Here is a 51,380-nt window from a genome sequence, read left to right as displayed (position 1 = left end):
GCTGCACTTACATCAAATGTCCACACTTATCGACTGTTAATTGTTAAAGAACCGTATTCAGTGCTACTTTCGCGCCATCGACAAAGCGTTGTGTTTGTCAGCTGCGAAGAAGGAAGAGTATGAAGCGTTTGCAGCATTTCGTCAACCTTCTTTTTTCACCCTGCTTTACTCGGCATTTGCATGCGTCGTTCAGCGAGGGGGCGAATTATAGCCCTGCCACGCACGCCTCGCAAGGGCTATTTTACGCAAATGCCCGCCCTCACCGTCCAGCAAGCCTTGTCTTCACTTCAAGCGCCTTTTAGTGCAGCCTGTCGCAATCGGCTGGCGTGTTTCGTGGTCTTTAGGCACAGTGGCAACATCAGACTCTGACGCTACTCAACAAGGGGTTAAACTTGCCCGCTGCGTCGATTAACTCTTGTACTTGAAAGTGCCCCCATGCTTCCGATTTCCAGCCTGCCCCAATTGTTGAAAACCATCCTCGCTTGGTTGCAACGGGCATTCGACGCGACGACGACGTGGGTCACCCAGCTGTCCTGGTGGAAATTTTTCCTGTTCGCCGCGTTGGCCCTGATCGCCGGCTCCATTTTGCAAGATGAACTGTTCTCGTCCAGCCCGGACGAAGAAGTGGTCATCAAGTCGCATAAACGCAGCAGCAAGGGTTCGGGTGAAACCAATATCCTGATCGACGATACGGGCATCCATTTCAATCCCCGCAACAGCAAGAACCGGCGCACCAGCGCGGCCGACGTGGCCAGCGATGCAGCCGAGGCAGATGCACAGGCCAATGCCGTGCCGCCCGAACCGCCGGAACCACCAGCCGCCCCCGCCAAACCCAGCTATCCGGTGACCACCAATGCGTCAGGGGAAGAAGTCCACATTGAATTGCCGCCGCAAATCGGTGAAGAGCTGTCGAACGCCATAGAAGAAGCGGTCGATGATGCGGCAGAACAAAAAGTGTCGCGCTACCATCAGCAAGCCTCGACCTGGTTCAAGAGCTTTGTCTCGCTATTGGTATTGGCCCTGTTTGCCATGAAGGCGCTGGTCGGCGGCAAGAAACGCGCCGAAGCGGAGACTGTCACGGCAAACGAGGCTGCCGAGCGCGAATCCATGCAGCGCCAGCTCAGCGAAGCGAAGATGCAGATGATGCAGGCGCAAGTCGAGCCACACTTCCTGTTCAACACACTTGCCTCCGTCGAGCACCTGATCCAGGTCGATCCTCCGCGCGCGGCCAAGATGCAGCGCAGCCTGATCCAGTACCTGCGCGCCGTGCTGCCGCAAATGCGCGACAACGCCCTGATTACCAATCTGGGCCGCGAAGCGGACATGGTGCAAGCGTACTTGAACTTGCTGAAGATGCGCATGGAAGAACGCCTGACCGTCGATTTCCAGATTCCCGATGGCCTGCGCAGCGCCGCCTTCCCGCCCATGATGCTGCAATCGATGGTGGAAAATGCCATCAAGCACGGCCTGGAAGTCAAACCGGAAGGCGGCACCCTGCGAATCGTGGCGGAAGTGGCGCACAGCAAGCTGCGTGTGACGGTAACCGACGATGGCCTCGGCTTTGGCGTGGTGCCCAGCGATGGCACGGGACTGGGCTTGCCCACCATCCGCGAGCGCCTGAAGCTGCTGCATGGCGATCAGGGCAGCCTGACCATTACGCCAAATCAACCGTCCGGCGTGTGCGCCGTGATCGAAGTGCCATATCAACTGTCCAAATAAGACAGAGTAGTTGATAAAAACGCTAAATCATTGAATAATCAATCTTCGCCTGTTCACACTTGAGACCTATGCCTACCGCTATTATTGCCGACGACGAAAGACTGATGCGCGACCAGCTGCGCTTGCGCCTGGGCCAGGCCTGGCCTGAACTGGAAATCATCGGCGAAGCCAAGAATGGCGACGAAGCGATCGAACTGGTGGAACAACTCAAACCTGACTTTGCCTTCCTCGATATCCGCATGCCGGGCAAGACAGGCATGGAAGCGGCGCAAGTGATAGGCGGCAAGACGCATATCGTCTTCGTCACGGCCTATGACACGCATGCCGTCGAAGCCTTCGAGCGGGGCGCCGTCGACTATGTGCTCAAACCACCCGAGCATGAGCGCTTGCTGGTCACGGTAGAGCGCTTGAAAACGCACTTGAACAAGCCGGCCCTGGACGTCAACAGCAGCGTCACGGCCATGCTGTCGCAGCTGGCAGAAAAAATCACGGCCAAGCCCACCTACCTGCAATGGATACAGGCCAGCATCGGCCAGGATTTGCGCATGATCCCCGTGGAAGAAATTCTGTTCTTCCGTTCTGACGAGAAATACACCTGCGTGCAGACCGCCAAGTATGAGGCGCTGATCCGCAAGCCTGTGCGCGACTTGGCCGAAGAGCTGGACCCTTCGTTGTTCTGGCAAATCCACCGCGCCACCCTGGTCAACGTGAATGCCATCGAAGGCGTGACGCGCGATATCCGCGGCCGCCATCTGGTGCTCATCAAAGGCAAGTCCGACAAGCTCGAAGTGAGCCGCAGCTTCCTGCACCTGTTCAAGCAAATGTAAGTGTCTCGCCGCCGCCCGGCCCAGGCCGGCGCGGCGCATGACTCTCTTCTTTTCACTTCCTGCGCCACATCAAGCCGCGCCGCGCCAACAGGCATAGGCTGCATGACATCCCGTTCGCCATTTCTGCCCTGCCTTCGTTACGTTCGCAAGGAGAACCCCATGCCTGACCGAGGCAGTTCCACGCTGCTGCGCATCCTGCCACTGGGCATGGCGGCGACGCTGTTGCTGTGCTTGTTTCCGCCACTGAAAGCCCGCCGGCAACGGCAGGCGCGTGGCCAAGCCATCATCGACAGCGCCAGCGAAGCCATCATCAGCATCGACAGCGGGCAAATCATCCTGCATGCGAACGCGGCGGCAGCCAGATTGTTCGATGGCACGCCGGCCAGCATGCGCGGCATGTGCCTGGGCCAATACATCCTGCGCGACTTGCGTACCCTGGACGGCCCGGGCAAGCACGATGGCGATCCACCGTTTGGCGACATCAACCAGAAGGTGCGCCTGACGGGTCGGCGCGCCACCGATTACACCCTGACCGGGCGGCGCAGCGATGGCGCCATGTTTCCTCTCGAAGGCTCGCTCTCGAGAATACAGGAGGACGGCCATAGCGTATTTACCATCATCGTGCGCGACATCAGTGCGCGCCAGCAGATGCATGAGCAGTTGGCGCGCTCCTTTTCACAACTGCGTGAATTATCGAGCGCGCTGCAAACCATCCGCGAAGAAGAGCGCAAGCATATCGCGCGCGAACTGCATGATGACCTGGGGCAGTTGCTAGCCACCTTGCGGGGCGACCTGACGCTTGCGCGCCAGCACATGGATACTACCTTGCCCCTGCAAGCGTTGCTGCATAGCATGGACGGCTTGCTCGTAACGGCCATCACCTCGCTGCGGCGCATCGCCAGCAACCTGCGTCCGCGCGCGCTCGATGAAGGGGGATTGTATTTTTCACTACAAAAACTGCGCCACGACTTCCTGCTGCGCCGCCCCGTGCATTTTGACTTGCTGGCCGACGAGACCGACCTCGTGCTCGACGACGCGCGCAGCACGGCCATCTACCGCATCGTGCAAGAGGCGCTGACGAATATCGCGCGCCATGCCGAAGCGAACAACATCACCATCGCCCTGCATCGCATCGATTCCTCGCTTGCGATCACCATCCAGGATGATGGCCGCGGCATTGCCGAACACGAGCTGGAAAAAGCCGCTGCACTGGGACTGCTGGGCATGCGCGAACGGGTGTGGGGCTTGAAGGGCAGCATCCATATTGGCGCCGACAATGAACTGGGCGGCACCCGCATCGACATCTCGCTGCCCATGCATGCAGAGGCGGCAGCAGCGCCGATGTCATAGAAAAAGGCGCCCGCAGGCGCCCTTGTCATCCGTCACATCAACCGATGCTTAGAATTTGTGTGCGATACCGACCTGGTACGAGGTCAGCGACTTGACGCGCTCGCGGCCTGCGTAAGCGTACACGTCGGTGCGTTTCGACAGGTGGTAGTCATAGCCAAAGCCAAATTCCTTGATCGTGTCCTTATCTTTGACCTTGTTGTTGCTTTGCTCTTGCTTGCCATACGACACTTTGGCATCGCCGCCGCCAACCGAGTAGTTCAGACCGATCAGGTAGGACTTGTATTCGCCGCTCGTGGCAACCTTGGTGTCGCCTTTCGAATAGGCGGCCGTGATCTTGGCTGGGCCGAATTTATAGCCGCCACCGATGGACCACAGGTCAGCCTTGGCTGCCGTTGCCGTTGCTTGCACGGCCTTTTCGTAGCCGGCGTGCAAGCTGATCGGGCCATTGTCGTACGTTGCCAGACCGATCACGCCAGCATCGGCGCTGTTGACTTCGCTCAACACGTATTGCAGGCTGCCCACGAAACCTTCAAAGCTTGGGCTGTTGTAGGTCACGGCATTGTTGACGCGCGACGTGCCGACGCCCGAGCGCAGCAGGGCTTCATTGTTCTTGCCGACTACGCCGTAGGTGTTGAATGGGTCGACGCGGGCGATGGTGCTATCGACCAGATTCTTGGTGCGGCCCAGGATGGCGGTACCGAAAGCGCCTTTCAAGCCCACATAAGCTTGACGGTCGAACAACACGCCTTTTTGCGCGCCGGTGTCGGCCAGGAATTCACTTTCCAGGTTGAAAATCGCGGACAGGCCGCCACCCAGATCTTCCGTGCCCTTGAAACCGAGGCGCGACGCATTGTTTTCGCGTTCCACGGTCGGCTGGCCCGTGGTCTTGGCAATACCAAGGTCAACCAGACCATACACGGTGACGTTCGATTGCGCTTGCGCCGTAGCTGCCGCGAAGGTGCCGATGATCAATGCTGCCAGAGTAATTTTTTTCACTTGATATTCTCTACATTAGGTTGGACAAGTTGAGCTGCTGCTGAGCTGCTTAGCTGCTGAACCGAATCATGCCCGCCAAATACTTCAACAATATGACATCGACAAGATGTTGCTTTTTGGCACAACACCGTGTCACATAAAAACAACAGGCAAAAAAAAACCGCCCGAGGGCGGTTGATGTTGCCGAGCCGGCCTTATTTCAGGCGGCAGCTCAGCAGCCAGTAGTATTCCAGGCGCTTCATGCGGATTTCGCGGGCCGAGTGGGCAAACTTCTTGCGCAGGTGGCTATCCGACGGGAAATTCTTCAGCACCTCATAGCGCTCGCCCCCCTCCGTCGTGCGGAACTGGTGCGTATTGCCTTCCAGGTCGGTGCGCGCGATCACCGTGCTACTGCCGTCGACATAGGAATTGTCGATCAGCACCAGCAGGATGTCCTTGCCCAGCTTGCTGCGCAATTGCTTCAGGTATTTGTCCTGGTCTTCGCGCTTGACGTGCGACCACCAGAAGCCGGCGAACACGGCCGTGAACTTGCCCAGCAAGTCATCGGGCAAATTGAAGGCATCGAGCTTGGCGAAGGTAACGTTGTCAGGCAAGCCGCGCGCTTGGGCCAGTGCCAGCATTTCATCGTTGAGATCGGTGGCCAGCACGGACTCGGCCGACTCGGCGACCACTTCCGTCCAGTAGCCGGTGCCGCAGGCCAGCTCCAGCACGGTGTGGCCTTCCAGCACGTCGGCGACCTTGTCGCGCAACACTTCCAGGTCGTCCTGGCGTTCGGGCTTGTCATAGACGCGCTCGTACTGCTGCGCGATGGTGGCGTAATATTTGGCAAGCTGATCGGTAATCATTGTTTCTTCTCTTCTTAAATAATCTTGGCCAGGCAACTCGCCCGGCCGACTTCCTGCATTGTTAGAGTTCGTAGTGCTCTTTATCACCACTCATCGCCTGCTCGATGAGCTTGCGGTTCAGGGTTGGCGTCAGCAACTCGATAAAGGTATAAATATAACTGCGCAAATACGCGCCTTGCTTGACGGCCACGCGCGACACATTCATGCCGAACAGGTGGCCGACAGGGATGGCGCGCAAGCCTTTGTCGCGCTCGGCATCGAAGGCCATACCCGCTATGATACCAATCCCCATGCCCAACTCGACATAAGTCTTGATGACGTCCGCATCGATGGCTTCGAGCAAGATGTCCGGCTTCAGGCCGCGCAGCACGAAAGCATGGTCGATCTTGTTGCGTCCGGCGAACGCGCTGTCATAGGTAATCAGGGGGAAAGCGGCGATTTCTTCCAGGGTCACGGACTTCGACTTGAGCAGCGGATGGTCGACCGGCACCACCACCACGTGCTCCCATTGATAACATGGCAAGGTGATCAAGCCATCGATGGCGGCGATCGATTCCGTGGCGATGGCCAGATCGGCCTGGTCGCGCTGCACCATCTCTGCGATCTGGCGCGGATTTCCTTGCAGCAATGATAATCTCACCTTCGGGAACTTCAGCATGAAGGCTTGCACGACCTTGGGCAAGGTGTAGCGCGCCTGCGTATGCGTGGTGGCAATGGTAAAGCTGCCGCTGTCCTGCGCCGCGAACTCCTTGCCGATGCGCTTCATGCTGTCGATTTCCTGCATGATCAGCTCGACCGATTCCAGCACCAAACGACCCGGCTCCGTCAAGCCGCGGATGCGCTTGCCGTGGCGTGTAAAAATATCCACGCCCAGCTCTTCCTCCAACTCGATGATGGCCTTCGATACGCCCGGTTGCGACGTAAACAAGGCCTTGGCGGCGTCCGTCAGGTTATAGTTCTGCCGGACCGCTTCGCGCACGAAGCGCAGTTGATGAAGATTCATTGCTGGTTTGCCCTAGATTGCCATAATTTGCCGAGTTTCCGCCCTACCCATGATTTTGCATTCATGCATATACGCATATCGCATATAAGCAAATGCGTACTTAGTAGTTTGGAATAAACACTAAGTTTATTACTATTGCGAGTACTTTGGGGGTGCAAGCATGACTTTGTCTTATATAGTCTCAGGATTTGCCGTAGGATTACTCGTAGGAATGACCGGCGTGGGCGGCGGCTCGCTGATGACGCCGCTGTTGACCCTGCTGTTTGGCGTACCGCCTTCCGTGGCGGTGGGCACAGACCTGGCGTTCGCCTCGATCACCAAGAGCGCCGGCACCCTGACGCACCGCCTGCGTGGCACCGTCCGCTGGGATATCGTCAAGCGCCTGTGCATGGGCGCCCTGCCCGCCGCCGTCATCGCTACCCTGGCGCTGAAATCGTTCGGCACCCTGTCACCGGAAATCGGCCAGATCATCCGTTACTCGATCGCCGCCTCCGTGCTGCTGACCGTCGTGGCACTCATCTTCAAGGGCCGCATGCTGGCCTGGATCAACGCGCACCCCGAGAAACAATTGCAAGGCAAGCAGCTTACTGCCGCGACCATCATCGCCGGCGCCGTGCTGGGCGTGCTGGTGACGGTATCGTCGATCGGCGCCGGCGCCATCGGCGCGACCCTGCTGGTGATGCTGTATCCACGCATGAGCTCGGCAGAAGTGGCGGGCACCGATATCGCCTACGCCGTGCCCCTGACTGCCATCGCCGCCCTGGGCCACTGGTGGCTCGGTTCCATCCACTGGGAATTGCTGGCCTCGCTGCTGGTCGGCTCCCTGCCGGGCATCACGCTCGGTTCCTGGGTCGCCCGCTCCGTGCCGGAAAAATTTCTACGCGTGCTGCTGGCCCTGACCTTGACCGGCGTGGCAGTGAAGCTAATCTATTAGTGACAGAACAAGTGACAAGAGCAGTATCAAGAACATAATCCCAGGCAATCTTCCAGCACCCCGGCTTTTTTAGGAATTGATATGTACCATTACGATCAGTACGACCACCTCATCATCAAAGAACGTATCGCCCAGTACCGAGACCAGGTTGCGCGCCGTATCGCCAATGAACTGACAGAGGAAGAGTTCATTCCGCTGCGCCTGCAGAACGGCCTGTACATGCAACGCCACGCCTACATGCTGCGCATCGCCGTGCCGTACGGCTTGCTGTCGGCCAAGCAGATGCGCATGTTCGCGCACATCGCGCGCAAGTATGACCGCGGCTATGGCCACTTCACCACGCGCCAGAATATCCAGTTCAACTGGATCGAACTGGAACAGACTCCCGATATCCTGACCGACCTGGCTTCCGTGGAAATGCACGCGATCCAGACTTCCGGCAACTGTATCCGTAATACAACATCAGACCCCTACGCCGGCGTCGCCGCCGATGAAATCATCGATCCGCGCCCGTACGCGGAAGTGTTGCGCCAGTGGAGCACCTTCCACCCGGAATTCATCGCCCTGCCGCGTAAATTCAAGGTCGCCATCAATGGCGCCGAGGAAGACCGCGCCGCCATCGCCGTGCACGATATCGGCTTGACGGCCGTGCGCAACGCGGCTGGCGAAGTGGGCTTCAAGGTGATGGCTGGCGGCGGCATGGGCCGCACGCCGATTCTGGGCAGCGTCGTGCGCGACTTTTTACCATGGCAGCACTTGCTGACGTACATCCAGGCCATCATGCGCGTGTACAACTTGCACGGCCGCCGCGACAACAAATACAAGGCGCGCATCAAGATTCTGTTGAAAGCCATCGGCGTGGAAGAATTCACGCGCCAGGTGGAAGCAGAGTGGGTCGATTTGAAGGATGGGCCTGAAACCTTGACGGCAGAGGAAATGCAGCGCGTAGCAGACTTTTTCAATCCACCTGCCTACCTTGCCCTGCCGGAACTCGACTACCAGGCGGAACACGCGGACAACAAGGCCTATGTAAATTGGCTGGCGCGCAATGTCAAGCCGCACCAGCGCCCCGGCTACGTGGCCGTGGTGCTGTCGCTGAAGAAAACGGGCGTGCCGCCGGGCGACGCGACGGCCGAGCAAATCGATTTCGTGGCCGACCTGGCCGACCGCTACAGCTTTGGCGAACTGCGCGTGACGCATGAGCAAAACCTGGTGCTGGCCGACGTCGAGCAATCGAAACTGTTCAAGCTGTGGCAGGAAGCCAAGGCGCACGGCCTGGCCACGCCGAACATCGGTTTGCTGACCGACATGATCTGCTGCCCTGGCGGCGATTTCTGCTCGCTGGCGAACGCCAAGTCGCTGCCGATCGCGGCCGCCATTGCCGAACGCTTCGACAGCATCGATTTCCAGCACGACATCGGCGAGATCGAACTGAATATTTCCGGCTGCATCAATGCCTGCGGCCACCATCACGTGGGCAGCATCGGCATCCTCGGCGTCGACAAGGATGGCAGCGAATGGTATCAAGTGTCGATAGGCGGCGCGCAGGGCAACAATGCCGCCATCGGCAAGATCATCGGACCATCGTTCTCGTCCCTGCAGATGCCTGAAGTCATCGGCCGCCTGCTGCACGTCTACGTGCGCGACCGCCATGAAGGCGAGCGCTTCGTCGACACGGCCCAGCGCCTGGGCCTGGCGCCGTTCAAGGAACATGTCTATGCAACGCCGATCACGGTCGGCAACCTGGTGGGAGAGGACGAATATGTTTGAAGTACGCGAAGAGATCATCAAGAACGCTGCCGTGGTGCCGAACACCTGGGGCTTGCTGCGCCTCGATGAAACCGAGACGCCGGAAACGGTCGTCGTGCCTGCCGGCAAGGTCATCGTGCCACTGCCCGTATGGCTGGCCCAGCGCGAGACCCTGGCCGCGCGCCTGCCCGACATCGGCGTCTGGCTGGCCAGCGACGAACGCCCGGAAGACCTGGCGGCCGACGTGGCGCAACTGCCACTCATCGGCGTGGACTTCCCGAAATTCACGGATGGCCGCGGCTATTCCATCGCCTTCAACCTGCGCGCCCGCCTGGGTTTCCGGGGTGAATTGCGCGCCATCGGCGACGTGCTGCGCGACCAGCTGTTTTCCATGCACCGCGTCGGCTTCGATGCGTATGCGACGCGCCCCGACCGCAGCATCCATGACGCCCTGAAAGGTTTGTCTGTCTTTTCGGAAACCTACCAAGCGTCTTGGGATCAAAAATCGCCGCTGTTCCGCCGCCACCAGCGCGAAGGCCAGAATCCTGACCTCGACAACGCAGCGGGCATCTGAGGAACCATCATGAGCGATTTGACTTCTTTAATTGACGCCACCGAGCAAACGCTGACACGCATCGCCGCGGAGTTTTCGCCGGCCGTGTTCGCGTCCAGCCTGGCAGCCGAAGACATGGTGCTGACCGATATGATTCTCAAGGCGAAGCTGCCCATCGGCATCTTTTCCCTGGAAACAGGCCGGCTGCACCAGGAAACGCTGGCCGTGCTCGACAAGGTCAAGGCCCGCTACGACCACGACATCACCTTGTATCGCCCGCAGCCGGAAGCGGTGGCCGCCTACGTGGAACAAAACGGTCTCAATGCCTTTTATGACAGCGTCGAGATGCGCCGCGAATGCTGCCGTATCCGCAAGGTCGAGCCACTGGGCCGCGCCCTGGCCGGCAACAAGGCCTGGGTGACGGGACAACGCCGCGCGCAGTCCAGCACGCGCGCCGAACTGCATGTGCAGGAAGACGATGCGGCCCACGCCATGACGAAATTCAATCCGCTGGCCGACTGGTCGGAAGAAGACGTGTGGGCGTATATCCGCGCCAACGACGTGCCCTACAATGCACTGCACGACCAGGGCTACCCGTCGATCGGCTGCGAACCGTGTACGCGCGCCGTCCAGCCGGGCGAAGATGTGCGGGCCGGGCGTTGGTGGTGGGAAAATCCGGACTCCAAGGAATGCGGCCTGCACATGGTGGACGGCAAATTGATACGCATCAAATCCGTGGCAGCCTGAACAGACACAACAGACTCAGCAGAACAAGAAAGCACCCCATATGAGCAATATTTTGAACCAGCGTCACCTCGACAGCCTTGAATCGGAAGCCATCCACATCATGCGCGAAGTGGCGGCCGAATCGGCCAACCCTGCGCTGCTGTTTTCCGGCGGCAAGGATTCCGTCGTCCTGCTGCGCCTGGCCGAGAAAGCCTTCCGCCCAGGCAAGTTTCCATTCCCCCTCGTGCATATCGACACGGGCCACAATTTCCCTGAAGTTATCACTTTCCGCGACAAGAAAGTGGCCGAACTGGGCGAGCGCCTGATCGTCGGTTCCGTGGAAGACTCGATCCAGCGCGGCACCGTGCGCCTGCGCAACCCGGCCACGGACTCGCGCAATGCGGCGCAAGCCGTGACCTTGCTGGAAACCATCGCGGAACATAAATTTGACGCCTGCATTGGCGGCGCCCGCCGCGATGAAGAGAAGGCCCGCGCCAAGGAGCGCATCTTTTCCTTCCGCGACGAATTCGGTGCCTGGGACCCGAAAGCCCAGCGTCCGGAACTGTGGGACCTGTATAACACGCGCGTGCATCCCGGTGAAAACATGCGCGTCTTTCCGATTTCGAACTGGACCGAACTGGACGTGTGGCAATACATCGCCCGTGAAAAATTGGAATTGCCGCCGATCTACTTCGCGCACGAGCGCCAGGTGATCCCGCGCAACGGTTTGCTCGTGCCACTGACGGATCTGACGCCGCCGCGCGAAGGCGAAACGGTGGAAACACAAGTCGTGCGCTTCCGCACGGTGGGCGATATCTCGTGCACCTGCCCCGTGTCCTCCGATGCGGCGACGGTGGACGCCATCATCGCCGAAACGGCAATCACGCAAATCACGGAGCGGGGCGCCACCCGCATGGACGACCAGACTTCCGAAGCCTCGATGGAAAAACGCAAGAAAGCAGGGTATTTCTAATGAACGCAGCACTCTCCAACACCACTTTGACCGATAGCCTGGAGCGCGGCATGTTGCGTTTCATCACGGCCGGTTCCGTCGATGACGGCAAGAGCACCCTGATCGGCCGTTTGCTGTTCGACAGCAAGGGCATCTTCGCCGACCAGCTCGACGCCATGTCGCGCTCCAAGCACAAGCGCACGGTGGGCGACACGGTCGACCTGTCGCTGCTGACGGACGGCCTGGAAGCGGAGCGCGAGCAAGGCATCACCATCGACGTGGCCTACCGTTACTTTGCCACGCCAAAACGCAAATTCATCATCGCCGACACGCCGGGCCACGAGCAGTACACGCGCAACATGGTCACGGGCGCCTCGACGGCCGATGCCGTCATCATCCTGATCGACGTGTCAAAAGTCAAACTGGGAGACGACGGCAGCGTGGAACTGTTGATCCAGACCAAGCGCCATTCGACCATCGCCCACCTGCTGCAGATCGAGCACGTGGTCGTCGCCGTCAACAAGATGGACTTGGTTGACTACGATGAAACGGTATACAAGCGCATCGTCGCCGCCTACCGCGAGTTCGCCCAGTCGCTGGGCTTGAAGGACATCACACCGATCCCGCTGTCCGCCTTGACGGGTGACAACGTCGTCGAACGCGGTGACAAGCTGGGCTGGTACACGGGCCCGACCCTGATCGAGCTGCTTGAATCCTTGTCCGTCTACGACGAATCGCACGACACGCCATTGCGTTTCCCGGTGCAACTGGTGGCGCGCCACAACGGCCACGAAGCGAACGATTTCCGCGGCTACATGGGCCGCATCGAGGCCGGCAAGGTCAGCATCGGCGACACCCTGGTGGTGCAGCCGTCGGGCCAGACGGCCACCGTCAAGGATATCGTCACCCTGGACGGCTCCCTGCAGACGGCCGTGGTGGGCCAGTCCGTGACCTTGCTGCTCAATGAATACCTCGATATCTCGCGCGGCGACTTGCTGGCGAGCAGCGAGCGCCCAGCCACTTTGCTGAAACAGGTAGTGGCCGACGTGTGCTGGTTGTCGGAAGATGCGCTGGACCTGCGCCGCAAGTACTGGATCAAGCACGGCACGAAACAGACGGCGGCAAAAGTGACGGCGATTGAATCGATTCTCGACATCAATACGCAGCAGCGCCATGCGGCCGAAGGCTTGAAACTCAACGATATCGCCCGCATCAGCCTGAACGTGCAGCAGGCGCTGGCGGCCGACGCGTATGCCGATATCCGCGCTACCGGTGCGTTTATCCTGATCGATGAAGTGACCCACCAGACCGTCGCGGCGGGCATGATCCGTCTCGACTGAGGAAGGCAAACATGAACAACTCCCCATCTCTGCCCGGCAAGGTCTACCTGATCGGCGCCGGCCCCGGCGCGCAAGACCTGATGACCTTGCGCGGCGCGCGCCTGCTGGCGCAAGCGGACGTCGTGCTGCACGATGCGCTGGTCACCGAAGAGATGCTGGAGCTGTGCCCCCAGGCGCAAAAGATTCTGGTCGGCAAGCGCTGCGGCCAGTTGTCGACGGCGCAGGCGTTCATCAACAAGCAACTGGTCGACAACGCGCGCAAGCACGCGCTCGTCGTGCGCCTGAAAGGGGGCGACCCCATGCTGTTTGGCCGCGCCGACGAGGAACTGCGCGCGCTGGAAGAATCGGGCATCGCCGTCGAAGTGGTGCCTGGCATTACCACGGCACTGGCGGCGGCCGCCGCCACACAGCAGCCGCTGACCAAGCGGGGCGTGTCGCGCAGCGTGGCATTTTTTACGTCCAGCACGGCGCCGGGCGAACCGGATCAGACGCGCATCCCCGACTGCGATACCCTGGTGCAATACATGGGTGGCCGCGAAGCCATCGCCACGGCGCAGCGCCTGCTGGCCCAGGGTCGCCGTACCGACACCCCTGTGGTGGTGATTGAAAACTGCAGCCGCCCTGACCAGCGCATCGTGCGCCTGACGCTGAGCGCCCTGGCACATGGCCTGGGCGACACCCACGGCCCCGTGCTGGTGATGCTGGGCGACGCCATGGCTGAGCGCGCGCACCAGGCCATCGAAAAAGCGGCGCCCATTCTGGCGCGCCATGCTTGAATAAACACAGCGTATTTTACCGACTTTAAAGTCAGTAACCGACGTCTTCAGAGGAAACATGATAGGATGCTCACGCATCTTTTCTCGAGAATCTATTGCAATATAGCAATAAATTTACGCTGCGCCCCTCCGCCATAGCGCTTGCCTGGCGGCCTCCCGCCTAACGGGAACCACCGGCAATGTCCCCGAAAAAAGCTGCGCCCGCAGGCTGCAATACCGCGCCGCGCAACTTTAGCCTGACGATCACACATGAATTTCACCTCCATGCGCGAAGCCCTGACTTCGCTCAGCCGCAGCAATGTTGGCGTCGCCATCGCTGTACTGGCTAGCATGCTCACCGCCATCGCCCTGTGGACGGTGTTCCCGAATATCGACGATGAAAACCATTTACTGGAATGGCTACAGGCGCTGTTCCTGGCCCTGGCTTGCAGCGTACACGGCGTGCGCGCCTGGCAGGAACCTGAGCGCCAGTCCCTGCGTTTCCTGATGCACGCCGGCTTGTCGGCGCTGATGTTCGGCTTCCTGCTGCGTGAGCTCGACATCGACCAGTTCGGCACGGCGCCCGCTTGGGCACAGGCTGAAAAAGCCCTGCGCGTCGTGGAATTGCTGATCCTGATACGCCTGCTGATCTTCTTCGCGCCACGCGCGCGCAAGGTATTCGCCGCCGTGCCACAGATTTTCAGCATGCGTATCACCATCCTGACCGCCATCGGCGGCTTGCTGATGGTGGCTGGCTGGCCGTTCGACAAGAAAATCTTCCATGGCATGCCGGACGCTTACGCGCTGCTGGGCGAGGAAGTGCTGGAACTGGGTGCCTATTTGCTGCTGTTCCTTGCTTCGCTGGCCGACAGCTCGTTCGCCGCCCGCATCAGCCTGGCGCCGAAAAAGAAAGCGGCTTAAGCGTCTTCAAATTTCAAAGGACGATGGTAGCGGCAGCAGCCGCTGCAAAGTCGCGGCCACGCGCAGCAGGCGCGGGTCGTCATCGTCGGCCTCGTCGCAGGTGTCGTTGATACAGAAAAACGGCAAGCGGCCGAAACGCGCCGTCAACTGCTCCAGCTGCTGCGGCGCATCCACATCGCCGCTGGCGATATGCAGCGGGTCAAGCATGCGCGCCCGCGCCAGCCCCTGATGCACCATCCAGCGCGGCACCAGGTCTGGCAGCAATGCCGGCACCTGCCAGGAGCGGAACACGGTCGCGCGCACGCCGGCAAACATGGCCGGCGCCAGCCCTTCCAGTGTATGCAGCGCGCTTTTCAACAGGGGCCGTGGCGCATGCGCATACAGGCGCGGTTCATGCAGGTAATCGGCATACTGCGCCGACAACCATTGCCGCGACAGGGTGGCGCAATTGACAGGCGCCGCCACGTCGGCGCGCAAGCCCGGTAAATCGGGCTGCAGCGCGCTCTCCGTGAAAACACTCAAGCGCTGGTCCCCTTCCCCGCCAAACCAGAACGCGGGCTCGAACGGCGCGCCAAAAAAGACGTCGTCGTTCAAATACAGGAAGCGTTCGGACAGGCCCGGAATATGGTGCAGATACGATTCGATATGGCCGGAATCGAACACGGGCAGCGAGGCGCCGGGCATCAGGCTGGCATGGTCGATCACCGTCAGGCGCGATGAAGCGCGCAGCCAGGCGGGCACCTGGCGGTCCGTCAGCAGATAAACATGGCCGTGGCCGGGGAAGAAACGCTCGAGCGCGCGCAGGTTGTAGCGCAGTTCGCCGTTGTCACGGTAGCGCCCCGCCACGTTGCCGTGCAGGGCCAGTTGGCCGGGATGCGCCTGCGCCCAGTCGGCATACGCCTGCTGCCGGCGCTTGCGCCAGGCGGGATCGGCGCCGTCGACCCACAGGTAGACGATGTCGATGCCGCTCAAGGAAGAGGGCTGGAGCCTGGCGCCGCCACGCAGTAATCGGCGATGGCAGCGAGCACGCTGGGGTTCTCGCCCACTGCCTCGACCACCTTCAGGCGCAGCTGCGGATGCTGCTGGCGCAGTTCTTCCAGCAACAGCGGCAAGTCGCGCAGCACATGCCCGCCCTGCCCCAGAAACACGGGCACCACGGTGATGTCCAGAATGGCGCCTGCGGGCAGCTCGGCCAGCAGGGTCGCCACCAGCTCGGGCAGGCGTGGCGTCATCAGTTCCAGGAAGGCCAGGTGCACGCTGGTGCCGGGCATGCGCGCCTGGCTCAGGTCGCGCAGACGCTCGAAGGGTGCGGCCCACGATGCGGCGCGCGCGCCATGGGCAAACAAAATCAGTGCCTGTTTCACGTTCGTCTCCATCAATGCCGCTCCACCCACCACAGGGCGCCCAGCGCCAGCAGCAGATACAGGGCGCTCGGCGCCACCGCCGTCAGGAAGGCCGGCCAGGTGCTGAGCAGCCCAAGATGCGAAAACAGGGTATTGACCAGCATGAAGCTCACGCCGATCATGATGCCGATGAATATCTTCAGACTGATGCCGCCGCTGCGCGTATGCATGTAGGCGAACGGCAGCGCCAGCGCCATCAGCACGAAGATGGCCAGCGGATCGATCAGCTTTTTCCAGAAGGCGATGCGGAAACGCTCGGTTTCCTGCTTGTTCTCGGCCAGGTGGCGCGTGTACACGGCCAGTTCGCTGGCCGACATGCGCTCGGGATCGGATGCCGACACCGTCAGGATTTTCGGCGTCACTTCCGACATCATGTCCTTGCTGGCGCTTTGCACCGTGCGCACCAGGCTCGTTTCCTGCCCAAAGTAGTTCGCCAGCTTAGGCTCAAAGCCGGGCGCAGTCGCCGCACTGTTCGAAAACGACGTTTCCGTCACATCGGTCAGGCGCCAGATATTATTGCCCTGATAGGTCGCGCCCTTGGCCACGGTCAGGGTGCGCAAACGCATATCGGTGTCAAATTCATACAGCTTGACGTTTTTCAGCTGGCCGTCCGGACGCGCCTCGCCGACATTGAAAAAGCGCGAACCGGTGACGGTGCCCGTCAGGCCATCGCTCTTGACCATGTCCTTGGTCCACAGGCCGGAGCGAAACTCGCTCGACACGGCCGCGCCGCGCGAAGTGAGCTTGAGGCGTTCGGCCAGCGGTTCCGTGCGCGGCGTGATCAACTCGCCGAAGATGAAGGTGATGACCACGAAGACGATACCGATGCGTAGCAGGAAACCGGCTGCCATCGCCGTCGACATGCTCGATGCGCGCATGATGGTAAATTCGGAACTGGCGGCAAATTGCGCCATCGTATAGATCGTGCCAATCAGCGCCGCAATCGGCATCACTTCGTACACGTGTCCCGGCACCAGCACCAGCACATACAGGAAGGCATACTGGATGGTGTAGCCGTTGCGGCCCACCTTGGGCAGCTCGCCCGTCAGGTCGATAAAGGCTTGCAGTGCCAGGAAGGCCAGCAGCACGAACAGCACGGCCTGGAAGATCGAGACCGCAAAATAGCGCTGTAAAATCTTCATTTCGATGCCGCTTTACTTGGTTTGCCGGCGCGACGCGCGCGCTTGAAAGCCGCCAGCAGGACCAGCGGATGATAGCGGTGATTCACATTCAGGCGCCACGCAAACAGCGCTACCACGGCCAGTGCCGCCAGCAGGTGCAGCGGCCACCAGGCCAGCCCGAAGGTCAGGCGGCCCTGTTTCACGCTCGCTTCGACGACCTTGATCAGGTTGCTATACGTAAAGAAAATCAGCAGGGCGATGATCAGGTTGGTCGAACTGCCGGCACGAGGATTGACAAAGCCCAGCGGAATGGCCAGCAGGATCAGCATCAGGCCGATCAGGGGTGCGCTGACCCGCCACAGCAATTCGGCCATGGTGTAGGGATTGGGCTCGGCGATCAGCGCCATGGTGCTCATGGCGCGCACGCCCAGTTCCGCCCCCAGCTCCTGCTGTTTGCTCTCGATACGCATGATGTACTGTTCGAATTCCATGGTCTGGAAGTCCGCCTGGGTCGGCACGCCCTGGTAGCGGCGGCCGCTCTTGAGCACCAGGAAACGCTCCCCCTTGGCGTCGGTATTGATTACGCCTTCTTTGGCGACGACGACGACGGCGCTGCCTTTTGCATCGACGGTATTGACGAAGACGTTTTGCACCACGTTCTTCTCGCCGCTGACGCCCTCGACGAAAAAGATACGGTTGCTGCCGGCCGATTCGCGGAACTGGCCAGGCGTGACTTTCTGCAGGTCTTCGCGCTTTTCAAAGCGCGCCACATATTCGTCGCTTTTCTTTTGCGCCCACGGCGTGGCGTACAGGCTCAGGACGCCGGTGGCCAGCACCAGCGGCAGGCCGAAGCTGAGCACGGGCCTGATCCAGCGCGACAGGCTCAGGCCGGAGGCGAACCACACCACCATCTCCGACTCCTTGTAGCTGCGGGTGACGACCATCAGCACCGCGATGAAACCCGTGAGGATAAGGATGGTGGGCAGCTGCATCAGCGCGGAAAAAACCATCAGCGACATGACGTCGGACGACGCAATCTTGCCGCCCGCCGCCTTGCCGAGAATACCGATCAGCATCCAGGTGAGCAGGATGCTGAACAAAACAGTGAAGGTGGCCCCGGCGGCACTAGCCAATTCACGTCGAAGGGCACGTTGAAAGATCATTCGGAGTTTATAATTCGGGTCAGTTAGTTGAGTAACACGTTACTAGTAAATGAAAACGGAGAACCAAATGGACTTTAGCATAAAAGCATTCGATACCAAGAGCACCCTCGGCACGGCCAAAAGCGGATGCATCGCGGTTGCGGTATTCGAAAACAAAAAACTGTCGCCAGCGGCAAAATCGCTGGACAGCAAGGGTGCGATTTCGGCTGCGCTGAAGTCCGGCGACATCAGCGGCAAGCCTGGCAGCACTTTGCTGCTGCGCGCAGTCGATGGCGTCGCCGCCGAACGTGTTCTGCTGGTAGGCATGGGCAGCGATGACATGGTCAGCGAAAAAAGCTTCGCTACCGGCGTACAAGCCGCGCTGAAGGCCTTCGGCTCGCTGGGCGCTGCGGACGCCATTATCGCATTACCGCTGCTTGAAGTGAAAGAGCGCGACGTAAATTGGGCAATCCGTTGCGTGGTGCAAGCCGCACATGACAGCGAATACCGCTGCGACTCGCAAAAAAGCAAAAAAGATCCGGCGCCAGCGGGCGTGCGCAAGATCGTCCTGGCGGCGCCAGCAACGGCGGCAACGCGCGGCGCGCTGGCACAAGCCATCGCCATCGCCAACGGCTCCGACCTGACACGCAATCTGGGCGACCTGCCGGCGAACGTCGCCAATCCGACCTACCTGGCCAACACGGCCAAGCAGCTGGCCAAGGATTACAAGTTCGAAGTCGAAGTGCTGGACCGTAAACAGCTCGAAGCGCTGAAAATGGGCAGCTTCCTGTCCGTCACCAACGGCAGCGAACAGCCGCCGAAATTCATCGTCCTGAAACACATGGGCGGCAAGGCCAAGGATGCGCCAGTGGTCCTGGTCGGCAAGGGCATCACCTTCGACACGGGCGGCATTTCAATCAAGGCCGGCCCGGGTATGGATGAAATGAAGTACGACATGTGCGGCGCCGCCTCGGTGCTGGGCACCTTCCGCGCCATCGGCGAAATGAACCTGAAGCTGAACGTCATCGGCGTCATCGCCGCGTGCGAAAACATGCCGTCGGGACGCGCCACCAAGCCGGGCGACATCGTCACCTCCATGAACGGCCTGACCATCGAAGTGCTGAACACGGACGCCGAAGGCCGTCTGGTGCTGTGCGACGCGCTGACCTACGCCGAACGTTTCAAGCCGGCAGCCGTGGTCGATATCGCCACCCTGACGGGCGCTTGCGTCGTCGCCCTGGGCCACCACAACAGCGGCCTGTTTACGCGCAGCGATGCAGCGCATGACCAGTTGGCCAATGAGCTGCTGGCAGCGGGCAAACAGTCCAGCGACACGGCATGGCGCATGCCGATCGAAGAGGCATACAACGAGCAGTTGAAGTCGAACTTCGCCGACCTGGCCAACATCGGTACGCCAGGCGGCGGTTCGGTGACGGCAGCGGCCTTCCTGGAAAACTTCACCAAGAAGTACACCTGGGCACATCTGGATATCGCCGGCACGGCATGGAAATCGGGCGGCTCGAAAGGCGCGACCGGTCGCCCGGTGCCCCTGCTGACGACGTTCCTCATCAACCGGGTCTAAATTGACGCCTTGCCGGTAGCGCCCTGCGCTATCGGCGTCGCGAAATAAAAAAAGCCGCCATGGTCACTGACCTGGCGGCTTTTTCATGCGTGGCGGATGAATCAGTAGACGACGGGATTGGGCAAAGGCGATGGCACCACCTTCGGCTGCACCACCGTTTCCGGCATCGCGGCCGCAGGCGGTTTCACGGCGACGGGCGCAGGCGGCGGCGCCAGGCGCGCGGGGTCTTGCATGACGATGGTCAGGATCGACGGGTAGTCGAAGCCGGCGCCCGTGTTGCGATCGACGAAATAGCCGACGCCCAGGGTCAGGATGACATTGCCCCAGACGCTGCCATTGAGCTTGGGATCGATATGGTCGTCCATCGCGATGGCGGGCGAGCCATGCTTGCGGCAGTCGACCTTTAACGGTTCCTGGCTCTTGCGGATGGTGATGCGTCCGGGCGTGGTGACAAACCACTTTCCCACGTCGTTGCTGAGGATGCAGCCGGCGCCGCTCAGTTCGCGGTTGTCCTGGATGGTTTGCACCAGCACCATCTGCTCGGTGTTGCCCGTCAGCGTGGCGCAGCCGCCCAGGCCAAACAGCAGCAGCGTCCCGGCGGCAAGGGCGGCAAGGGGAGCAGACAGCGGCACACGCATGGGTAGCTCGCTTAACGGACGGGAATCGGCTGGTCGCCGGGCACGGCGACGGCGGTGACGTTGTTTTTCGGGCTGCCTTCGATCAGGCGGTCGGAATAGACGAGGTAGACCAGCGCATTGCGCTTGCTGTCGACCATGCGCACGACGCGCACATGCTTGAAGAAGATCGAGGCACGCTCGCTAAACACTTCTTCCTGGCGCGGCAGCTTGCCCTTGAATTGCAGCGGCCCCACCTGACGGCAAGCCACGGCCGCATCTGCCTTGTCTTCGGCCAGGCCGATGGCACCCTTGATGCCGCCCGTCTTTGCGCGCGACAGATAGCAACTGACGCCTGCGACGCGCGGGTCGTCATACGCTTCGACGACGATCTTGTGGTCAGGGCCGATCAGCTTGAACACCGTGTCGACCGAACCGATGGTTTCGGCATGCGCCGCGGCGCAGGCAAAGCCCAGCACCAATGCGGCAGGCAGCAATTTACGCATGAAACAATCCCGGGCACGCACGCAGGCGGCCATCAGTTGATGGGAGCGAAACGCTGGACCATGACGCCCTCGACTTCGATCAATTGGAAGAACACGTCTTTCGGACGGGTCCAGATGGAACCGTCGGCAGCGCGATACACGATCATCGGCGTCAGATCCGCTTCCAGCGTGGCTTCGCACACCAGTTCATAAATGCCGCCCTTGTAGTGCCGATAACGCATTGCCGTCCCCTCAAGCCGTTGAATCTTCGCTCTTGTCGTCGGCCAGTGCCTTCTGCTTCATCTTCAGGCCCTGGATCACTTTCAGTATGCCTTCCATGCCGGCTGCGCCATCGGCGCCGCTGAAGGCGTCGAGCACCTCATTGAGCACCTTGTTGCGCACGGTCGCTTCATCGGAGGACATTTCCAGCGCACGCTGGGCTTTCGCCGCCTTTTCGGCCGCACTCACGCGCGGCTTGGCAGCCGTCTTGCCATGCGTCAGAGCAGCCTGCCAGATAACCCAGCGGCGCTGGGTCTCGAAAATCAGGTACTCATCCGGTTTGTCTTCTCTTCGCCGCACAATGTGGCCGTCACGCTGCGCCCACGCTTCAAATGCAGTTCGCATTTTCTTCCTTTGCAAATGCTACGCGCAAGTCTCACTATTAAAACTGCAACATTTCAAAATAGTACCATCTATTGATGTCGCAAAACAGTCTCATAGATATAGTACTGCAATTTATATAACAAGTCTGGCGGCGCCAGGGACGGAATTGACGCTCCGTCCACGGCACAGTGGTCATGTAATCGGAATAGCAATTACAACTAATTACAACTGCTTCCTGTTCGGTTCTTAACTTGGCTGTAACAAAGCCGTGTGACACAGTTGTTACATTGCGCCATTTTAGTAGTTTTTATCGCGTTTTAGCGAGAAACTTTACACCTTTGTCGCGTTAAACTGCGAGACGCAGCCTGCCACGCGAGCCACTTATGCAAAATCAAACATATCGCTTAATCAATCATACACAAAAATATAATATTCATGCGCCACGATTGGTTAAATACAAATACTTTATTGACACTCTTTTTTCCTGTGAACAAATAAAGCCGATACGCGACATGCGTGGCAGGACACCGCCGACACGCATGCGGTAAGATTCGCGCCTATCGATACCTATTCAAGCAAGGATTTTTCCCATGAAACTCGCCACCTGGAACGTCAACTCGCTCAAAGTGCGCCTGCCGCAAGTGCTGCAGTGGCTGACAGACAACCCGGTCGACATACTCTGTCTGCAAGAGACCAAGCTCACGGATGACAAGTTCCCCGTCGCCGAAATCGAGGCGGCCGGCTACCAGGTGGTCTTCAGCGGCCAGAAGACCTACAACGGCGTGGCCATCCTGTCGAAGTTGCCGATCACCGACGTGGTAAAGAACAACCCGCGCTATGAAGATGCACAGCAACGCATCCTGGCCGCCACCATAGACGGCGTGCGCGTCGTCTGCGCCTATGTGCCGAACGGCCAAAGCGTCGACTCGGACAAGTACGAATACAAACTGGGCTGGCTGTCCGCCCTGCACGACTGGCTGGCCGAAGAAGCGCAGCAGCATCCGCAACTGGCCGTCGTCGGCGACTACAATATCGCCCCCGACGACCGCGACGTGCACGATCCTGTCGCCTGGGCCGGCCAGGTACTGGTCTCGGACAAGGAACGCGCCGCCCTGCAGCGCCTGTTCGACATCGGCTTGACGGACGCCTTCCGCCTGTTCGAACAGGCAGACAAATCGTTCAGCTGGTGGGATTACCGCCAACTGGGCTTCCGCCTGAACAAGGGCCTGCGCATCGACCATATATTGCTGTCACCACCCCTGAGCGCCCGCTGCACGGCGTGCGTGATCGACCGCGTGCCACGCAAGTGGGAACAGCCGTCCGACCATGCGCCCGTCATCGCTACCATAGACTAAGCAGGCAAGCGTTCCAGCAGCGATTGCGCGTTCGTTGCGGGAATCGGCGCTGAAAACAGATAGCCCTGCGCATAGCGGCAGCCGTTCGCCTGCAGCAGGGCGAACTGCTCTTCCGTCTCCACGCCCTCGGCCACGGTCGACAATTGCAGGCTGTCGGCCAGCGCGATGATGGCCGCCACAATGGCGCGGTCTTCCGCGCTGTGCTCCAGGTCCTTGATGAAGGCGCGATCGATCTTGACCTTCTTCACGGGAAAGCGCTTCAGATAGGCCAGGCTGGAATAGCCGGTGCCGAAATCGTCGATCGACAGACGCAGGCCCATGCCATTGATCTGCCGCAAAATCTCCAGGGTATGCTCGCCGTGCTGCATCAGCGCCGTCTCGGTGATTTCGAATTCCAGCAGCGCCGGATCGATGCCCGTTTCCCGCACCACGGCGCCGATGGCCGCCACCAGGCCCTTGTGCATGAACTGGCGCGGCGACAGGTTCACCGCCAGCGGCACCGGCTGCAAGCCCTGGCGCAGCCAGGCCACGCTTTGTTCGCAAGCACGCCGCATCACCCATTCGCCGACTGGCACGATCAAGCCGTTTTCCTCCATGATGGGGATGAAGTGGTCCGGCAGCACCAGCCCGTGACCGGGGCGGCGCCAGCGCAGCAGCACTTCCATGCTATGCAGGCTGCGCGTGGCGATATCGATAATGGGCTGGAAATACAGCTCGAACTGGTTCTGCGCCAGCGCCGTGCGCAAGCTGCTTTCCAGGTCAAAATGCATGGCCGCCGCCTGGTTCATCGTTTGCGTGAAGAACTGGTAGTTATTGCGGCCATTGCCTTTGGCGTGGTACATGGCCGCGTCGGCATGGCGCATCAGGGCGTCGACATCGCCGCCATCGTCCGGATACACGCAGATGCCGATCGACGGCGTCACATGCAGCACATGGCCGTCGAGCGGAAAGGCCGGTGTCAGCGCCTCGATGATCTTTTCGGCCACGCGCGCCGCCTCGTCGGTGTCGCGGATGCCCGGCACCAGCACGACGAATTCATCACCGCCCAGGCGCGCCACCGTGTCGCTGGCGCGCACCGCGCGGCACAGACGGGCGGCTACTTCCTTGAGCAGCAAATCGCCCGTCATGTGGCCCAGCGAATCGTTGATGGTCTTGAAGCGGTCCAGGTCGATGAACATCACGGCCAGCTTGCGCTCGGAGCGCTGCGAGGCCAGCATGGCCCGCTCCAGGCGATCCGACAGCAGTGCGCGGTTCGGCAAGCCAGTCAGGTTGTCGTGGTAGGCCATGTGGTGCACCCGCGCCTCGGCCTGGCGCCGCTCGGCGATCTCGCCCTGCAGCAGCAGGTTGGCGCCGGCCAGTTCGGCCGTGCGTTCCTGCACGCGCAGCTCCAATTCGTCGCGCGCGCGGCGCACCGCCTCGCCTGCCTCGCGGCGGGCCGTCACGTCGTCGACCAGCCACACGGAACGGCCATGCGCATGCGCCAGGTCAAACGGCCGGCCGGACAGGCGCGCCCAGAAGCGGCTGCCATCCTTGCGCACCAACTGGTATTCCGACATGTGCACCCTGCCCGCGTCGAAATCGCGCGCCGCCTCGTCGCGCGCCGCCTTCCACTCGGCCACGTCCGGATACAAGGCCTGCACCGACAGGCCGTTGATACCCCCGGGGCCATAGCCGAAAAGCTCTTCCATCTTGCTGTTGGCACGCAAATTGTAACCGCCCTCCACCACCGAGATGCCCAGCACCGCGCTGTCGAGGATGGCCTGATTTTCCAGCAAGGCGTTGCGCAAGGACTCTTCGGCGCGCTTGGCTTCCGTGCGATCCTCGATGATCCAGATGGTGCCGGCGGCGGGATCGTCCGGATTGACCACATAGGCGATCAGCTGCGCCCACAGGGTGCTGCCGTCGCGGCGCAGCATTTCCACTTCCGTCTGGAAGGGCTTGGCCACCGACAGGAAGGGAAAGGCCGCCGCCCCCAGCAAGTCGTAGGATTGCTGGGACACATACAGCGCGCGCCCGGGCAGGCCAAGCGCCTCGTCGCCGCTGTAGCCGAACATGGCGGCGAAGCCCAGGTTATAGCGCGTGATCTGCCGGTTCTTGGTATACAGGATGCTGACCGAGGCATTCGTCATGATGGCCGCCACCTCCATCTGCGCCTGGCGGCTGGCCGTGACATCTTCGAGTATCCAGATGGTACCCTGCTCGCTGTGCGCCTGGTCGACGGCCTTGGCGCGTATGCGGCACCAAAAAAGGCTGCCATCGCGACGGCGGAACAGGGCTTCATCCTGCTCGTACGGCAAACCCTGTCCCAGCAGCGGCGTGGCCCGCACGCCAAACTCCTCGTAGGCGGCGGGCGAGGGAAACAGCTCGGCGGCGGGCAAGCCCGTCAATTGCTCCTGTGCGTAGCCGAACATTTCGGCGAAGCGGGGATTGCAGCGCAAGACCAGGCGCGAACGTGAAAACAGGATGCCAACGGAGGCATTGTCGAGGATGGCCTGCTGCTCCAGCATCAACTGGCGCGTGGCCTCCTCGGCCGCCTTCTGCTCGCTGCGATCGTCAAACAGCCAGATCGTGTCGCGCAGCGCGCGCTCGGTCTGGCTCTCCGGGTTCAGTACATAGCCGTACGCCAAGGCCCAAAAAGTGGAGCCGTCGCGGCGGCGCATCTCCATCTCGCCCTGGAACGGCAGTCCGCGCAGCAGCAGGGGGGCCGCTTGCCGCACCACGTTTTCATAGGCCGCGCGCGACGGGTACAGGTCGGCGACGGCCAGGCCCACGCCGCTATCGCCATCAAAGCCGAAGCATTCGGCAAAGCGCCGGTTGTAGCGCAGCACGCCCTTGTCGCGCTGAAAACCGATGGCCAGCGGCGCGTTGTCCATCACGGCCTGCATTTCCAGCATGGCCCGGCGCAACTGGTCTTCATCGCGCCGGTGGTCGCTGATATCTTCGATGATCCATACCGTGCCGTCATGCGTATGCAGGGGATCGACGGCGCGCCCGTGCAGCCGCGCCCAGAACAGCGTGCCGTCCTGGCGCCGCAATTCCAGTTCCGTGCGGTACGGCTTGCCTTTGGAAAGCAGCGGCGCCGCTTCCAGCCCCAGGAGGCGGCAATGCTCGGCCGAGCGGTACAGCACCGCGCCCGGCATGCCCGTCAACTGGTGGCGCGCATAGCCCAGCATCTCGGCGGCGCGGATATTGCAATCCTCGATGAAGCCGCCCCTGGAAAATATGATGCCGACGGCAGCGCTTTCCAGGATGGCCTGCTGTTCCAGCAAGGTCTTGCGCAAAGCTTGCTGGTCGCGCTGCTGCACGCTGATGTCGGCGAAGACCAGGGTCGCGCCCGGCAAGCCATCGTCCGCCGGCAGCGGCTTGGCCCATACCTGCACGGCGATGGCGCCCGCCCTGCCTTCCAGGCTGCTGTCCCAGTGACGCTCGCGCCCGGCAGCGCCCAGCGCGCCACGCAGCATGCTCGCGCTCGACACGCGGTAGGCGGCGCTGAAACTGTCTGCCAGCGGCAGGCCCGACACATCTCTGCCCAGCAAGGTTCCCAAGGCGCCATTCACCGCCACCACCATGCCGCAGGCATCGCAGGCGCATGCCGGCAAGGCGATCAACTGCAAGGCATCGGCGATGAAAGCGGGACTGGTCAGTACACGGTTCATGGACACCATGGATGGTTGAAGGCTAAGTGAACATACGCCTGAGCAAAAAACGCTGTCAAGCCGCATGCTGCTGATAGATCATAAACCAGTTTGCGGCGGCTTCCTGATATTCCTTGCTGGTCAGACCTGAAACACCACAGACCACTTGCAACGCGCCCGTTGCAACGCCGTTGCATGGCCAGAAAATGAAACAAATCGATTAGAATAAAGCATGCGCCGCCCTCCCCAACCTCCGCTTGACCACCGCGACAAACCCGTCATCTGGACCGTCTCCGTTTCGCGCCTGTTCGACCTGTTCCGCGACATCACGCTCGAATACGACGACCTGGCAACGATCGAACCGATCAACCTGGGCTTCGATGACGCCGTGCGCCACATCCGCGAACGCATGGCCACCGAACGCTGCGACGCCGTCATCGCGGCCGGCTCGAACGGCGCCTACCTGAAAGGCCGGCTGTCGGTGCCCGTCATCATCGCCAAGGCCAGCGGCTACGACGTGATGCAGGCGCTGGCGCGCGCGCGGCGCATCTCTCCGCACATCGGCGTGGTCACCTACCAGGACCCGATGCCGGAACTGGCCGAATTTGCCGCCACGTTCGGCTTCCCTATCTTTCAGCGCACCTACGCCACCGAGGAAGACGCGCGCGCGCAGATCAACGAACTGAAGGCAGCTGGCGTGAAGGCCGTCGTCGGCGCGGGGCTGGTGACCGACCTGGCCGAAGAGGCGGGATTGGCCGCCGTCTTCGTGTATTCGGCCACGGCCATCCGGCGCGCCTTCGACGATGCGCTGGAACTGGCGCGCCTGACCCAGATCGAATCGAACCGGGGACGGCGTGCGGTGGTGGCCGACACCCTGCGTGCGCGCCACGGCCTGCACGACCTGCGCGGCGAGTCCGAAGCGATGGAAGCGCTGCGCCAGTCGGTGGTGCTGTATGCCCGCTCGCCGGCAACGGTGCTGATTCAGGGCGAGACGGGCAGCGGCAAGGAACTGGTGGCGCAGGCGATCCACCGCGAAAGCCCGCGCAGCCTGGGGGCCAACCGGCCCTTCATCGCCATCAATTGCGGCGCCATCGCCGAGTCACTGCTGGAATCGGAACTGTTCGGCCACGAAGACGGGGCCTTCACGGGCGCGCGCCGGGGCGGCCATGCGGGTCTGTTCGAAGCGGCCAACCACGGCACCCTGTTCCTCGACGAAATCGGTGAAATGCCGCTGGCCCTGCAAACGCGCTTGCTGCGCGTGCTGGAGGAGCGCGAAGTGGTGCGCGTGGGCGGCACGCGGCCCGTCGCCATCAATGTGCGCGTCATCAGCGCCACGCACTGCAACCTGGAACAGCGTATCGGCGAAGGGCGCTTCCGCGCCGACCTGTTCTACCGCCTGGCCGTGCTGCGCCTGCATTTGCCCGCCCTGCGCGAACGCGCCAGCGATATTGCCGGCCTGACCGAATGGTCGCTGAAAAACGCGCTGGCCGCTTTGGGTGCCCGTCCGCACCCCAACCTGCACGCGGAAGTCCAGGCCTGCGCACCGCTGCTGCGCCGCTACGACTGGCCCGGCAACGTGCGCGAACTGCGCAATCTGGCCGAGCGCCTGGCGCTGTTCCTGGCCGCCGAACCGCTACAGGCGCTGACACCCGCCTTCGTGCTGGGCGTGGCGCCGGAACTTGCCAACGCTGCCGGCACGGCGATGCTACTGCCGACGGCGCCCGCCACCATCGCGCCGCGCCTGGAAGACGAAAGCGCCAGCGCAGTGCTGGCGCGTTTCGGCGGGCGCCGCGACGCCGCCGCCCATTACCTCGGCATCAGCCGCACCACCCTGTGGCGGCGCCTGCGCGCCGGCTGATTTTTCAAGCAGACCAAAAACACCATGGACGACTGGCCTCACTTGCACGATTTATGGCAGCGCTGCACGGCACACGGCAGCGCGAGCGGCAAGCTGGGACTGGCGCGCGACCAGCGGGACATCAAGGCGCTATACGCGCGTGGCATTTCGATGGAAGACGCGCTGCACTTCCTGTATCAGCAACGGCCGACCCTGCAGGCCTACAGCGACTGGATCGCCGCGCGCACGCGCCCACGCCCGGCGCATGCCGCCAGTCCCCACCAGGACGTGCTGTCCGCCGCCGAGCTGCGCCATTTTGACGAGCACGGCTATCTGGTGCTGCGCGGCGCCGTGCCGCGCGCACAATGCGCCGCCGCCCGGGCGGCCATCTGGGAGTATCTGGGCGCCTCCCCCGACGAACCGGCATCGTGGTACCAGGCGCACCCGGGCAAACGGGGCCTGATGCTGCAGTTTTCCGACCATCCGGCCCTTGAGGACAACCGCCACAGCGCGCACGTACGCCACGCCTACCGGCAGCTATACGACACTAGCACCAGCGCCGGCATCTACGCCAGCATCGACAAGGTGAGCTTCAATCCGCCGGAAACGCCGCAGCACCGTTTCCTTGGCAGCGCCCTGCACTGGGACGTCAGCCTGCAACAGCCGATTCCTTTCCAGTTGCAAGGCATGCTGTACCTGAGCGACTGTCCCGCGCAGCACGGTGCCTTTCACTGCGTGCCCGGCTTCCAGCGGCGCATGGCAAGCTGGCTGCAGCAAGTACCGCCAGGCCGCCTGCCGCGCGAATGGGCCGTCGAAGACTTGCGGCCCGTGCCCGTCGAAGGCATGGCTGGCGATTTCATCATCTGGCACCAGGCCCTGCCGCATTGCGCCACGCCCAACCGCGGCCCGGCGCCGCGCATGGTGCAATACCTGACCTACCTTCCGGAGCACCGCCAGGACCAGGATGCATGGCTCTGAACCACTCATCCCGTCCTGCCGCCGCTCATCCCGCAGCACTGGCTGCGGGGCTGCGGCGCCGCTAGCATAGTCGTCAAGGAGGAATACCCCATGAAACGAACACTGCAAACATGCATCTTGCTCAGCACCATGCTGCTGGCGGGCGCCAGCCAGGCCGCCGCACCCAAGGCCTTCACGGTCGACGTCACGGGCCAGGGCCGTCCATTGATCCTGATTCCCGGCCTGGCGTCCTCGGGCGAAGTCTGGCAAGGCACGGTGGCGCGCCTGTGCGGCCCGCAAGCCGCACGCCAATGCCACGTACTGACACTGGCCGGCTTTGCCGGCGTGGCGCCCATCGATGGCGACTTGCTGGCACAGGCCGAGCAACAGCTGGCCGACTACATCGACACCCGGAAACTGGGCCAGCCGGCCATCATCGGGCATAGCCTGGGCGGTTTCCTGGCCCTGAAAATGGCCATCGACCATCCGGCCCAAACGGGCAAGCTGCTGATCGTCGACTCGCTGCCGGCACTGGGTGCGACGCAACTGCCTTCCATCACGCGGCCGCAATTGCAAGCCATGGCTACGCAGATGCAAGCGGCCATGCGCGCGCAAGATGACGCCACTTACGCCGCCAACCAGCGCCGCGCGGTGAGCAGCATGGCCAACGCGCCGGCCGACGTGGAGCGCATCATCGGCTGGGGCCAGCGCTCGGACCGCGAAACGGTGATCAAGGCCATGGGCACCCTGATGGCCAGCGACCTGCGCCAGGACGTGGCGAAAGTGCAGTCGCCCACCCTGGTGCTGGGCACCTGGATCGCCTACAAGGATTACGCGCCGCGCACCGCCATCGAAGCGACCTTCCGGCAGCAGTATGCACAGCTGCCGGGCGTACAAGTCGCGCTGGCTGACACGGCGCGCCACTTCATCATGTACGACCAGCCGGACTGGATGGTTGCGCGCATCGAACAGTTCCTGGACTAGGCAGTGAACACGCCCTTGCACCGGCCGCCGCTGCTGGCCAGGATCAACTGGTACTGGACCTTCCAGCTGGCCGGCTGGGGCGCACTCGCCTTGTTCAACAGCGTGTATGGCGGTTCCTCGGAGTTGCGCATCGTCGTGACGATTGCCAGCTGGGGTTCGCTGGGCGGGCTGTTGCTGTCGCATTTGTGGCATGGCATCCTGCGCCGGCGCGGCTGGGCGGCGAGCGGCTTGCGATGGAAACGCATCTTGCCCTCGCTGGCCGTGCTGGCCGCCATCCAGACGGCCAGCGTGACGACCGCCTTCCACGTCATGTATCCGCCTGACGTCCTGCGCGGCCTGGCATGGCTGCCCGGCGCGTTGTTGTTCTGGTTCGGGGTATTCCTGACCTGGACGGTGTTTTACTTTACCGCGCTGTCGCTGCGGCGCGCCGCCCACCTGGAAGCGGAAACGCTGCGCCTGCAACTGCACGGGCGGGAAGCGGAACTGCGCGCGCTGCAGGCGCAAGTCAATCCGCATTTTTTCTTCAACAGCCTCAATAGCGTGCGCGCGCTGATTTTCGAAGACCGCGAAGCGGCAGCGCACATGATCGACCAACTGGCAGGCCTGATGCGCCATGCGCTGCAGTCTGGCCAGCACGCGACAGTGCCGCTGGCGGTCGAACTGGACGCCGTGCGCGCCTACCTGGCGATAGAGCAGATACGCTTCGAGGAACGCCTGCGCGTCAGCTTCGACATGGCACCCGGTACCGATCACGTGCGCGTGCCACCCATGGCCTTGCAGACGCTGGTGGAAAACGCCATCAAGTATGGCGTCGAAGCGAGCGCCAACGGCAGCGACATCCGCATCACGGCGCGGCACGCCAGCCGGGGCGAAGGCGTGGCCATGCTGCAGATCGAGGTGGCCAACACGGGCGCCTTGCGCGAACCTGGCACCTCCACCAGTGTCGGCCTGCGCAATGCGCGCCAGCGCTTGCAGCTGGCCTGCGGCGAGCACGCCAGCCTGGAACTGCGCCAGCAGGCGGGCTGGGTGTACGCCACCATATCCCTGCCGGAGCAGGCATGAACCGTCAGCCGCTCACAGTACTGCTGGTCGATGACGAGCGCCTGGCGCGTGCCGAGCTGCGGCGGTTGCTGGCGCCGCATGTGCAGCGCGGTACGGTCGACATCGTGGGCGAGGCGGCCAGCGCGGCCGACGCCATCGCGCAGATCGGCAAGCTGCGGCCCGACCTGCTGCTGCTCGACGTGCAAATGCCGGGCGGCTCCGGTTTCGACCTGTTGGCCGCCCTGGACGATGCACCCGACGTCATTTTCTGCACGGCCTTCGACCAGTACGCGCTGCAGGCGTTCGAGGTCAGCGCGCTCGACTACCTGCAAAAACCCGTGCAGGCGGCACGCCTGGCCACGGCGCTGGCGCGTGCCGGCGCGCGGGCGCAAGCCGTGCCGCCACCCGTACCGCGCAAGGTCTTCATCAAGGAGGGGGAACGCTGCTGGTTTGTCGCGTTTGACGATATCCGCCTGCTGGAATCGGAAGGCAACTACACGCGCGTGCATTTTGGCGCGCAGCGTCCGCTGATGCTGCGCACCCTGAACCAGCTGGAAGAAAAGCTCGATCCCGCCCAGTTCTTGCGCGCCAACCGGCGCCAGATCGTCAACCTGGCGCAGGTGGCGCAGCTCGCGACGAACGCCTCCGATGGCCTCGACCTGCACTTGCTGGACGGCAGCGTGGTCGAGGTATCGCGCCGCCGCGCGCAGCAGTTCAAGGCCGCCTGCGGCCTGTAAACGGACTATTTCAGCGCGGGGATCGGCTGCGGCTGGAAGGCGGGCCGCGGCTGCTCCTTGAGCTTTTTCGCCAGCATGTCGAGCGCCACTTCCAGCTGGCGGTCGGCGCCGACGAAGGTGGCGTGCGGCGGGTTCTCCACCTCCACGTCCGGCACCACGCCCACGCCTTCAATCAGCCACTGACCATCGATGCCGAACTGGCCGTTTTCCGCCACGCGCGCCATGCCGTTATCCAGCAGGCGCGTATTGTCGCTGAGCCATACGCCGGCGCCGGCCGTGCGCTTGCCCACCAGCGGCGCCAGGCCCAGGGCCTTGATGCCGGCGGCAAAGGTTTCGCCATCCGAATACGTGAGTTCATCGACCAGCACCACCAGGTGGCCGCGGAAGGTGTTCTGCATGTTCGACGACGGCTGCACGCCTGGCGGCGCCCAGTAGGCCCAAGCCTTGCGCAACAGTTTTTCGATGATCCAGCTGTCGATATTGCCGCCGTTATTGCGCCGCACGTCGATGATCAAGCCTTCGCGGTTGATGTTGGCGTAAAAGTCGCGCGCGAACGAGGCGATGTCGTTGGCGCCCATGGCGCGCAGGTGCAGGTAGCCGATGCGTCCCTGCGAGGCGGCGGCCACCTGCTCGGCGCGGCTCAGTTCCCAGTCGCCATAGCGCAGCGCCGTCTGTTTCGCCATGCTGACGGGCGTGACGATGACGGCGCGCGGTGCGTCCTTGCCCTGATTCCGCTTGACCTGCAGCAGCACCTGCTTGTCGGCCTGGTTCAGCAGCAGGTCGCTGATATCGCGCGCGGCCAGCACGTCCTTGCCGTTGACGGCCGTGATCACGTCGCCCGCCTTGACGTCCACCTCGGGGCGCGACAGGGGCGCGCGCGCCGAGGGCAGTTCCGCTTCGCTGCGGTAGACATGCTCGACCAGGTAGCCCGCGCTCGTACGCGCCAGCACGGCGCCCAGGCCCGCCGGCGTGCCTTCCTGTTCCGTGCGGCGCAATTCACCGGGACGTATCTGCGAATGCAGGGCCCCCACTTCGGCCACCATCATGCCCAGCACGTCATTGAGTTCGGCCCGGTCCGTGACCCGCTCGACCAGCGGCGCATATTTGTCGCGCGCCGCCTTCCAGTTCACGCCGCGCATCTTCGCGTCGTACAGGAAGTCGCGGTGCAAGCGCCAGGCGTCGTTGAACATCTGCTTCCATTCCAGGCGCGGATTCGACACAAACGTCCAGTCATCGACTTTGACCTTGGCCTTCGTCAGGTCAGCCGGCAGCTTGGCGCCCGCCTCGATCACCAGCATCTCGCCCGGCCCGGTGGCCGCTGCGCTGCTTGCCGTCCTGTAGTACAGATGTTTCTTGTCAAGCGCCAGGTCGAATTCGCGCACATTGGCCACCAGCAGTTCGGGCTTGGAGCCGGCATTGCCGATGGCGAGGGTCTTCAGGCTGAACTTGTTTTCGCCGCTGTCGCGCTCAAGGAAATACAAGCGCTTGTCATCCATGGCCAGCGCGCTGTAGTTGCCCGCCGCCAGCGGCACCTCATACAGGCGCTCGGCCAGTCCCTTGAAGACGACGTCCGGCAGGGTGGCAGGCGCTTTCTTGACGGCCGACTTGCCACCGGCCTTCTCCAGGGCCTTTTCCGCCGCCTGTTCGGCCGCCTTTTCATCGTCCGTTTCGGCCGGCTTGACGCCAGGGCGGCTCAATTCATCGTCGGGCTGGAACGGGAAACGATTGCCCGGCTGCAACGCCAGCGCATACACGCCGGTGCGCTTGTCGAACACGGGGCCCATGTTGCGGTCGCCCCAGGGCGAACCGTTGGCCAGCTGGAAATTGCGCGCCGACATGAAATACAGCCAGCGCCCGTCGGGCGAAAACACGGGCGAAGCTGACGTATAACGGTCGCTGGTGACGAACTGCAACTGCTTCGATGCCAGGTTGTACAGGCCGATCTGCTCGCGCTGCTCGTTGCTGGCCACGCGCACGATGGCCAGGTTGCGGCTGTCGGGCGACCATTGCACTTCCTCGTGCTTGTCCACGCCCGCCTTGCCCGCGTCATCGATCAACTGGTTGCCCTTCGTTGCCAGGTCCAGCAGCCAGAAGCGGCCTTTTTTATCCGTGTGCGCCAGCCAGCGTCCGTCCGGTGACGGATACAGCTTCCAGCGATGATTGTCGCCCTGCGTCGTCAGCTGCTCGCCCTTGCCCGAGCCATCGGCGGCGTACTTCCAGATCTCGTTTTCGCCGCTCGTGTCAACGATGGCAAAGACGGACTTTTCGTCGCTGGAAAAGACGGCATCGCGCGCCCGCGCCCCTTCGGGAATGGCGATATCGACGCGGCGCTGGCTGCCTGTGCCGGCGATGCTGACGCGCCCCCTTGCCGTGAGGATAATGCGTTCATCCTTGCCCGACACCTGGACGTTGCTCAAGGTATCGAGCGGCGAGCGGATCTGGCGCGCGCGCTGCTGGTCGAAGTCGGAAACGAGGCTGATGGCCAGCGGCTGCGAGGCGCCCTTTGCCGGAGCGTTCAAGTCGAGCACATGCAAATCGGCGCCCAATTGATAGACGACCTTGCCATCGCCGAGGGAGGCATTGCGCACGTCCCACTGCGTGTGGAACGTCAGCGCGCGGCGGTCGGAGCCGTCGGGCAGCATGCTCCACAGATTGTCGCTGCCGCCCTCGTCGCTGATGTAGACCACGCGGCCCTGCCACCACATGGGGCGCTTATTGTTGCCAGCCAACACGGCAGGCTGCGTGTGCATGCGTACGGCCTCGCCCTTGCCGGCCAGGTCATAGCGCCACAGGGTGGCATGCGCGCCGCCCCGGTAGTTGCGCACATTGTCGTTGGTCATGGCCAGGCCGAAACGCGTGAAGAACAGCGTCTTGCCCGCGTCGTCCAGCACGGCGTCGTTGGCGTCGGCCACGGGAAATACGCGACGCGTCTGTTTCACGGGATCGATGGCGGCGACGATGCGGCGCGAGGCGGGACCGTCCGTGTTTTGCGTGCTGACCAGCACTTCACCCTGCGCCGTCCAGCCCAGCACCAGCACGCCGCCATTGTCATACGAAATACGGCGCGGCAAGCCGCCGGCCAGCGGCATCACATACGCTTCCTGCGCCCCTTCGTAAGCGGCGGAAAACGCCAGCCACTGGCCATCGCGCGAAATCGCCGCGTTCGTTTCATAGCCGGGATGCGTGGTCAAACGCTGCGCCGCGCCACCGCGCACGCTGCTTTTCCACAAATCACCTTCGGCAGTGAAGACGACGGTATCGCCGCGCACGGCAGGAAAGCGGAAATAGCTGCCGGCAGTTGCGGAGGCAGCGGCGCTGTCCAGCAGGCCAGCGGACAACAGAAGGAAGGCAAGACTACGGGAAATTTTCATGTGGGCATCCAGATAACGGTCAGGGCGATGAGATGGCATGGACATCATGTCGATACCGGACAGCAATTCTGGCATAAGCGCGGCCAAAGAAAACCTTCTTTATTGCCCACAAAAACGTAAAAAAACCCGCGCCACTTGCGTGGGGCGGGTTTCTTGACAAGAGCAGAAACGCTCTGAACGCCGAACAAAACCGTAGCGAGCGGCAGCGAGTTGCGGCCGAGAAGCGGAACTGTGCAAGAGCACAGTGAGCATCGGAGGCCGCAAATCGCGACGCGCAGTAGGTTTGCTTCGGTGTTCTTATTCCACTTCCACCGTTTCCGGTGCTGCCGTCGGCGCCGCGTCAGGCGGCTCGGGGAATTCCAGCAAGACCTGGTCCTTGTCGTCGAGGTCGACGGTGACCCGTCCGCCGGTGACCAGGCGACCGAACAGCAGTTCGTCTGCCAGGGCCTTGCGGATCATGTCCTGGATCAAACGCGCCATCGGCCGCGCGCCCATCAGCGGATCGAATCCTTTCTTGCCAAGGAAAGCGCGCAGCTTCTCGGTAAACACGGCTTCGACCTTTTTCTCGTGCAACTGTTCTTCCAGCTGCATGAGGAACTTGTCGACCACGCGCAGGATGATGTCCTGGTCCAGCGCGCGGAAGCTGATGGTCGCATCGATACGGTTGCGGAACTCCGGCGTAAACATGCGCTTGATGTCGGCCATCTCGTCGCCAGCCTGCTTCGAATTGGTAAAGCCGATCGACGTCTTTTGCAAGCTTTCCGCCCCCGCATTGGTCGTCATGATGATGATCACGTTGCGGAAATCGGCTTTGCGGCCATTGTTGTCCGTCAAGGTACCGTGATCCATCACTTGCAGCAGGATATTGAAAATGTCCGGATGGGCTTTTTCAATTTCATCGAGCAGCAAGACCGCATGCGGCTTCTTGGTGATCGCTTCCGTCAGCAAGCCGCCCTGGTCGAAACCGACGTAACCCGGTGGCGCGCCGATCAAGCGGCTGACGGCGTGGCGTTCCATGTATTCCGACATGTCGAAACGGATCAGCTCGATACCGAGGATGAAGGCCAGCTGTTTCGCCACTTCGGTCTTGCCGACACCGGTCGGACCGGAGAACAGGAAGGAGCCGATCGGCTTGTCCGTCTTGCCCAGGCCGGCACGCGCCATCTTGATGGCCGAAGCCAGCGCATCGATAGCCGGGTCTTGCCCGAACACGACATTGCGCAAGTCGCGGTCTATCGTTTGCAGCTTGCTGCGGTCGTCCTGGTTGACCGTTTGCGGCGGAATACGCGCGATCTTGGCGATGATGTCCTCGATCTCGGCCTTGCCGATGGTTTTCTTTTGCTTCGACTTCGGCAAGATGCGCTGCGCCGCGCCCGCTTCATCGATGACATCGATCGCCTTGTCGGGCAGGTGACGGTCGTTGATGAAGCGCGCCGCCAGTTCAGCCGCCGTCGACAGGGCCGACGCCGAGTATTTCACGCCGTGGTGCTCTTCGAAGCGCGATTTCAAGCCGCGCAAGATCTGCACGGTTTGCTCGACGGTCGGCTCATTGACGTCCACTTTCTGGAAGCGGCGCGACAAGGCATGGTCTTTTTCGAACACGCCGCGAAATTCCGTGTACGTGGTCGCGCCGATGCACTTCAATTGACCGTTGGCCAGTGCCGGCTTCAGCAGATTCGAGGCATCCAGCGTACCGCCCGACGCCGAGCCGGCACCGATGATGGTGTGGATCTCGTCGATGAACAGGATGCCGTTCGGATTGTCCTTCAATTGCTTGAGCACGGCTTTCAGACGCTGTTCGAAGTCACCGCGGTATTTGGTACCGGCCAGCAAGGCGCCCATATCCAGCGAATACACGACGGCATTTTGCAGGATTTCCGGCACATCGCTTTGCGTGATGCGGTAAGCCAGGCCTTCGGCGATGGCCGTCTTGCCCACGCCCGCCTCGCCGACCAGCAGCGGATTGTTCTTGCGGCGACGGCACAGGATCTGGATCACGCGGTCGACTTCTTCCTCGCGGCCGATCAAGGGGTCGATCTTGCCTTCTGCAGCGGCCTTGTTCAGGTTTTGCGTGAACTGGTCGAGCGGGCTTTCCTTCGGCTGGCCATCGACCGGCGCTTCTTCCACGCCTTCGGAGGCTTTCGCGCTTTCCGTCGACTGGTCCTTGCGCACCCCGTGGGAAATGAAATTGACCACGTCCAGGCGCGTCACGCCCTGCTGGTGCAGGTAGTAGACCGCATGCGAATCCTTTTCGCCGAAGATGGCCACCAGCACATTGGCGCCTGTGACTTCCTTCTTGCCATTTGAGGCGGACTGGACGTGCATGATGGCGCGCTGAATCACGCGCTGGAAACCAAGCGTCGGCTGGGTGTCGACTTCGCCCGTGCCAGGCACGGTCGGCGTGTTATCGCCGATGAAATTGGTGAGGGTCTTGCGCAGGTCTTCTATATTGACCGCGCAGGCACGCAACACCTCGGCAGCGGAGGGGTTGTCCAGCAGTGCCAGCAGTAAATGCTCAACCGTGATGAATTCGTGCCGTGCCTGCCGAGCTTCGACAAACGCCATGTGCAAACTTACTTCTAATTCCTGCGCAATCATACTTCCTCCATCACGCACTGCAGGGGATGCCCCGCCTTGCGCGCATGCGTTAAAACGAACTCCACTTTGGTACACGCTATATCTTTAGAGAACACGCCGCACACTCCTTTGCCGTAGCGATGAACACTGAGCATGATTTGCGTCGCCGTTTCACGGTCCTTGTTGAAATACTCCTCAATGATGGCCACCACAAATTCCATTGGCGTGTAATCGTCATTGAGCAAGGCCACCTGGTAGAGCGGTGGCGGCTTCAGCACTTGCCGCTCCAGCAGGGTTTCTGTGTCGTGCTTGGTTGCCATACGCTTATTCTAATGCTTTCACAGTGGTTGTCATGCGCAATATCTACGCCTTTCCAATTGTTCTCAATCTTACGCGTTTTCTTAATAGTGCGCAGATGGCGACCTTGCTGCCAAAATCAAGAGTTGCTTTTTTGGTTGCCGTGAAGAATTTGGCAATATCGATGGAAAAGCGCTTGACTTCATTATTTATTCCGCCAACAATGCTGTATCGACTGTTGCAGTAATGTACAGCTTGATAAGAAGTGAGACGTCGAGGAGGGGGCAAGAAGCTTCTTGCTTTTATGGCTCGTGTGATTTGTTTTAATTTTGAAAGTTCTTTTTATGGCAACAGGTACAGTTAAGTGGTTCAATGATTCCAAAGGTTTTGGCTTCATCACCCCAGATGACGGCGGCGAAGATTTGTTTGCTCACTTCTCCGCAATCAACATGAACGGTTTCAAGACCCTCAAAGAAGGTCAAAAAGTTCAATTCGAAGTCACGCAAGGCCCTAAAGGCAAGCAAGCTTCCAACATCCAAGCAGCCTAAGCATCGCCGGCCCTCAGATGTGAAAAACCCCGTTTTTGAGCGGGGTTTTTTTTCGTCCCCAGGATGCGCAAGGCATCCTGCCCCGGCAATTACATGTGCTCAATCATCACGTCGCCGAAACCGGAGCACGACACTTGCGTCGCTCCTTCCATCAGGCGGGCGAAATCGTAGGTGACGCGCTTCGACGCAATCGATTTCTGCATCGATGAAATGATCAGGTCGGCCGCTTCCAGCCAGCCCATGTGGCGCAGCATCATTTCCGCCGACAGGATCAGGGAACCGGGGTTCACATAATCCTTGCCCGCATACTTTGGCGCCGTGCCGTGCGTCGCTTCAAACATGGCGACGGAGTCGGACAGGTTGGCGCCCGGCGCGATGCCGATGCCGCCCACTTGCGCCGCCAGCGCATCGGAAATATAGTCGCCGTTCAAATTCAAGGTGGCAATGACGCTGTATTCGGCCGGACGCAGCAGGATTTGTTGCAGGAACGCGTCAGCGATGGAATCCTTGACGATGATGTCGCGGCCCGTTTTCGGATTCTTGAACTTGCACCACGGGCCGCCATCGATCAGTTCGGCGCCGAATTCCTTTTGCGCCAGCGCATACGCCCAGTCGCGGAAACCGCCTTCCGTGTACTTCATGATGTTGCCTTTGTGCACGATCGTCACGGATGGCTTGTCATTGTCGATCGCGTACTGGATGGCCTTGCGCACCAGGCGCTCCGTGCCTTCGATCGATACGGGCTTGATGCCCAGGCCCGACGTGGCAGGGAAGCGGATCTTGGTCACGCCCATTTCATTGATCAGGAAATCCATCAACTTCTTCGCTTCGGGCGAGCCTTGCTGATATTCGATGCCCGCGTAGATATCTTCCGAGTTTTCGCGGAAAATCACCATGTCGGTCTTTTCCGGCTCTTTCACGGGCGATGGCACGCCCGTAAAATAGCGCACGGGACGCAGGCAGACATACAAATCGAGCTGCTGGCGCAGGGCCACGTTCAGCGAGCGGATGCCGCCGCCGACGGGCGTGGTCAGCGGGCCCTTGATGGACACCACATAATCTTTCAGCACGGCCAAGGTTTCTTCCGGCAGCCACACATCGGGGCCGTACACATTCGTCGATTTTTCGCCCGCATAGATTTCCATCCAGCTGATCTTGCGCGCGCCGCCGTAGGCCTTGGCCACGGCGGCGTCGATCACCTTGATCATGACCGGGCTGATATCGATGCCCGTGCCATCGCCTTCAATGAAGGGAACGATGGGATTATCTGGTACATTCAGCGAAAAATCGGCGTTGACGGTGATTTTTTGGCCGTCAGCAGGTACAGTGATATGTTGATACATCGTGATCTCCGAAGTGGGACACACCGCTGGCGGGCAACGCAGGCCGGCGACGCGCTCTGCGGTTGCAGAGTTTACAAAAACAAGTCCGAACATGGCGGCAACAACGCACTGTAGCAGGGAAAGAACACCCGAACCATCTGCGGCATCAAAGAAGCTTCGCCATACCGCCTCAAGTCTTCTATAAGACATAAGACTAACGTTTCACATTATGCACCAGTATCTTACAGGGCGCCACGCTTTTGCGGCGCCGACCAGCAGCCACCATCGTTTGCATCAAATCCACTACCAGCATGCCACTCATCCTCTTCAATAAACCATTCCAGGTCCTGTGCCAGTTTTCGCCGCAGGATGGCCGCGCCACCCTGGCCGACCATCTCACCATCCCCGGCATTTACCCGGCCGGCCGGCTCGACGCCGACAGCGAAGGCTTGCTGCTGCTGACGGACGACGGCCGCCTGCAGCACGAGATCAGCCACCCGGACCGCAAGGAAGCGAAAACCTACCTGGTGCAGGTCGACGGCGTGCCCGATGCTGCCAGCCTGGCGCGCCTGCAGGCGCCGCTGGACCTTGGCGACTTCATCACCAAGCCCTGCAAGGCCGTGCGCATAGCCGAGCCGGACTGGCTATGGCCCCGCAATCCGCCCATCCGCGCACGTGCCGACAAACCCACCGCGTGGCTGGCGATCACCTTGAAAGAGGGAAAAAACCGGCAAGTGCGGCGCATGACGGCCGCCGTCGGCCTGCCCACCCTGCGCCTGGTGCGCAGCGCCATCGGCCCGTTTTCGCTGGCCACTCACCCGCTGATGCCTGGAGAATGGTGCGAAGTGCCGGCCGAGCAGATTGGAAAAACGTAAGTTGGTCAGGAAAAGTGGTCTCGGCGCCGAATTTTGCCAATAAGCATTATTTATTTTTAGATAATGCATTAAAATCATCCCACCTTAACATGACTAAAAAGGAAAGATGATGACAAAAGCAATCCTGGCCCTGGCTGCCTCCCTGCTTGCTGGCGCAGCACTGGCGCAATCGGGCGCCAACGTGCACGCTTCCGCCGCTACCGATGCCGTCAAGCCACCACCCGCCTCGGCTGCCAGCCATGCCTCGGCCGCCACCGACGCCGGCAAGCCGGTGCCGCCAGCGTCCGCTTCCGTCAACGCTTCGGCCGCGACCGATGCGCCGCGCCTGATTCCCCAGGCGCGCAAGACGAAGCAGCCGGCCGCTGAAGCGGGCAAGCCCGTAAAATAAGTGCGCTTGCAGGGGTTACGGCAGCAAGCATGTTGCTGTAGCCCCATGCTTTCGGCGCGGCCAGCCAGCTTGAGCAGGCGGCCGGCAACAGACCGCTGCCTGAGCTGACCGAAAACGACGCGCGCACGCGAAAAAACCCGCCAGAATGAATCTGCGGGTTTTTGCTTTTCAACCAGTGCCAGCGTACCGGCACAGGCAAGGCCACCGTGGTGGCTTGCCTGCTGGAGAATATTAAGCGGACAGTGCTTTCAAAGCAGCTGCCAGACGGCTCTTATGGCGAGCTGCCTTGTTTTTGTGGATGATCTTCTTGTCAGCGATACGGTCGATGGTCGACACGGATGCTTGGAAGATTGCAGCAGCAGCTGCCTTGTCGCCGCCCTGGATCGCTTTGCGAGCAGCTTTGATAGCCGTGCGCAAGGTCGAACGTTGGGACGAATTGTGTGCGTTTTGCTTAACTGCTTGACGAGCGCGTTTGCGCGCTTGTGCGGTATTTGCCATGGAATTTCCTAAAACAGGGTCAAAGTGCGTTTGCAAACATTAGTGTTTGCCAACCGGTGCGTTCTGTGCGTCTGCCGAACCATGTGTGCCAAACCAGTGCCTGTCAAACATTAGTGTCTGCGTAACAGAATTCTGTACAGCCTTCGATTATAGCGATATTTTCAAGCGGGGGCAAATCAAAAAACCGTGTGTGGCAGCAAAAACACCTGAAAATGGGCCTGACAAGGGCGAATCCACCGCGTTTGCTTGCATATTTTAAGCGTCTAACGGGACCGCGCCCGGCTATAATCTGCCCCCATGAACTTGCTTAAAACCCTCGCCGCCATTTCCAGCATGACCATGCTGTCCCGTGTAACCGGATTATTGCGCGAAAGCCTGTTCGCGCGCGCCTTTGGCGCCGGCGCCTACACGGACGCCTTCATTGTTGCCTTCCGCATTCCCAACCTGTTGCGGCGCTTGTTTGCCGAGGGCGCGTTCTCGCAAGCCTTCGTGCCGATCTTGTCTGAATACAAGAACCAGCATGGCCAGGAAGCGAGCAAGCAATTGGCCGACCATGTGGCCACGACGCTCGTCTGGGCCACCTTGCTCGTCTCAGCCATCGGCATCGTCGGCGCGCCCTGGTTCGTCTACGTGATCGCCACCGGCCTGTCCAAGGACCCGGGCGCCTTTGACGCGGCCGTATGGATGACCCGGCTGATGTTCCCTTATATTAGCTGCATGTCCTTCGTCGCCCTGGCCGGCGGCATTTTGAATACCTGGCGCGAATTCAAGATTCCCGCGTTTACGCCTGTCCTGCTGAACCTGTCGTTCATCGCCGCCTCGCTATTTCTTGCGCCCCACTTGAAACAGCCGATCTACGCCATGGCCATTGCCGTGTTCGCCGGCGGCCTGCTACAGGTGGCCATCCAGATTCCTGCGCTGATCAAGATTGGCATGCTGCCGCGCCTGTCGATCAATCCCGCCATCGGATTGTCCGACGGTGGCGTGCGCCGCGTGCTGAAAAAGATGGGCCCTGCCGTGTTCGCCGTCTCGGCAGCGCAGATCAGCCTGATGATCAATACCAGCATCGCGTCGCGCCTGATGGAGGGCAGCATTTCCTGGCTATCGTATGCGGACCGGCTGATGGAATTCCCTACCGCCATGCTGGGCGTGGCCCTGGGCACCATCTTGCTGCCCAGCCTGTCGAAGGCGAATGTGGACGGCGACAAGACGGAATACTCGGCCCTGCTGGACTGGGGCTTGCGCCTGACTTTCCTGCTGGCCCTGCCCGCCGCCGTCGGCATGGCAACCCTGGCCACGCCGCTGATTGCCACCCTCTTTCACTATGGCAAGTTCACGGCCGAATCCGTCAGTATGTCGACGCAGCCCCTTGTGGCCTACAGCCTGGGCCTGATCGGCATTATCTTGGTAAAAACCCTGGCGCCCGCGTTTTATGCGCGCCAGGACATCCGCACGCCCGTGAAAATCGCCATCGGCGTGCTGATCGCCACGCAGCTGATGAATCTGCTGTTCGTGCCCTACATCGCCGTGGCAGGCCTGGCCCTGTCGATCGGCCTGGGCGCCTGCCTGAACGCCAGTTTCCTGTACTGGGGCTTGCGCAAGCGCGGCATCTACCAGCCGAAACCGGGCTGGGCCAAATTCTTCCTGCGCCTGCTGCCGGCACTCATCGTGATGGGGGGCGTAGCCTATTTTGGCGCCATGCGCATCGACTGGATCGCCATGCAAGCCCAGCCGCTGTTGCGCGCTGGCGCGCTGGGCCTGGTCGTGGCCGTGTGCGGCGTGGCGTACTTTGCCACCCTGTTCCTCGTTGGCTTCCGCTTCCGCGACTTCAAGCGCCACGCGTGACAATTGCTGCAGGACGTTGTTGCCGGCGTCCCGCCGCACTGAAGACAGACGAAAAAAAACCCGCCGAAGCGGTAATGCCGTTCAGTTAAGGGGTTTTCGCAAGACCCGGATGGCGTAACGCTTTGGTGTAGCTTTGACGGCCCGATCGTATTTTCGATCGGGCCGTTCGTCATTCAGAAGGCTAACCAGCCTTTCGCGCAGGTGCTTCATTGAAGCTGGCAGTTTGCCGTAAGATCTGGTGACCGCAGCCCAGTGAAGCTCAAACTGTATCAAGTGGAATGCACGAATGAAGCTAACTTCGGTAGGTTCGCATTTGACGGTTAAAGCTGCCTTGGCAATCTCGAGCCGGATGAGGTTGTAGGCAATCAGCGTCCCCCATATTTCCTGATAGACGCCTTCTGCCGTTTTTGAACGCAAGGTTAGTGCTGTCCCCAGCATGGTCTGTTTGAGTTCTCGGTAACTCGTCTCGATACCCCAGCGGCGCTTATAGCAACTGGCAATATCGGCCGGCGTGTAGCGGCGGCGCTCTTGCAGCGAGGTCAGTAGTACGCGTTCGCGCCCCTGTGGATCAACGATGGTAATGGCACGCGCCTCCCAGAATTCAGGTAACGCAGCACACTTGGCCCGTGCTTGCGGCGACACCCGCATCCGCACGGTGCAATCGTTCTCGTCGCCTTCAACCACTTCCCATCGGGTATTTGATTTTGCAGGTATGATGAAGTGGCGGTCCGTACCGTTTTGCGTCAATCCGCACAGGATTTCTGCCGACAAGAAGCCACGGTCGAAGACGGTGAGCGATGCATTTGGTACATCGGCGATCAGCTGCTTCGCGTACAGCATTTCATTGGTCCCATAGGGGCCAAATGCGGCACTGTGAACAATGTGCGTCGGTAGCGCGGTCAATGTCACGCCGCGCACCTGCGGATAGCTGGCGACAGCGCCGCTGGGGTAAAGTTGTGCACCAAAATGCTCACGATTCTCGGCAGTATCGTGGGCGCGTAACGTCGTTCCGTCCATCGCAAACAGTTGCAGCCCTTTGAAGAGATAGGCGCGCCGATCCTGACTGTTCCAATGCCGCGCAGAATGATCAAACAGCCACTTCAGGCGATCGGGACCTAGCCGCTGGCGTGCCTGAGCTGCAGCGCTCTTGCTGACAAACGGTACTTGGGAGTCAGGCAGAGCCAGACCGAGATCATCGAGCACCTCGCTGATAGACTTGTGTCGATACAGCGCCAACGCTACCATCAGCCAGACAACCTGCTCCGCTGGCAGCTGCCGATGCCGGATGCTGGTCGCCTCCGTGCGTTGAACAGCTTCTTCGATCCATTCAACGGGCAAGTGTTCTCCTAATCGGCGCCAGTCGGGCGACTCAAGGTGGTTTGCCAGGAAATGGAGAGTATCGTCGAACATCGCGACGAAGGTTAACAGCAATCTGTTACGTTTACAACCATAAAATAAAAATGCCGTTCAGTCTTAACTGAACGGCATTACGCCGAAGCGGGTTTTTTTTCGTTGCGGCGAAAGCTTAGGCAGCTTTCTTGGCGCGACGGCGTGCCACGGCGCCAACCAGCGCCAGGCCACCCAGCAGCATGCCGTAGGTTTCTGGTTCTGGTACTGGCAGGGCCGAGACGGAACCCAGGTAAGCTGCATTTTTCAGGCCCGTCAAGCCCGTCACGTGCACGGTGTACGAACCGGCGCCCAGCTGGCCATCCCAGCTCAGGCTTTGGATACCAGCGGAGCTGGTGTTGGTCAGATTGCCGTAACCCAGCAAAGTGGCCGAAAAATCCTTGATAGCGCCTTCGACTACGGAAAACGTTTGCAGTGCGCCAAACGAAGTCGACGATGGCGTAATCAGTTTGAAGGTCCAGAAATCGTCAACCGCGCTGTTAGCGGCAAACTTGGTGGTGATGGCCGACAGGGTGTCCGAACCGGTTGGGTCCAGGATACCCAGGTCGTAGGTTGCTGCCGACGCGCTGAACGATGCTGCTGCCAAGATGCCTGCAGCGATAAATTTCAATTTCATAGTTTATCCCTTAAAAAGTAATTTATGGCTGCAATACGCAGGCCACCAATAGTTTTAGTACCGGAAGTACTAAAGAGAATGGTAGCATAAATGCATTGAATTACTTATAAATATTTTATCTAAGTTTCATTAGTTGTAACTATTTTCGAAATGAAATATTTGCCAGTATCGATGAATTTCCGCTAAAAAATAGTTGCCAGTGAATTCATCTATTTTTCCCACGCTTTACGGCAAAACCACCGGATTGGCACTGTCTTCAGGGAGATTTTGCGCTTCAGACGGTTCAACTGGCTCAGGCGCTATCCGTTCTTGCGCAGGAGCAATAGGCTCGGAAAACAACGGTTGCGCCCGCACGCCAGGTGTGCTGGCCGCTTGATCGCCTTCCGGCACGGTGGCAGGTCCCGCTGACTGCATGGATGATGCCCTGGCATCGACCATGAAGTGCCACTCCGAGAAATGCGCCCTGCCTTCCAAACCGGCGTAACGGGCTTCGAAATTGCCAACCTTTAATGGCGCCGCCTGCGACAGGCTGTGCACACCGATGATGCCCTGGCTACCGGGCTGTAACAGCAAGCCCCATTCGGCGCGGCCCGTGATGGGATCGACAAACAGCTTGCGCAAATGTCGGCGCACTTGCGGAAAGCGGGGATCGCGCAGCAAGGCGGCCAAGGTCAAAGGCTGTTGCGGCTGGCCCGGCGGCGTGGCGGCCGCATAGCTGTACAGGGCATCGGAAAACTGGGCGCCGATGTCGAGCAATTCCTGCTCGGCCGCCTGGCGCTGCAGCAAGGAACCCATCTTCAGCCCGGCCGCCCCCACCAGGCCCAGGATGGCCACCAGGATGATCAGGCCCAGGTAAGTAAAACCGCGCTGACGGTGCGCAGAACGGGGCATCATTGCTACCAGTCCGCAAACGGCGTGCCGCTGCGGTCCTTGCCGGGCGCGCCGCTTTTCACGTCATACACCTGGCCCGGCGTGTCGTCGGGCGGCGGCACGATGAGCCAGCTGCTGTCGCTGTCCGTGATGGGATCGATGGGCATGGCGCGCAGGTATTTCTTGTCCACCAGTTGCTCAAGGCTATCAGGATAGCGCCCCGTATCGCCGTAGTACTGGTCGACGGTGGCACGCAAATTGCGCAGGTTGTCTGCCAGCACGGTTTCCTTCGCCTTGTCGAGGCTGGGAAAGTAGCGGGGCACGGCCAGGGTCAGCAGCAGCGCCACGATACCTAGCACTACCAGCAATTCGATCAGGGTAAAGCCGCGCGTGCGGTGAGGGGCGTTTTCAGCGGGCATGGTTCACCATAGACGGTAAGGCACGTTGTTCAAGCCGGTCTTGCCCGACGTGGAATACACATCGTAGACATCGTCGCCTTCGCGCGGCTCGGCCGCTTCGCTGGCATAGCTGCGCTTGCCCCACGTTTGCGCATCGCTCAGGCCCGCGTCCGCGTTGAACGGGTCACGCGGCACGCGGCGCAGAAAAAACAGCTTGCTGCGCTTCGGGTTGCGCTGGTCCGGCACGCCCTCGGCCAGCAGCTCCAGGCTTTTCGGGTAGCCGCTGGCATCGGGCGCCCGCACGATGCGGCCCTCGTCACCGGCCCGTTTATAGGCGTCGAGGCCCTGGCGTATCTCGCGCAGCGCGCGCCGCAATTCCTGCTCCTGGCGCCGCTGCACCGTGACCTGCGTAACGGGGATCACCAGGGTGGCCAGCACGCCCAGGATGGCCAGGGTCACCAGCAGTTCGATCAGTGTGAAGCCACCCTGTCCACCCTGCGCATGCACCAGTCTCATTTGGCGACCGGCACCGGCTGGCTCGATGACAGCGGCAAGGGCGCCGCCTGCATCGGCACGGGCTGACCCGATGATATCGGCAAAGGCGACGCGGCCGGCTCGGGCGACGGAGACACTTCGGGCGCCGGCACCGTTTGCGGCAATGTCTGCGGCAGGGTCGATGGCACTTGGCCCGGCGTCATCAGCGGCTGCGGGGGCGCCGGCTGCATGCCGACGGCCGCCGGGCCGGAGCGCACCATCACGGTGCCGGGCATCTGCGTGGCTGCCTTGGCCGCCATGTCGGGACGGCGGCGGAAGCTGCCTTCCGTGCCGGCGGAAAATTCCGATTCCTTCGCCTCCGGACGCTGCACCGTCCGCACCAGGTGCGGCGTGATCGACAACACGATTTCCGTCTTCTGGCTATCGTCCTTGCTGCTGCCGAACAGACGTCCCAGCACGGGGATGTCACCCAGGCCCGGCACCTTGTTGCCCGAGCTGCGCTCTTCATTGTTGATCAGACCCGCCAGCACCTGGTTTTCGCCATCCTTCAATTGCAGCATGGTCGAGGCCTGGCGCGTGCCAATCTGGTACAGGGTCGAGCCGCTCCTGGTGGTGGTGGCCGTCCCCAGGTTGCTCACTTCGAGCGAAATGCGGATACCCACCTCATTGTTCAAATAAATGGTCGGCTCGGCGTTCACCGTCAGGCCCACGTCCAGGTAGCTGATGGATTCGGAAGCGAAGCCGCCCGTGCCCGGTGAAATCGTGGTGGTCACCACCGGCACCCTGTCGCCGATGACGAACTTCGCCTTTTCCCGGTTGCGCACGCGGATGCGCGGATTGGCCAGGATGTTCGCGTCGCCATCCGTCTTGTTGATGTTGGCCGTCACGGACAGGTCGCTCACGCCGATGCTGCGCTGGTTCAGATTATTCAGATCATTGATGGTCAGGCCCGTGCCGCCCGAAGTGCTGAGCGGCGTCAGGGTAAGGCCCTTCGGCCAGGCCACGCCCAGTTCCAGCAGGCGGCTACGCTTGACTTCGAGGATTTCCAGCTCCAGCACCACTTCGGCCTCGGGCACGTCCTGCAGCGCGATCAGGCGCTCGGCCAGGCGGATCGCCTCGGGCGTGTCGCGCACGATGACGAGGTTGAGCTTTTCATCGGCCACCACGTCGCGCGTCTTCAAGATGGTCTTGAGCGTATTGGCCACCTGCTTGGCGTCCGCGTTCGCCAGGAAGAACGTCTTTACCAGCACTTCCTGGTATTCCTTCAGCTTGGCCGCCACGTTCGGATAAATCAGAATCGTGTTCGCATCCATCACCTGTTGCTCCAGTTGGTTCGTCACCAGCAGGAAGTAGACGGCTGATTCGACCGTGCTGTTTTTCAGGAAGATCGAGGTTTTCGCATCCGCCTTGACGTCCTTGTCGAAGACGAAATTGAGGCCGGAACGGCGCGCGATCAGCTCGAACACCTGCTTTAACGGCGCATCGCGAAACTCGATCGTGATCGGCTGCTTGTACGATTTTGCCAGGCCCGATTCGACCACGGGCGGCGCCGTCTTTTCATCGACCTCGCGCAGCAGCGCGCGCGCGCCCGCATGCTTGGGCTGCTCGGTGAGGATGGCATTCAGGCGCTGGCGCGCCGGGTCGTAGCGCTTGGCCTCGATATCCTTCTGCGCTTCGGCCAGCAGCTTGCCCTGGCGCTGCTCGCGTTCAAGCGCGCGCAAGCCGCTGTTGGCGCGCTCGTTCTGTGCATCGATTTCCAGCACGCCCATGAAAGAGGCGCGCGCCAGCTCGCCCTGCCCCGCCAGCGCCTGACGCTCGGCCTGCTGCAAGCGGCTGCTAGTGGCCCGGTCGCGCGCCTGCAGATAGGCGCTGCGGTATTGCGCATTGCCGGGGTCCTGCTGCAGCGCTTCCTGCAGCTTTTGCAGGCCGGCCGGGATTTGATCTTGCGCAAGCAGCTCGCGCCCGTCGCGGTAAGCTTGCTGCCCGGCGCAGCCGGACAGCAGCACCAGCAGCGCCAGCAACGGCGCCGATGAAAAGGAACGAGACATCACTCGAGTACTCCAATGTTGAGCTGCTGAACCTGGTTCAACGGCAGATAAGTGAGCGTCATGACAGGCGGCGCGATGGTCACGACCTTGTAGGCGCCATCGATGACGGTATTGACGCGCACGATGTACGTCTTGTCGGCGCGCGACAAAAACACTTCCCAGGCGCCGTCTGCGGCCGCCTTGCCCAGGTAGACGAAGGGCAGCGGCGGCGCCATCGGCGGCGCTGGTGGCGGCGCGGCGGTCAGCGCCATTTTCGGCGGCGGCGGATTCCAGTTCTGGCTCTGGAAGACGCCATCGGCGCCGCCAAAGGTCTCGCCCTCCTCGCCCGCCACCTCGCTGCGCGGCAGCAGGGCCAGGATGGCCGGCTGCCCGGCCTGCGGCCTGGCCCCCGCATGGCGCGCCGGCGCGACGGCCCGCTCGACCGCTTCAGCCACCTCGGCCACAGGCTGGCGCTCGCCGAACAACAGCAAGGCGCCCGCGCCCAGCACGCCGGCCAGCATGAGACTATGGCGCGGGGTCATGGTGCCTCTCCCGCGCTGTCAGTCAAATAAAAGGTCAGGCGCAAGCGCGCTTCAAGTTGCGTATCGGCGATCTGTTCGCGGCGAAAACTCAGTTCGTCGAGCGAGGCGAATGGGGCGGCGCGCAACGCCTGCAGCGCGAACTGCCACACGGCCGCATAACTGCCCTTCAGCGGCAAGGTCACCTGCCAGGTGGCGACCCGGCTGGCCTTGTCGTAGCCGCTCTTGTATTCACCTTGCGCCAGCAGCAAGCCGTTCTTCGCGGCCAGGTCGAACAGCTGCTTGACCTGCTGCTCCGCGTGGCGCTGCTGTCCCAGGGCGGCATAAAAGCGCGCCAGGTTTTCGCTGGCTGTCGCCGGCGCCGCTGGGGCTGCAGCCGCCACGGCCAGCGATGGCTGCGGCAGGGGCCGCGCTTCCAGCTGCGCCGCCACGGCCCGCTGTTGCCAGGCCCAGACCCAGGCAGCAGCACCCAGCACGAGCAGGGCCACGGCCAGGCAGGCGGGCGCGCCCAGGCGGCGCAACAGCAGTTGCGCGCGCAGGCGCAAGACATGGATGTCGATGGCCATCATGGCGAGCCCCAGCGCGCTTCAAGCTGGAAGCGCAAGGGTTTGTTTGGATCGAGCGCGTTGATTTCATGGCGCAGCAGCTGCACCCTGGCGCCAAACAGTTCCTGCTGCTTCAATTGCGCGATGTAGCTCACCATGGCATCGCTGCCGCTCGTCTCGGCTGTAATCTTCAGCACGCGCTTGCGCGCGTCCGGCTCCAGCGCCAGCAGTGCGATTGTGGGCGGCGTGGCGCTCGCCAGCGCATCCTGCAAGTCGCGCCACGGCAGGTTCAATTGCAGGATGGCCGCATTCACGGCCGCCGCCTGCGCCGGCGCGATCAGCACTTGCGGTGCAGGCGCCGGCCCCTGCGTGGCTGCCATCACGCGCTGCTGCGCCAGCTGCCATTGTGCCTCGCTTGCCTGCTGGCGGCGCAGCGCGGCGCTGCCAGCCCACACTGCTGTAGCGCTCAGCACCACGCCCAGTGCCGCCGTACCCCATGCCCACGCGGGCACGCGGTACAGGCTGCGGCGCCAGTTCGGTAGCGCAAAATCGATATCCAGGCGCGTCATGCCACGCCTCCGCTACGGGCCAGGCGG

General features: G+C 61.6%; 48 protein-coding genes. 22 read left to right on the top strand and 26 right to left on the bottom strand.

The features are described from left to right. Positions 1-435 precede the first annotated feature (435 nt). From K0F85_RS19505 to K0F85_RS19495, 3 genes are all read left to right on the top strand, one after another. Positions 436-1,719, top strand: a complete 1,284-nt coding sequence (locus tag K0F85_RS19505; RefSeq protein WP_219117595.1) for a sensor histidine kinase — start codon at positions 436-438, stop codon at positions 1,717-1,719. Positions 1,720-1,787: 68 nt separating this feature from the next. After that, positions 1,788-2,546 (top strand): LytTR family DNA-binding domain-containing protein, encoded by a 759-nt coding sequence (locus K0F85_RS19500; protein WP_034782231.1) that lies wholly within the window; start codon positions 1,788-1,790, stop codon positions 2,544-2,546. 159 nt (positions 2,547-2,705) lie between these two features. Then, positions 2,706-3,896, top strand: a complete 1,191-nt coding sequence (locus K0F85_RS19495; RefSeq protein WP_219117594.1) for a PAS domain-containing sensor histidine kinase — start codon at positions 2,706-2,708, stop codon at positions 3,894-3,896. A gap of 48 nt (positions 3,897-3,944) precedes the next feature. Here the strand turns inward: K0F85_RS19495 and K0F85_RS19490 are convergent, their stop codons facing one another. The 3 genes from K0F85_RS19490 to K0F85_RS19480 form a co-directional block, all read right to left on the bottom strand. Continuing rightward, positions 3,945-4,892 carry a porin gene (locus K0F85_RS19490; protein ID WP_219117593.1) on the bottom strand — a complete coding sequence of 316 codons (948 nt, stop codon included), beginning with the start codon at positions 4,890-4,892 and terminating at the stop codon, positions 3,945-3,947. 194 nt (positions 4,893-5,086) lie between these two features. Further along, positions 5,087-5,737 (bottom strand): class I SAM-dependent methyltransferase, encoded by a 651-nt coding sequence (locus K0F85_RS19485; RefSeq protein WP_219117592.1) that lies wholly within the window; start codon positions 5,735-5,737, stop codon positions 5,087-5,089. 61 nt (positions 5,738-5,798) lie between these two features. Next, entirely contained in the window at positions 5,799-6,740 is a 942-nt protein-coding gene (locus K0F85_RS19480; protein WP_034751505.1) for a CysB family HTH-type transcriptional regulator, read from the bottom strand. 160 nt (positions 6,741-6,900) lie between these two features. On the opposite strand from K0F85_RS19480, the gene K0F85_RS19475 reads away from it, so the two are divergent. From K0F85_RS19475 to K0F85_RS19440, 8 genes are all read left to right on the top strand, one after another. Then, positions 6,901-7,674, top strand: coding sequence for a sulfite exporter TauE/SafE family protein (locus K0F85_RS19475; RefSeq protein ID WP_219117591.1), 774 nt, complete (start codon positions 6,901-6,903; stop codon positions 7,672-7,674). An 81-nt stretch (positions 7,675-7,755) separates the two neighbouring features. After that, complete coding sequence (locus K0F85_RS19470; protein WP_219117590.1) at positions 7,756-9,444, top strand: nitrite/sulfite reductase; 1,689 nt, start codon at positions 7,756-7,758, stop codon at positions 9,442-9,444. Continuing rightward, positions 9,437-9,997: a DUF934 domain-containing protein gene (locus tag K0F85_RS19465; protein ID WP_219117589.1), complete on the top strand. Its 561-nt coding sequence runs from the start codon at positions 9,437-9,439 to the stop codon at positions 9,995-9,997. The genes K0F85_RS19470 and K0F85_RS19465 overlap by 8 nt, the downstream gene beginning before the upstream one ends. Positions 9,998-10,006: 9 nt before the next feature. Then, on the top strand, positions 10,007-10,723 hold the full coding sequence (locus tag K0F85_RS19460; RefSeq protein WP_219117588.1) for a phosphoadenylyl-sulfate reductase: 717 nt from the start codon (positions 10,007-10,009) through the stop codon (positions 10,721-10,723). Positions 10,724-10,763: 40 nt separating this feature from the next. Next, on the top strand, positions 10,764-11,675 hold the full coding sequence (gene cysD / locus K0F85_RS19455) for a sulfate adenylyltransferase subunit CysD (RefSeq protein ID WP_133993663.1): 912 nt from the start codon (positions 10,764-10,766) through the stop codon (positions 11,673-11,675). Continuing rightward, the gene (locus K0F85_RS19450) at positions 11,675-12,994 is read left to right on the top strand and encodes a sulfate adenylyltransferase subunit 1 (RefSeq protein WP_219117587.1); all 1,320 of its coding nucleotides are present in this window, start codon (positions 11,675-11,677) and stop codon (positions 12,992-12,994) included. The genes cysD and K0F85_RS19450 overlap by 1 nt, the downstream gene beginning before the upstream one ends. 11 nt (positions 12,995-13,005) lie before the next feature. After that, positions 13,006-13,770 (top strand): uroporphyrinogen-III C-methyltransferase, encoded by a 765-nt coding sequence (cobA, locus tag K0F85_RS19445; protein WP_219117586.1) that lies wholly within the window; start codon positions 13,006-13,008, stop codon positions 13,768-13,770. A 249-nt stretch (positions 13,771-14,019) separates the two neighbouring features. Next, entirely contained in the window at positions 14,020-14,670 is a 651-nt protein-coding gene (locus tag K0F85_RS19440) for a hypothetical protein (protein ID WP_219117585.1), read from the top strand. A 6-nt stretch (positions 14,671-14,676) separates the two neighbouring features. Here K0F85_RS19440 and K0F85_RS19435 read toward each other — a convergent pair whose 3' ends face one another. From K0F85_RS19435 to lptF, 4 genes are read right to left on the bottom strand one after another with little or no spacing between them, the layout of a single operon-like run. Continuing rightward, positions 14,677-15,642 carry a stealth family protein gene (locus K0F85_RS19435; protein WP_257572891.1) on the bottom strand — a complete coding sequence of 322 codons (966 nt, stop codon included), beginning with the start codon at positions 15,640-15,642 and terminating at the stop codon, positions 14,677-14,679. After that, positions 15,639-16,046: a sirohydrochlorin chelatase gene (locus K0F85_RS19430; protein ID WP_219117608.1), complete on the bottom strand. Its 408-nt coding sequence runs from the start codon at positions 16,044-16,046 to the stop codon at positions 15,639-15,641. The genes K0F85_RS19435 and K0F85_RS19430 overlap by 4 nt, the downstream gene beginning before the upstream one ends. After that, entirely contained in the window at positions 16,046-17,215 is a 1,170-nt protein-coding gene (gene lptG / locus K0F85_RS19425) for an LPS export ABC transporter permease LptG (protein WP_219117584.1), read from the bottom strand. The genes K0F85_RS19430 and lptG overlap by 1 nt, the downstream gene beginning before the upstream one ends. Further along, positions 17,212-18,357: an LPS export ABC transporter permease LptF gene (lptF, locus tag K0F85_RS19420; RefSeq protein ID WP_219117583.1), complete on the bottom strand. Its 1,146-nt coding sequence runs from the start codon at positions 18,355-18,357 to the stop codon at positions 17,212-17,214. Before lptF ends, lptG begins: the two co-directional genes overlap by 4 nt. A 67-nt stretch (positions 18,358-18,424) precedes the next feature. Between lptF and K0F85_RS19415 the strand changes: the two genes are divergently transcribed. Beyond that, on the top strand, positions 18,425-19,918 hold the full coding sequence (locus tag K0F85_RS19415) for a leucyl aminopeptidase (RefSeq protein WP_219117582.1): 1,494 nt from the start codon (positions 18,425-18,427) through the stop codon (positions 19,916-19,918). A gap of 101 nt (positions 19,919-20,019) precedes the next feature. Here the strand turns inward: K0F85_RS19415 and K0F85_RS19410 are convergent, their stop codons facing one another. Genes K0F85_RS19410 through K0F85_RS19395 form a run of 4 tightly spaced genes read right to left on the bottom strand, consistent with a single transcriptional unit; the run spans position 20,020 to position 21,641 of the window. Continuing rightward, complete coding sequence (locus K0F85_RS19410; RefSeq protein WP_219117581.1) at positions 20,020-20,556, bottom strand: hypothetical protein; 537 nt, start codon at positions 20,554-20,556, stop codon at positions 20,020-20,022. Positions 20,557-20,567: 11 nt separating this feature from the next. Continuing rightward, positions 20,568-21,038 (bottom strand): CreA family protein, encoded by a 471-nt coding sequence (locus K0F85_RS19405; protein WP_219117580.1) that lies wholly within the window; start codon positions 21,036-21,038, stop codon positions 20,568-20,570. A gap of 32 nt (positions 21,039-21,070) precedes the next feature. Further along, entirely contained in the window at positions 21,071-21,259 is a 189-nt protein-coding gene (locus K0F85_RS19400; RefSeq protein ID WP_034782199.1) for a DUF1653 domain-containing protein, read from the bottom strand. A gap of 10 nt (positions 21,260-21,269) precedes the next feature. After that, a complete protein-coding gene (locus K0F85_RS19395; RefSeq protein ID WP_096234395.1) occupies positions 21,270-21,641 on the bottom strand; it encodes a hypothetical protein in 372 nt (123 codons plus the stop codon). Between the two features lie 569 nt (positions 21,642-22,210). On the opposite strand from K0F85_RS19395, the gene xth reads away from it, so the two are divergent. After that, entirely contained in the window at positions 22,211-22,975 is a 765-nt protein-coding gene (xth, locus tag K0F85_RS19390) for an exodeoxyribonuclease III (RefSeq protein WP_219117579.1), read from the top strand. On the opposite strand, the gene K0F85_RS19385 is transcribed toward xth, so the two are convergent. After that, positions 22,972-26,631 carry a bifunctional diguanylate cyclase/phosphodiesterase gene (locus K0F85_RS19385; protein WP_219117578.1) on the bottom strand — a complete coding sequence of 1,220 codons (3,660 nt, stop codon included), beginning with the start codon at positions 26,629-26,631 and terminating at the stop codon, positions 22,972-22,974. The two genes, xth and K0F85_RS19385, sit on opposite strands and share 4 nt — an antisense overlap. Positions 26,632-26,842: 211 nt before the next feature. On the opposite strand from K0F85_RS19385, the gene prpR reads away from it, so the two are divergent. The 5 genes from prpR (at position 26,843) to K0F85_RS19360 (ending at position 32,166) form a co-directional block, all read left to right on the top strand. Further along, positions 26,843-28,468: a propionate catabolism operon regulatory protein PrpR gene (prpR, locus tag K0F85_RS19380; RefSeq protein WP_219117577.1), complete on the top strand. Its 1,626-nt coding sequence runs from the start codon at positions 26,843-26,845 to the stop codon at positions 28,466-28,468. Positions 28,469-28,492: 24 nt separating this feature from the next. Next, a complete protein-coding gene (locus K0F85_RS19375) occupies positions 28,493-29,425 on the top strand; it encodes a phytanoyl-CoA dioxygenase family protein (RefSeq protein WP_219117576.1) in 933 nt (310 codons plus the stop codon). 90 nt (positions 29,426-29,515) lie between these two features. Beyond that, positions 29,516-30,388, top strand: coding sequence for an alpha/beta fold hydrolase (locus K0F85_RS19370; protein WP_219117575.1), 873 nt, complete (start codon positions 29,516-29,518; stop codon positions 30,386-30,388). 3 nt (positions 30,389-30,391) lie between these two features. Further along, positions 30,392-31,450 (top strand): sensor histidine kinase, encoded by a 1,059-nt coding sequence (locus tag K0F85_RS19365; protein ID WP_257572890.1) that lies wholly within the window; start codon positions 30,392-30,394, stop codon positions 31,448-31,450. Continuing rightward, complete coding sequence (locus K0F85_RS19360; protein WP_219117574.1) at positions 31,447-32,166, top strand: LytTR family DNA-binding domain-containing protein; 720 nt, start codon at positions 31,447-31,449, stop codon at positions 32,164-32,166. Before K0F85_RS19365 ends, K0F85_RS19360 begins: the two co-directional genes overlap by 4 nt. Before the next feature lie 5 nt (positions 32,167-32,171). Here the strand turns inward: K0F85_RS19360 and K0F85_RS19355 are convergent, their stop codons facing one another. From K0F85_RS19355 to clpS, 3 genes are all read right to left on the bottom strand, one after another. Beyond that, positions 32,172-35,537 carry a S41 family peptidase gene (locus tag K0F85_RS19355; protein ID WP_219117573.1) on the bottom strand — a complete coding sequence of 1,122 codons (3,366 nt, stop codon included), beginning with the start codon at positions 35,535-35,537 and terminating at the stop codon, positions 32,172-32,174. A 297-nt stretch (positions 35,538-35,834) separates the two neighbouring features. Next, positions 35,835-38,135 (bottom strand): ATP-dependent Clp protease ATP-binding subunit ClpA, encoded by a 2,301-nt coding sequence (gene clpA, locus K0F85_RS19350; protein ID WP_219117572.1) that lies wholly within the window; start codon positions 38,133-38,135, stop codon positions 35,835-35,837. Beyond that, positions 38,132-38,434, bottom strand: coding sequence for an ATP-dependent Clp protease adapter ClpS (gene clpS / locus K0F85_RS19345; RefSeq protein ID WP_096234388.1), 303 nt, complete (start codon positions 38,432-38,434; stop codon positions 38,132-38,134). The genes clpA and clpS overlap by 4 nt, the downstream gene beginning before the upstream one ends. 321 nt (positions 38,435-38,755) lie before the next feature. On the opposite strand from clpS, the gene K0F85_RS19340 reads away from it, so the two are divergent. Further along, positions 38,756-38,959 (top strand): cold-shock protein, encoded by a 204-nt coding sequence (locus K0F85_RS19340; RefSeq protein ID WP_010395943.1) that lies wholly within the window; start codon positions 38,756-38,758, stop codon positions 38,957-38,959. A gap of 89 nt (positions 38,960-39,048) precedes the next feature. On the opposite strand, the gene icd is transcribed toward K0F85_RS19340, so the two are convergent. Next, positions 39,049-40,302, bottom strand: a complete 1,254-nt coding sequence (gene icd, locus K0F85_RS19335; RefSeq protein WP_219117571.1) for an NADP-dependent isocitrate dehydrogenase — start codon at positions 40,300-40,302, stop codon at positions 39,049-39,051. Positions 40,303-40,592: 290 nt separating this feature from the next. Between icd and K0F85_RS19330 the strand changes: the two genes are divergently transcribed. After that, positions 40,593-41,156, top strand: a complete 564-nt coding sequence (locus K0F85_RS19330; RefSeq protein WP_219117570.1) for a pseudouridine synthase — start codon at positions 40,593-40,595, stop codon at positions 41,154-41,156. Positions 41,157-41,262: 106 nt separating this feature from the next. After that, positions 41,263-41,544 (top strand): hypothetical protein, encoded by a 282-nt coding sequence (locus K0F85_RS19325; protein ID WP_219117569.1) that lies wholly within the window; start codon positions 41,263-41,265, stop codon positions 41,542-41,544. Between the two features lie 231 nt (positions 41,545-41,775). Here K0F85_RS19325 and rpsT read toward each other — a convergent pair whose 3' ends face one another. Beyond that, positions 41,776-42,042: a 30S ribosomal protein S20 gene (gene rpsT / locus K0F85_RS19320; RefSeq protein WP_010395935.1), complete on the bottom strand. Its 267-nt coding sequence runs from the start codon at positions 42,040-42,042 to the stop codon at positions 41,776-41,778. A gap of 297 nt (positions 42,043-42,339) precedes the next feature. On the opposite strand from rpsT, the gene murJ reads away from it, so the two are divergent. After that, a complete protein-coding gene (murJ, locus tag K0F85_RS19315) occupies positions 42,340-43,887 on the top strand; it encodes a murein biosynthesis integral membrane protein MurJ (protein WP_219117568.1) in 1,548 nt (515 codons plus the stop codon). An 81-nt stretch (positions 43,888-43,968) separates the two neighbouring features. Here the strand turns inward: murJ and K0F85_RS19310 are convergent, their stop codons facing one another. From K0F85_RS19310 to K0F85_RS19270, 9 genes are all read right to left on the bottom strand, one after another. After that, complete coding sequence (locus K0F85_RS19310) at positions 43,969-45,297, bottom strand: IS4 family transposase (protein ID WP_219117606.1); 1,329 nt, start codon at positions 45,295-45,297, stop codon at positions 43,969-43,971. A 115-nt stretch (positions 45,298-45,412) separates the two neighbouring features. Then, positions 45,413-45,910 carry an FxDxF family PEP-CTERM protein gene (locus tag K0F85_RS19305; protein WP_219117567.1) on the bottom strand — a complete coding sequence of 166 codons (498 nt, stop codon included), beginning with the start codon at positions 45,908-45,910 and terminating at the stop codon, positions 45,413-45,415. A 225-nt stretch (positions 45,911-46,135) separates the two neighbouring features. Further along, complete coding sequence (locus K0F85_RS19300; protein WP_257572889.1) at positions 46,136-46,804, bottom strand: type II secretion system protein; 669 nt, start codon at positions 46,802-46,804, stop codon at positions 46,136-46,138. Positions 46,805-46,806: 2 nt separating this feature from the next. Then, a complete protein-coding gene (locus K0F85_RS19295; RefSeq protein WP_219117566.1) occupies positions 46,807-47,199 on the bottom strand; it encodes a type II secretion system protein in 393 nt (130 codons plus the stop codon). 3 nt (positions 47,200-47,202) lie between these two features. Then, on the bottom strand, positions 47,203-47,694 hold the full coding sequence (locus K0F85_RS19290) for a type II secretion system protein (RefSeq protein WP_219117565.1): 492 nt from the start codon (positions 47,692-47,694) through the stop codon (positions 47,203-47,205). Continuing rightward, positions 47,691-49,721 carry a secretin N-terminal domain-containing protein gene (locus K0F85_RS19285; protein WP_219117604.1) on the bottom strand — a complete coding sequence of 677 codons (2,031 nt, stop codon included), beginning with the start codon at positions 49,719-49,721 and terminating at the stop codon, positions 47,691-47,693. The genes K0F85_RS19290 and K0F85_RS19285 overlap by 4 nt, the downstream gene beginning before the upstream one ends. Then, positions 49,721-50,242, bottom strand: a complete 522-nt coding sequence (locus tag K0F85_RS19280) for a hypothetical protein (RefSeq protein ID WP_219117564.1) — start codon at positions 50,240-50,242, stop codon at positions 49,721-49,723. Before K0F85_RS19280 ends, K0F85_RS19285 begins: the two co-directional genes overlap by 1 nt. Further along, complete coding sequence (locus K0F85_RS19275) at positions 50,239-50,808, bottom strand: hypothetical protein (protein WP_219117563.1); 570 nt, start codon at positions 50,806-50,808, stop codon at positions 50,239-50,241. Before K0F85_RS19275 ends, K0F85_RS19280 begins: the two co-directional genes overlap by 4 nt. Beyond that, positions 50,805-51,353 carry a hypothetical protein gene (locus K0F85_RS19270; RefSeq protein ID WP_219117562.1) on the bottom strand — a complete coding sequence of 183 codons (549 nt, stop codon included), beginning with the start codon at positions 51,351-51,353 and terminating at the stop codon, positions 50,805-50,807. The genes K0F85_RS19275 and K0F85_RS19270 overlap by 4 nt, the downstream gene beginning before the upstream one ends. Positions 51,354-51,380: the final 27 nt, after the last annotated feature.

Source organism: Janthinobacterium sp. UMAB-56 (assembly GCF_900095265.1).
Taxonomy (GTDB): domain Bacteria; phylum Pseudomonadota; class Gammaproteobacteria; order Burkholderiales; family Burkholderiaceae_D; genus Janthinobacterium.
This window is presented reverse-complemented; position numbering and strand designations above follow the sequence as displayed.

Excerpts from the sequence above, each read along its gene's own strand:
- K0F85_RS19485 (WP_219117592.1), bottom strand. The coding sequence starts at position 5,737 with ATGATTACCGATCAGCTTGCCAAATATTACGCCACCATCGCGCAGCAG.
- K0F85_RS19355 (WP_219117573.1), bottom strand. The coding sequence starts at position 35,537 with ATGAAAATTTCCCGTAGTCTTGCCTTCCTTCTGTTGTCCGCTGGCCTG.
- K0F85_RS19290 (WP_219117565.1), bottom strand. The coding sequence starts at position 47,694 with ATGAGACTGGTGCATGCGCAGGGTGGACAGGGTGGCTTCACACTGATC.
- K0F85_RS19340 (WP_010395943.1), top strand. The coding sequence starts at position 38,756 with ATGGCAACAGGTACAGTTAAGTGGTTCAATGATTCCAAAGGTTTTGGC.
- lptF (WP_219117583.1), bottom strand. The coding sequence starts at position 18,357 with ATGATCTTTCAACGTGCCCTTCGACGTGAATTGGCTAGTGCCGCCGGG.
- K0F85_RS19440 (WP_219117585.1), top strand. The coding sequence starts at position 14,020 with ATGAATTTCACCTCCATGCGCGAAGCCCTGACTTCGCTCAGCCGCAGC.
- K0F85_RS19300 (WP_257572889.1), bottom strand. The coding sequence starts at position 46,804 with ATGATGCCCCGTTCTGCGCACCGTCAGCGCGGTTTTACTTACCTGGGC.
- K0F85_RS19275 (WP_219117563.1), bottom strand. The coding sequence starts at position 50,808 with ATGATGGCCATCGACATCCATGTCTTGCGCCTGCGCGCGCAACTGCTG.
- K0F85_RS19405 (WP_219117580.1), bottom strand. The coding sequence starts at position 21,038 with ATGCGTAAATTGCTGCCTGCCGCATTGGTGCTGGGCTTTGCCTGCGCC.
- K0F85_RS19505 (WP_219117595.1), top strand. The coding sequence starts at position 436 with ATGCTTCCGATTTCCAGCCTGCCCCAATTGTTGAAAACCATCCTCGCT.
- K0F85_RS19295 (WP_219117566.1), bottom strand. The coding sequence starts at position 47,199 with ATGCCCGCTGAAAACGCCCCTCACCGCACGCGCGGCTTTACCCTGATC.
- K0F85_RS19305 (WP_219117567.1), bottom strand. The coding sequence starts at position 45,910 with ATGAAATTGAAATTTATCGCTGCAGGCATCTTGGCAGCAGCATCGTTC.
- K0F85_RS19430 (WP_219117608.1), bottom strand. The coding sequence starts at position 16,046 with ATGGAGACGAACGTGAAACAGGCACTGATTTTGTTTGCCCATGGCGCG.
- K0F85_RS19310 (WP_219117606.1), bottom strand. The coding sequence starts at position 45,297 with ATGTTCGACGATACTCTCCATTTCCTGGCAAACCACCTTGAGTCGCCC.
- K0F85_RS19270 (WP_219117562.1), bottom strand. The coding sequence starts at position 51,353 with ATGACGCGCCTGGATATCGATTTTGCGCTACCGAACTGGCGCCGCAGC.
- icd (WP_219117571.1), bottom strand. The coding sequence starts at position 40,302 with ATGTATCAACATATCACTGTACCTGCTGACGGCCAAAAAATCACCGTC.
- lptG (WP_219117584.1), bottom strand. The coding sequence starts at position 17,215 with ATGAAGATTTTACAGCGCTATTTTGCGGTCTCGATCTTCCAGGCCGTG.
- K0F85_RS19475 (WP_219117591.1), top strand. The coding sequence starts at position 6,901 with ATGACTTTGTCTTATATAGTCTCAGGATTTGCCGTAGGATTACTCGTA.
- K0F85_RS19500 (WP_034782231.1), top strand. The coding sequence starts at position 1,788 with ATGCCTACCGCTATTATTGCCGACGACGAAAGACTGATGCGCGACCAG.
- K0F85_RS19465 (WP_219117589.1), top strand. The coding sequence starts at position 9,437 with ATGTTTGAAGTACGCGAAGAGATCATCAAGAACGCTGCCGTGGTGCCG.
- cysD (WP_133993663.1), top strand. The coding sequence starts at position 10,764 with ATGAGCAATATTTTGAACCAGCGTCACCTCGACAGCCTTGAATCGGAA.
- K0F85_RS19280 (WP_219117564.1), bottom strand. The coding sequence starts at position 50,242 with ATGACCCCGCGCCATAGTCTCATGCTGGCCGGCGTGCTGGGCGCGGGC.
- xth (WP_219117579.1), top strand. The coding sequence starts at position 22,211 with ATGAAACTCGCCACCTGGAACGTCAACTCGCTCAAAGTGCGCCTGCCG.
- K0F85_RS19480 (WP_034751505.1), bottom strand. The coding sequence starts at position 6,740 with ATGAATCTTCATCAACTGCGCTTCGTGCGCGAAGCGGTCCGGCAGAAC.
- K0F85_RS19375 (WP_219117576.1), top strand. The coding sequence starts at position 28,493 with ATGGACGACTGGCCTCACTTGCACGATTTATGGCAGCGCTGCACGGCA.
- cobA (WP_219117586.1), top strand. The coding sequence starts at position 13,006 with ATGAACAACTCCCCATCTCTGCCCGGCAAGGTCTACCTGATCGGCGCC.
- K0F85_RS19325 (WP_219117569.1), top strand. The coding sequence starts at position 41,263 with ATGATGACAAAAGCAATCCTGGCCCTGGCTGCCTCCCTGCTTGCTGGC.
- clpS (WP_096234388.1), bottom strand. The coding sequence starts at position 38,434 with ATGGCAACCAAGCACGACACAGAAACCCTGCTGGAGCGGCAAGTGCTG.
- K0F85_RS19370 (WP_219117575.1), top strand. The coding sequence starts at position 29,516 with ATGAAACGAACACTGCAAACATGCATCTTGCTCAGCACCATGCTGCTG.
- clpA (WP_219117572.1), bottom strand. The coding sequence starts at position 38,135 with ATGATTGCGCAGGAATTAGAAGTAAGTTTGCACATGGCGTTTGTCGAA.
- K0F85_RS19330 (WP_219117570.1), top strand. The coding sequence starts at position 40,593 with ATGCCACTCATCCTCTTCAATAAACCATTCCAGGTCCTGTGCCAGTTT.
- murJ (WP_219117568.1), top strand. The coding sequence starts at position 42,340 with ATGAACTTGCTTAAAACCCTCGCCGCCATTTCCAGCATGACCATGCTG.
- K0F85_RS19410 (WP_219117581.1), bottom strand. The coding sequence starts at position 20,556 with ATGCGTGTGCCGCTGTCTGCTCCCCTTGCCGCCCTTGCCGCCGGGACG.
- prpR (WP_219117577.1), top strand. The coding sequence starts at position 26,843 with ATGCGCCGCCCTCCCCAACCTCCGCTTGACCACCGCGACAAACCCGTC.
- K0F85_RS19285 (WP_219117604.1), bottom strand. The coding sequence starts at position 49,721 with ATGTCTCGTTCCTTTTCATCGGCGCCGTTGCTGGCGCTGCTGGTGCTG.
- K0F85_RS19395 (WP_096234395.1), bottom strand. The coding sequence starts at position 21,641 with ATGCGAACTGCATTTGAAGCGTGGGCGCAGCGTGACGGCCACATTGTG.
- rpsT (WP_010395935.1), bottom strand. The coding sequence starts at position 42,042 with ATGGCAAATACCGCACAAGCGCGCAAACGCGCTCGTCAAGCAGTTAAG.
- K0F85_RS19385 (WP_219117578.1), bottom strand. The coding sequence starts at position 26,631 with ATGAACCGTGTACTGACCAGTCCCGCTTTCATCGCCGATGCCTTGCAG.
- K0F85_RS19415 (WP_219117582.1), top strand. The coding sequence starts at position 18,425 with ATGGACTTTAGCATAAAAGCATTCGATACCAAGAGCACCCTCGGCACG.
- K0F85_RS19495 (WP_219117594.1), top strand. The coding sequence starts at position 2,706 with ATGCCTGACCGAGGCAGTTCCACGCTGCTGCGCATCCTGCCACTGGGC.
- K0F85_RS19400 (WP_034782199.1), bottom strand. The coding sequence starts at position 21,259 with ATGCGTTATCGGCACTACAAGGGCGGCATTTATGAACTGGTGTGCGAA.
- K0F85_RS19460 (WP_219117588.1), top strand. The coding sequence starts at position 10,007 with ATGAGCGATTTGACTTCTTTAATTGACGCCACCGAGCAAACGCTGACA.
- K0F85_RS19470 (WP_219117590.1), top strand. The coding sequence starts at position 7,756 with ATGTACCATTACGATCAGTACGACCACCTCATCATCAAAGAACGTATC.
- K0F85_RS19450 (WP_219117587.1), top strand. The coding sequence starts at position 11,675 with ATGAACGCAGCACTCTCCAACACCACTTTGACCGATAGCCTGGAGCGC.
- K0F85_RS19360 (WP_219117574.1), top strand. The coding sequence starts at position 31,447 with ATGAACCGTCAGCCGCTCACAGTACTGCTGGTCGATGACGAGCGCCTG.